Consider the following 45,262-nt stretch of genomic DNA (forward strand, 5'->3'; position numbering starts at 1 on the left):
AACCACGGCACGTCGGAACAGCGCCGCCGCTGGTTCAAGCGCGGCTTCGACAGCGGCCGGGTGGACGCCTGCGACACGTTCTCAGGCGATATCTGAGCGCAATTGGCCGGCCGCCTTGCGCGGGAAGAGCATGTCCTTCGCCGAGATCAGCGCGCCCGCGACGATGAGGCCGCAGGCGAGCGCCACCGACCAGTGGAAGGTGGCGTAGCCGAAGGCGAGCAGCGCCACGACCGAGAGCAGCGGCGCGGCATAGGACAGCGCGCCGAGCACCATGATGTCGCCGTGCTTGCAGCCCCAGTCCCAGGCATAGAAACCCGCGCCGAGCGGGATGGCGCCGAGCACGGCGATCGCCGTCCATTGCACGGGCGTCGCCGGCCAGACGGTCTCCTCCAGGCCGAGATGGAGGAGGAAGGCGACGGCGGCGGTGATCAGGCAATAGCCCGCCACCACGTCGACCGGCACCGCGCCGAACCGGCGCGACAGCACCGAATAGCCCGACCAGACGAAGGCGCAGAAGAGCGCGATCAGGTGGCCCGGCATCAGCCCGCCGGCAAGGCCGATCGCGCCGCCCCTGGTGACGATCGCCACGGCGCCGGCGAGGCCGAGCACGACGCCGGCGATATGATGGAGCCGCAGCCGTTCGCCCGGCAGGAACGAGGCGAAGACGACGATCAGCAGCGGCCAGAGATAGGCGATCAGGCTCGCCTCGACCGGCGGGGCCGACTGGATCGCGAAGAAATAGGCGCAGTGGTAGATGCAGAGCCCCGCGACGCCGAGCGCCCAGACCCGCCAGGGCTGCCGGAGCGCCTTCACCGCGCCGGGGCGGAACGGCCAGCTCAGCGCGCCGACCAGGCCGCCGAGGAAGAAGGTCATCGCCGCGAGCTGGAACGGCGGCACCGGCCCCGCCGCGGTGGAGAGCAGCGCGAGGAACGACCAGGTGAGGATGGCGATGAAGCCGACGAAGGTGGAAAGCGGTCTCGACATGGAAGGCCCGGAGGATTGCTGACGGGCGCTTATCGCACCGCTTGCCGCCGGACGCCATCGCGAAAGCAGCATCGCCCGTCGCGAACGGACGGGACGTGAAAACGGACCGATTCCGGCGAGATCGGCAGGTTTTTTCCACGAAACGGCCCGTTTGGGGTCCGTTTTCCTGCGAATTTGATGCGATCATCAAATCTATTCGTTTGATCAAAGCCAGAAGATGTGATCGGAAGCGCGACGAAAGGCAGGTCGACATGCACTATGCGCCGGCGCATCGCGAGGACAACAGCTGGGCCGCCCATTTCCGGGCGACGCTTTCGCTCGGCATCCCGCTGATCGGCGCGCAGCTCGCCCAGCTCGGCATCCACACGACGGACGTCGTCATCCTCGGGCGGCTAGGAGCCGCGCACCTGGCGGCGATCGTGCTGTCCGGCCAGTTCTTCTTCACCATCTTCATCTTCGGCTCGGGCTTCGCCAACGCGGTGATGCCGATGGTCGCGCAGGCCTATGGCCGCGGCGACACGGCGTCGGTGCGGCGCGCCGTGCGCATGGGCATGTGGGTGTCGATCCTCTTCGCGCTTGCCGCCGTGCCGCTGTTCTACCATGCGGAGGAGATCCTGCTTCTCGCCGGCCAGCGGCCGGAGGTGGCGGCGCTGTCCGGCCGCTATCTCGCCATCGCGCAGTGGGGGCTCGCGCCGGCGCTGCTCTTCATGACGCTGCGCGGCCTCGTCAGCGCGCACGGGCGCGCGGGCATCATCCTCTACCTGACGCTGCTGATCCTCGCGGTGAACGCCGTCTTCGCCTACGGGCTGGTGCTCGGCCGCCTCGGCATGCCGGCGCTCGGCATCGAGGGGGCGGCCATCGTCTCCGCGGGCGTCAACACGCTGAGCTTCGTGCTGATCGTCGCCTATATCCAGTGGCGGCCGGAGCTCAGCCGCTACGAGCTCTTCGTGCGCTTCTGGCGGCCGGACTGGCCGGCCTTCCGCGAGGTGGTGCATCTCGGCCTGCCGATCGGGCTGACGGTGCTCGCCGAGACGAGCCTGTTCGGCGGCGCCTCGCTCCTGATGGGCAATATCGGCACGCTGGAACTCGCCGCCCACGGCATCGCGCTGCAGCTCGCCTCGATCGCCTTCATGATCCCGCTCGGCCTCGCGCAGGCCGGCACGGTGCGCGTCGGCGTGGCGCACGGGCGCAGCGACGGCCTGGCGCTGGTGCGTGCCTCCTGGGCGGTGGTGGCGCTCGCCGCGGCGATCGCGATCGCCGGCGGGCTGCTCTTCGCGCTGATGCCGACGCGGCTCGCCTCCGTCTTCCTCGACGAGACGGCGGCGGATTCGGCGGCCGTGCTCGCCATCGCCAGCCCCTTCGTGGTGATCGCCGGCCTGTTCCAGCTCGTCGACGGCCTGCAGGCGATCGCCGCCGGACTGCTGCGCGGCCTCAAGGACACGCGGGTGCCGATGATCCTGGCGCTCGTCTCCTACTGGCCGATCGGCTTCGTCTGCGCCTGGTTCTTCGCCTTCCCGGCCGGCTTCGGCGGCATCGGCGTCTGGTTCGGCTTCCTGAGCGGGCTGGGGGCCGCGGCCCTCCTGCTCAACTGGCGCTACTATCGCTTCGCCCGCCGCATCGTCGCCGCGCACCGGTAAAGCGAAAGGCCCCGGAGTCTCCTCCGGGGCCTGAACCGTCCTGCCGGGTTGTCAGGCGCGTTCGGGGATCGCCGCCTCGCCCTTCTTCTCGCGCACGAGGTTGATGAAGCGGCGGAAGAGATAGTGGCTGTCCTGCGGGCCGGGCGAGGCCTCCGGGTGGTGCTGCACGGAGAAGACCGGCCTGCCGACGAGGCGCAGCCCGCAGTTCGAGCCGTCGAACAGCGAGACATGCGTCTCCTCGACGCCGTCGGGCAGCGTCGCCGAGGAGACGGCGAAGCCGTGGTTCATCGAGACGATCTCCACCTTGCCGGTCGTGTGGTCCTTGACCGGGTGGTTGGCGCCGTGATGGCCCTGGTGCATCTTCTCGGTCGTGGCGCCGAGCGCGAGCCCGAGCATCTGGTGGCCGAGGCAGATGCCGAAGATCGGGATGCCGCTGTCGATCAGCGCGCGGATGACCGGCACCGCATATTCGCCGGTCGCGGCCGGGTCGCCCGGGCCGTTGGAGAGGAAGATGCCGTCCGGCTCGAGGGCGAGCACCTCTTCCGCGCTCGTCGTCGCCGGCATGACCGTGACCTTGCAGCCGAGGCCGGTGAAGAGGCGCAGGATGTTGCGCTTGACGCCGTAGTCGAGGGCGACGATGTGGTACTTCGCGTCATCCTCGGCGAGCGTGTCGTAGCCCTCGTTCCAGACCCAGGGCTTCTCGCTCCAGCGCGAGGACTGGCCCGACGAGGCTTGCCTGGCGAGGTCGAGGCCGACGAGGCCGCCCCAGGCCTTCGCCTCCGCCTTCAGCGTCTCGATGTCGAAGACGCCGTTCGGGTCGTGGGCGATCACCGCGTTCGGCGCGCCGTTCTCGCGGATCCAGGCCGTCAGCGCCCGGGTATCGATGCCGGACAGGCCGATGATGCCGCGGGCCTTCAGCCACTGGTCGAGGTGCTTGGCCGCACGGTAGTTCGACGGGTCGGTGATGTCGGCCTTGAAGATGACGCCGACGGCGCCGTGGCGGGCGGCGGGCGTCAGGTCCTCGATGTCCTCGTCATTGGCGCCGATGTTGCCGATGTGCGGGAAGGTGAAGGTGACGATCTGGCCGAGATAGGAGGGGTCGGTCAGGATCTCCTGGTATCCCGTCAGCGCCGTGTTGAAGCAGACCTCGGCCGTCACCTTGCCGGTGGCGCCGATGCCCTTGCCCTCGATCACCGTGCCGTCGGCGAGGACGAGGAGGGCGGTCGGCTTTTCGGAGGTCCATGCGGGTGTCGCGGTCATGAGTATCCCGTTTCCGGCGTCGGGCGCGCGGCTTGAAAGCCGGGGGGCCGGACACCATTTTTGTGCAGGCAGGGGCGCGCGGAAGCCCGCGTTGGTTCGCCCCGGTTGCCGATTTTCGTGCAGGTGCCGGAAAATAGACAAAGCGGACGGCAGGGTCAACCGCTGCCCGCCGATTATCCGGAATTATAAGGCGCGCAGAATCAAGGGCTTGTGCAATCCGATTGCCGCAGGCCCCTTCGCCGGTCTATGAGCATGCGCTATCAGCAGAGGATCGAAGCCCGTCCCGCGGCCGGCGCCGGGAGGCTTCCAGTGGAGAAAGACATGCGTGATCAACTCGCAAACGCCCTCAAGGACGCGCTGAAGGCCAAGGACGCCTGCCGCGTCTCGACGCTCCGGCTGATCCAGGCGACGGTCAAGGACCGCGACATCGCCAATCGCGGCGTGGGCAAGGGCCCGGTCACGGACGAGGAGATCATGCAGATCCTCGCCAAGATGATCAAGCAGCGCGAGGAATCCTCGAAGATCTTCGCCGAGAACGGCCGTCCGGAACTGGCGGCGCAGGAGCGCCAGGAAATCGCCGTCATCGAGGACTTCCTGCCGGAGCAGATCTCCGAGGAGAAGATGAGGGCGCTCGTCGCCGCCGTCGTCACGGAGACCGGCGCGCACGGCCTGCGCGACATGGGCAAGTGCATGGCGGCGCTGCGCGAGCGCTACCCCGGCCAGATGGATTTCGCCAAGGCTTCCGGCGTGGTGAAGGACCTCCTCAAGTAGGACACCGGCCGATTCCAGCTTGGGAAAGGCGGCTTCGGCCGCCTTTTTCATGCGGCCGGCGGCCCGGCCCGGCGCGCGGAACCAAATGCCGCCGGCGTGGTTATACCCGGCAAGATTGGAGCCTGACGATGCCTCGCCGCGCGCGTGCATCGCTCGCCCCCGCATGCGTGAATGCCAGGCTGCCGGATGGTCAGGTCGCGCGTTCGAGCCCCGGCGGTCCTTCGACAACGGAGACCGAGCCGATGCGTTTCGCCCTTCTTCTGCTTTCCTTGAGCCCGTTCCTCTGCCCTCCGGCGCTCGCCCACGACGCGGCGAGCGGCTGGCAGTACGAGGCCTTCTGCTGCAACGGCAACAGCCACAACGGCGACTGCCAGATGATTCCCTCCGAGAAGGTGCGCATCATCGCCGGCGGCTACAAGATCACGCTCGCGCCCGGCGACCACCGGCTCGCCACGCGCAGCCACATCTTCCGCCTCTCGCAGGACACGACCCGCCGCTCGCAGGACGGCGAATACCATCTCTGTCTCTATCCCGACGAGAACACGCCGCGCTGCTTCTACGCGCCCGAGCTCGGTTTCTGAGCGCGGGACGGCTGGCGGCGGAAGCGCCGCATGGTTATATGAACCTCGACCGAGGTACCCATGCGCTTTTCCAATGCCTTTCTCGACGAGATCCGCGACCGCGTCCCGATTTCCGACGTGATCGGCAAGCGCGTGACCTGGGACCGGCGCAAGACCAACGTCTCGCGCGGCGACTACTGGGCCTGCTGCCCCTTCCACGGCGAGAAGTCGCCGAGCTTCCACTGCGAGGACCGCAAGGGCCGCTACCATTGCTTCGGCTGCGGCGTCTCGGGCGATCATTTCCGCTTCCTCACCGATCTCGACGGCCTCTCCTTCCCCGAGGCGGTGCAGCAGATCGCCGACATGGCCGGCATCGCCATGCCGCAGCCCGACCCGCAGGCCGAGCGGCGCGAGAAGGAGCGCATGGGCCTCGTCGAGGTGATGGAGATGGCCTCGCGCTTCTTCGAGGAGCAGTTGCAGACGCCGGCGGGCGCGCGCGCGCGCGCCTACCTGCGCGACCGCGGCCTTTCCGGCCGCACCATCGAGACCTTCCGCCTCGGCTACGCACCGGACAGCCGCAATGCGCTGAAGGAATTCCTCGCCGGCAAGGGCGTGCCGAAGGAGGCGATCGAGGCCTGCGGCCTCGTCGTGCACGGGCCGGACATCCCCGTCTCCTACGACCGCTTCCGCGACCGCATCATGTTCCCGATCCTGTCCCTGCGCGAGAAGGTGATCGCCTTCGGCGGGCGCGCCATGTCGCCGGACGCGCCGGCGAAATACCTCAATTCCAACGAGACCGAGCTCTTCCACAAGGGCAGCGTGCTCTACAACCACGCCCGCGCGCGCCGCGCCGTGCAGGACGCCGGCACGGTGATCGCCGTCGAGGGCTACATGGACGTGATCGCGCTGCACCAGGCCGGCATCGACAATGCGGTGGCGCCGCTCGGCACGGCGCTCACCGAGAATCAGCTCGACCTCATCTGGAAGATGACGCCGCAGCCGGTGCTCTGCTTCGACGGCGACGGCGCGGGCCTGCGGGCGGCGAGCCGCGCGGCGGACCTCGCGCTGCCGCATATCCGCCCTGGCCGCAGCGTGCGCTTCGCGCTCCTTCCCGACGGCAAGGACCCCGACGACCTCGTGCGCCACGAGGGCCGCACGCCCTTCGACGCGGTGATGGCGGGCGCGCGGCCGCTTGCCGACATGATCTGGAACCGCGAGGTGCAGGCAGGCCCCCTCGACACGCCGGAGAGCCGCGCGGAGCTGGAGGCGCGGCTTCGCCGCATCACCGGCACGATCGCCGACGAGGACGTGCGCCGCCATTACCAGCAGGAGATGCGCGACCGGCTCAACGCCTTCTTCCGCCCGGCACGGACTGCAGGCGGCGAGCGCGGCGGCTTTGCCGGCAACCGGCAGGGCGGCCGGGGCGGGCGCGGGAGCCAGCGGGAGCTCGCCGCCCCGGCGGGCGTCTCCGACCGGCTCGCCCGCTCGGCGCTGGTGCGCGGGGCGGAAGCGCTGCCGGCCCTGCGCGAAAGCGTGCTGGCGCTCACCATCGTCAACCATCCGGGCCTGCTCTTCGACGAGTACGACGAGATCGCCGCCATCGAATACGAGAACCGCGACCTGCAGCGGCTCTGGTCGGCGGCGCTCGGCATCGCCGGCTCGGTGGGCGCACGCCTCGACCGCGCCCGCCTCGTCGAGGAACTGGAGGCGGCCGGCTTCGCGATGCTTCTGAAGGGGCTCGAACAGCAGGTCCGCAATTCCCGCCTGTGGACCGCCACGATCGAGGCGGCGCCGGAGGATGCGCGCGAGGGCTATCTCCAGGCGATGGCGCTGCACAAGCGCACCCGTGCGCTGGTGCGTGAGCGCCGCGAGCTCGAACGCGACCTCGCGCAGGCCACCGAGGAGGGCGACGGCGAGCGCGTGCCGCAGATCCTGCGCGCGCTGCAGGAAGTGCAGCTCGAAACGGTGCGGCTCGAGAACCAGGAGGCGATCATCGACGGCTTCGGCGTGCTCTCCGGGCGGGTGAAGGGGCCGGCGGGGAAGTAGGGAGCTGTTGCGTGAGCCCCCCTCATCCGGCTGCCGCCACCTTCTCCCCGAGGGGAGAAGGGCAATGAGGCGAGGATTTCCTCCTTTTCCGGTTCAATTCCGAGGAAACCGGTACGTCATCTCCTTCTCCCCAGCGGGGAGAAGGTGGCGGCAGCCGGATGAGGGGGGCTCCCCAAATGCTTGCCACGCTACTCCCGGGCGGCCATAGTCCCCGCGCACGAGAAGACGGAAATCGCATGAACGACCATCGGCCACAGCAAAGCCCCCTCGACGTCCTCAAGCGCGTCTACGGCTACGATTCCTTCCGCGGCAAGCAGCAGGCGGTGATCGAGCACGTCACCGCGGGCGGCGACGCGGTCGTGCTCTTCCCGACGGGGGCGGGCAAGTCGCTCTGCTTCCAGGTCCCCGCACTCTGCCGTGACGGCGTCGGCATCGTCATCTCGCCGCTGATCGCGCTGATGCGCGACCAGGTGGAGGCGCTGAAGCAGGTCGGCGTCCGCGCCGCGGCCCTCAATTCGTCGCTGTCGCGCGAGGAGTTCTTCGCCGTGCGCGATGCGATGCGCAGGGGCGAGCTCGATCTTCTTTACGTCACGCCCGAGCGCATCGTCACCGACGGTTTCGCCGAGCTGGTGGCGGATGCGCGCATCGCTCTCTTCGCGATCGACGAGGCGCATTGCGTCTCGCAATGGGGCCACGACTTCCGGCCGGAATACCGCGCGCTCGGCGTCATCGGCGAGCGCTATCCCGGCGTGCCGCGCCTCGCGCTGACGGCGACCGCCGACCCGCACACGCGCGACGACATCGTCGAGCGGCTGGGACTGACGGGCGCAAGGATCTTCACCACCTCCTTCGACCGCCCGAACATTTTTTACGAGATCGCCGAGCGCGACCAGCCGCGCCAGCAGCTCCTGCGCTTCCTGTCGCGTCACGAAGGCGAGAGCGGCATCGTCTACTGCCTCTCGCGCGCCAAGGTGGAGGAGACGGCCGAATGGCTGAACGGGCAGGGCGTGCGGGCGCTGCCCTATCACGCCGGCTTCGACCGCGCGGTGCGCGACGCCAACCAGGACGCCTTCCTCAAGGAGGAGAATCTCTGCCTGGTGGCGACCGTCGCCTTCGGCATGGGCATCGACAAGCCGGACGTGCGCTACGTCGCCCATCTCGACCTGCCGGGCTCGGTCGAGGCCTATTACCAGGAGACCGGCCGTGCCGGGCGCGACGGCCTGCCGTCCGAGGCCTGGATGGCCTACGGGATGGCCGACGTGGTGCAGCGCCGCCGCATGATCGACGAGGGGGGCGCTGCCGACGAGATCAAGCGCGTCGAGCGCGCCAAGCTCAACGCGCTGCTCGCCATCTGCGAGACGGCCGGCTGCCGGCGCCAGGCGATCCTCGCCCATTTCGGCGAGGCGCATCCGGGCAATTGCGGCCATTGCGACACCTGCCGCAATCCGGTCGAGACCTGGGACGGCACGGAGGCGGCGATCAAGGCGCTCGCCGCCGTCTACCGCACCGGCGAGCGCTTCGGCGCGGCGCATGTCATCGACGTGCTCGTGGGGAACGTCAACGAGAAGACGCAGCGCTTCGGCCACACCGACATGCCGGTCTTCGGCGCCGGCAAGGATATTTCCCCGCGCGTCTGGCAGTCGATCTTCCGGCAGTTGCTGGCCATGGGCCTCGTCAGCGTCGACCATTCCGCCTACGGCGCCTTCAAGCTGGAGCCGGAGGCGCGCGCCGTCTTCCGTCACGAGCGACAGGTCTCCTTCCGCAAGGACCGCGCGCCGGCGGGCCGCAAGGCCTCGCGCGGCGGTGCCTCGGCACGGCCGGATCGCGCCAACCTTGCGGGCGCCGAACGCGACCTGTTCGAGCTGCTGCGGGCCGAGCGGCTCTCCATCGCCAAGGAGCTCGACGTGCCGCCCTACGTCGTCTTCCCGGACACGACGCTGATCGCCATGGCGAAGATGCGGCCGCGCGACCGGCTGGAGCTCCTCGACATTCCCGGCATCGGCGAGACCAAGCGCGACCGCTTCGGCGACGCCTTCCTCGCGGTGATCGAAGCCTTCGACGGATAGCGGGGTTTTTGCGGCCGGCCTGTCGGAACAATCGCGGCGGCTTCGTCCTTGGGACCTGTCATCACGGAGGACGGTCCCATGAAAGTCACGCAGCATCTCTGGTTCGAGAAGGACATGGAGGCGGCGATCCGCTTCTATACGTCGCTCATCCCCGGCTCGGTGCTGGAATGGATCAAACCGATCCCGGCCGATACGTCGAGCGAGCCGGCCGGCAGCGTGCGGATCGCGAGCTTCACGCTCGGCGACCAGCGCTACATGGCGATCGAGGCCGGGCCGCTCGATCCCTTCAACCACGCCTTCTCCATCATGGTCGAATGCGACACGCAGGCCGATCTCGACCGGCTCTGGGATGCGCTCAAGGAGGGCGGCGCGGTCGAGGCCTGCGGCTGGCTCCGCGACCGCTGGGGCCTGTCCTGGCAGATCGCGCCGGCGCGGCTCGGCGAGCTGATGAACGATCCCGACCCGGACAGGGCGCGGCGCGTCACCGAGGCCATGCTGAAGATGGTGAAGCTCGACATCGCAGCGCTGGAGGCGGCGGCCGCCGGATGAGATTGCCCCTCATCCGGCCTGTCGGCCACCTTCTCCCCGCGGGCGGGGAGAAGGGATGTGCCGTGCTGTCTCCACGACCGTCGAGCGTTCGCGGGGCAGGTCAGGGCGAGGGACGGGGCTGGCCGTTTTGCGAGAGCCGGACATGGACCGTCCCGGTGTCACATCCTGACCGTCATGCCGCCGTCGACCACCAGCACGTGGCCGTTGACGAAGGAGGCGGCGTCGCTGGCGAGGAACAGGGCGGCGCCGGCGATCTCGTCCGGCCGCGCCCAGCGCTGGACGGGAATGCGCTGGCGCACGAAGGGCATCAGGCTCTCGTCGGCGGCCATCGCCGCGTTGGTCTCCGTGGCGAACCAGCCGGGCGCGACGGCGTTGCTGGTGATGCCGTCCGGGCCGTATTCGACGGCCATGGCGCGCATCAGGCCGGTGAGCCCGTGCTTGGCCGCGGGATAGACGCCGTCGCCCGGCATGGCCACGTGCCCGTTGATCGAGGTGACGGCGATCAGCCGGCCGCGGCCCTGCCGCTTCATGATCGCGGCGGCGTCGCGCGACAATGTCGCGGCGGCGACGAGATCGGTGCGCAAGAGCGCCTCGATCGCTGCGTCGTCCATCCCGGAAAGCGGCCGACGGTCGCGCGCGCCGACATTGTTGACGAGGACGTCGAGCCGGCCGTGGTCGCGCTCGATTGCCGCGAGCAGCGCCTTCTGCGCGGCGCCGTCGGCGATGTCGAAGGCGGCGGCCGCGGCGCTGCCGCCGGCTTGCGCGATCGCCGCCACGGCGACGTCGAGCGTTTCGCGCGTGCGCCCCGTCACCACCACATGCGCGCCGGCCTCGGCGAGCGCCCTGGCGATCTCGAAGCCGAGCCCGCGCCCGCCGCCGGTGACGAGCGCCACGCGCCCCTTCTGCGAGAATTTGTCGATGATGCCCATGTCCGCATATCCCGTCCTGTTTCCGGTGATGTCAAGCTGCGGGCTGCAATGGCCGTGCCGCCATGCTAAGACAGCGTCCAATCATAATCATAAAGGGAGCCGCCCATGACCGCCGCCTTCCTCGCCCATCTTTCCGCCGAGCTCGACGCGCTCAAGGCCGCGGGCCTCTACAAGGCCGAGCGGGTCATCACCTCCAAGCAGGCCGGCATAATCGAGGTCGCCTCGGGCGAACGGGTGCTGAACTTCTGCGCCAACAACTATCTCGGGCTCGCCGACAGCGAGGACCTGGCGGAGGCCGCCAAGCGCGCGCTCGACCGCTACGGCTACGGCATGGCCTCGGTGCGCTTCATCTGCGGCACGCAGGAGGAACACAAGCAGCTCGAGGCGCGCATCTCGTCCTTCCTCGGCTTCGAGGACACGATCCTCTATTCCTCCTGCTTCGACGCCAATGGCGGCCTGTTCGAGACGCTGCTCTCCGAGGAGGACGCCGTCATCTCGGATGCGCTCAACCACGCCTCGATCATCGACGGCGTGCGTCTCTCCAAGGCCAAGCGCTTCCGCTACGCCAACAACGACATGGCGGCCTTGGAGGAGGAGTTGAAGAAGGCGGAGGGCGCGCGCTTCAGGCTAATCGCCACCGACGGCGTCTTCTCGATGGACGGCATCATCGCCAATCTCGGCGGCGTGTGCGACCTCGCCGAGAAATACGGCGCGATGGTCATGGTGGACGACAGCCACGCCGTCGGCTTCGTCGGCGCGAACGGCCGAGGCTCGATGGAGCATTGCGGCGTCGAGGGCCGCGTCGACATCGTCACCGGCACGCTCGGCAAGGCGCTGGGCGGGGCTTCCGGCGGCTATACCGCGGCAAGGCGCGAGGTGGTGGAGTGGCTGCGCCAGCGCTCGCGGCCCTATCTCTTCTCCAACACGCTCGCCCCGGTCATCGCCAGCGCCTCGCTGAAGGTCTTCGACCTGATCGAGAACGGCTCCGCGCTGCGCGAACGGCTCTATGCCAATGCCGATCTCTTCCGCTCCGAGATGACGAAGCTCGGCTTCAGGCTCGCGGGCGAGGGGCATCCGATCATCCCGGTCATGCTCGGCGAGGCGGCGCTGGCGCAGGAGATGGCGGCGCGCATGCTGGAGAAGGGCGTCTACGTGATCGGCTTCTCCTTCCCCGTCGTGCCGCGCGGGCAGGCGCGCATCCGCACGCAGATGTCGGCGGCGCACAGCCGGGCCGACGTTGAGAAAGCGATTCAGGTCTTCGCTGAGACGGGACGTGAACTGGGCGTGATTGTCTGAATCATCTGAATCGCTTGCGGAGGTTTTCCCATGTCGAACATGATGCGTGCGCTGGTTAAGGCGAAACCTGAGCCGGGCCTGTGGATGGAGACCGTGCCGGTGCCGGAGCCCGGCCCGAACGACGTGCTGATCCGGGTCAAAAAGTCGGCGATCTGCGGCACCGACGTGCATATCTGGAACTGGGACCACTGGGCGGAGAAGACCATCCCCGTGCCGATGGTCGTCGGCCACGAGTTCGTCGGCGAGATCGCCGAGACCGGCTCGGCCGTCACGCGCTACCATGTCGGCGAGCGGGTCTCGGGCGAGGGGCACATCGTCTGCGGCAAGTGCCGCAACTGCCGCGCCGGGCGCGGGCACCTCTGCCGCAACACGCTCGGCGTCGGCGTCAACCGGCCGGGGTCCTTCGCCGAGTTCGTCTGCATCCCGGAGGCGAACGTCGTGCCGATCCCCGACGACGTGCCGGACGAGGTGGCGGCGATCTTCGATCCGTTCGGCAACGCCGTCCACACCGCGCTCTCCTTCGACCTCGTGGGCGAGGACGTGCTGGTGACGGGGGCCGGGCCGATCGGCATCATGGGGGCGATGGTCGCCAGGCGCTCCGGCGCGAGGAAGGTCGTCATCACCGACATCAACCCGGTGCGTCTGGAACTCGCCCGCAGGGTCGGCATCGACCATGTCGTCGACGCCTCGAAGGAGGACCTCCGGGCGGTGATGCGCGAGATCGGCATGACGGAGGGCTTCGACGTCGGGCTGGAGATGTCCGGCGCCCCGCCCGCCTTCCGCTCGATGATCGATGCGATGAACAACGGCGGCAAGATCGCCATCCTCGGCATCGCGCCGGACGGCTTCGGCATCGACTGGAACAAGGTGATCTTCAAGATGCTCACCCTGAAAGGCATCTATGGCCGCGAGATGTTCGAGACGTGGTACAAGATGATCGCCTTCGTGCAGGGCGGTCTCGATCTGTCGCCGATCATCACGCACCGCATCGGCATCGACGATTTCAGGGACGGTTTCGCGGCCATGCGCTCCGGCAATTCCGGCAAGGTCGTGATGGATTGGTAACAGGGAGGTGTTCCGAAATGAGATACGAGGGAAGCTGCCATTGCGGCAGGGTCGCATTCGAGGTGGAGGCGGAGTTCACCACCGCGATGGAGTGCAATTGTTCCATGTGCCGGCGCCGGGGCTCGCTGCTCGCCTTCGTGCCGCACGCGCAGTTCGCGCTGACCACGCCGGAGGCCGATGTCTCCACCTATCGGTTCAACCGCCACCTGATCGACCATCATTTCTGCGCGACCTGCGGCATCGCCCCCTACAGCGAGGGCACCGATCCGAAGGGCAACCGCATGGCGGCGATCAACCTGCGCTGCGTGCCGGCCGTCGACCTCGATGCCTTGACGATCAGCAAGGTGGACGGGCGCTCGTTCTGACGGACAGGCCGAATCGCCCGGGCGGCGGGCGGGGCGGCCCTTGTCTTTCCGGGATGCGTCCCTACATGAGGGCTGATGAGCCGGGGCCGCCGCGCGCCTCGTCCGCGAGCCCGAATCGAAGGCATTTCGGCCTTTTTTGCCGGAAATGCTTGACGGAGCCGAAAATTGTGGGAATCACCATTGTTTGGCGCAGATGGAATGGGTACGGCGGATCGGGAAGTCATGTCAATCGCGTTGCTCCGGCAACGGCTCCACGCACCTGCGGGCCGGGGCGTGGTTAATCAGGATTTAATTGTCATTCCGTTAGGTCAGGGAAATTGATTCGCGGTGGCGTTCGCCGGAAGGCGGCCGACTGCGGAAGCCCGAACCGCTCGAAACTGGATGCTTCAGGAAAGCGACGAATAGATGGCGACAAAGGTCAAAGAGAACGAGGAAGTCGAGAACGAACGCGAAGGCGCTACCGACGGCCCTCTTCTCGATCTTTCCGATGACGCGGTCAAGAAGATGATCAAGGCCGCCAAGAAGCGCGGCTACGTGACCATGGACGAGCTGAACTCGGTCCTGCCGTCCGAGGAAGTGACCTCGGAGCAGATCGAGGACACCATGGCCATGCTCTCCGACATGGGCATCAACGTCATCGAGGACGAGGACGCCGAGGAGGCGCATCCGGGCGAGGACGAGGAAGGCGACGACGGCGAGGGCGAGGGCGGCGAGATCGCCACCTCCTCCGGCACGGCGCTCGCCACCGCGCGCAAGAAGGAGCCGACCGACCGCACGGACGACCCGGTGCGCATGTATCTGCGCGAGATGGGCTCGGTCGAGCTGCTCTCGCGCGAGGGCGAGATCGCGATCGCCAAGCGCATCGAGGCGGGCCGCGAGACGATGATCGCCGGCCTCTGCGAGAGCCCGCTCACCTTCCAGGCCCTCATCATCTGGCGCGACGAGCTGAACGAGGGCCAGACGCTCTTGCGCGAGATCATCGACCTGGAGACCACCTATTCCGGTCCCGAGGCCAAGGCCGCGCCGCAGTTCCAGAGCCCGGAGAAGATCGAGGCCGACCGCAAGGCGGCGGAAGAGAAGGAAAGGGCGCGCAAGGGCCGCACCGCCGCCAACGACGACGACATCACCAATGTCGGCGGCGAGGGCCTGCCCGTCGAGGAAGAGGAGGAGGACGACGACGAGTCGAACCTCTCGCTCGCCGCGATGGAGGCGGAGCTTCGCCCGCAGGTCATGGAGACGCTCGACACGATCGCCGAGACCTACAAGAAGCTGCGCAAGCTGCAGGACCAGCAGGTGGAAGCCCGCCTGCAGGCGACCGGCACGCTCTCGCCCGCCCAGGAGCGCCGCTACAAGGAGCTGAAGGACGAGCTGATCACGGCGGTGAAATCGCTGTCGCTCAACCAGAACCGCGTCGACAGCCTCGTCGAGCAGCTCTACGACATCAACAAGCGCCTCGTGCAGAACGAGGGCCGCCTGCTGCGGCTCGCCGAGAGCTACGGCGTCAAGCGCGACTCGTTCCTGGAGCAGTACAACGGCGCCGAGCTCGATCCGAACTGGATGAAGTCGATCGGCAACCTCGCCGCCAAGGGCTGGAAGGAATTCGCGCGGGCGGAGAACGCGACGATCCGCGACATCCGCCAGGAGATCCAGAACCTGGCCACCGAGACCGGCATCTCGATCTCGGAGTTCCGCCGCATCGTGCACATGGTGCAGAAGGGCGAGCGCGAGGCGCGCATCGCCAAGAAGGAGATGGTCGAGGCGAACCTGCGCCTGGTGATCTCGATCGCCAAGAAGTACACGAATCGCGGCCTGCAGTTCCTGGACCTGATCCAGGAGGGCAACATCGGCCTGATGAAGGCGGTCGACAAGTTCGAGTACCGGCGCGGCTACAAGTTCTCCACCTATGCGACCTGGTGGATCCGCCAGGCGATCACCCGCTCGATCGCCGACCAGGCCCGCACGATCCGCATCCCGGTGCACATGATCGAGACGATCAACAAGATCGTGCGCACCTCGCGGCAGATGCTGCACGAGATCGGCCGCGAGCCGACGCCGGAGGAACTGGCCGAGAAGCTCGCCATGCCGCTCGAAAAGGTGCGCAAGGTGCTGAAGATCGCCAAGGAGCCGATCAGCCTCGAGACGCCGGTCGGCGACGAGGAGGACAGCCACCTCGGCGACTTCATCGAGGACAAGAACGCGCTTCTGCCGATCGACGCCGCCATCCAGGCGAACCTGCGCGAGACGACGACCCGCGTGCTCGCCTCGCTGACGCCGCGCGAGGAACGCGTGCTGCGCATGCGCTTCGGCATCGGCATGAACACCGACCACACGCTCGAAGAGGTCGGCCAGCAGTTCTCGGTGACGCGCGAGCGCATCCGCCAGATCGAGGCCAAGGCGCTGAGGAAGCTCAAGCACCCGAGCCGCTCGCGCAAGCTGCGCTCGTTCCTGGACAGCTGAGCGGCGCGTCCGCCCCTTCATCCCGCTGCCGCGACCTTCTCCCCGCAGGCGGGGAGAAGGGGTATGCCGCACCGGTTTCCCGAAAGCGGGAAGCCCTCGCCACTTGTCCCTTCTCCCCGTTTACGGGGAGAAGGTGGCCGGCAGGCCGGATGAGGGGCGATACAGCATCCACCGCAAACGAAAACGCCGGGGCAGAACCCCGGCGTTCGTATTTCCAGCCGTTTCGTCCTTACTCGGCAGCGACGATCTTGCCGTCTTCCCACTTGAACAGCGAGAAGCTCTGCGAGGTGAGGTCGCCGGTCTCGCCGTAGGTGAGCTGACCGATGGCGGTCGGGATCGCCTCGCCGGACTTCAGCGCCGTGGCGACGGCTTCGGAATCCTCGGCGCTGCCCGCCTTCTCGATGCCGGCCTTCAGCACCTCGACGGCGGCATAGGCGTTGAGCGTGAAGGCTTCCGGCGGGATACCCTTTTCGGCGAGCACCTTCACGGCGGTGGCCGAATCGGGGTTCTTCAGCGCGTCGGACGCGTTGGTGAAGAGCGTGCCGGCGGCCGCCTCGTTGCCGATCGCCCAGTATTCCGTGTTGGAGAGGCCTTCGCCGCCGATGATCGTCGCATCGACCGACTGGTCCTTGAGCTGGCGGGCGAGCAGGCCGCCTTCCGGGTGGTAGCCGCCGAAGTAGATGACCTCGACGCCGTCGGCCTTCAGGCGGGTGACGAGCGCGGAGAAGTCCTTCTCGCCCGGGGTCACTGAATCGTAGAGGGCTTCCGTGACGCCGCCGGCGTTGAGCGCGGCCTTGAAGGCGTCGGCGAGGCCCTTGCCGTAGGCGCCCTTGTCGTGGATGACGGCGACCTTCTTGTCCTTCAGGTTCGCGAGCACGTAGGCTGCGGCGACCTCGGCCTGCTGGTCGTCGCGCCCGCAGGTGCGCAGCACGTTGGCGAGGCCGCGGCCCGTCAGGTCCGGCGCGGTCGCGGTCGGGGTCACCATCAGCACGCCGTTCTCGGCGAAGACCTCGGAGGCGGGGATGGCCACGCCCGACGTCACCGGGCCGACGACGAAGCGGATGCCTTCGCCAACGATCTGGTTGGCGGCCGAGACGCCCTGCTTGGGTTCGCCCGCGTCGTCGGTGAGCTTCAGCACGACCTGCTCGCCGAGGATGCCGCCGTTCTTGTTGATCTCGGCGACGGCGGCTTCCGCGCCGTTCTTCACCTGGTCGCCATAGGCCGCGACCGGGCCGGTCAGCGGGGCGACGAGGCCGATGACGATGTCCGCGTGCGCGAGCGGCGCGAAGACGAGCGAAGCGGCAAGCGTTGCTCCGACGAAAATCTGCTTCTTCATGAACTTCTCTCCTGGAAACGGCCTTGGGAGCGGCCAGATCGGGACCGTCCTCCACAGGCATTCGCGCCGAAAAGCGGGGAGGGAGCGGTTCTCTCGCGGCCGGAACAATCGTGCGTGAGGCAGGCCGGCGCGCCGGGATTGATTAGGCAATCCCGCATCCCGGCGCAACAAAATAATGCAGCCTGCCCGATATGCGGTCATTCGCCGCCCCTGCCTCGCATTCGAGGAAAAACGGAACGTTAAGATTCACCATTTATAAATCTTCGCAAACCCGAGGATTTGCGATGCGTTGCGTTCTTGTCGTCGTCCTCCTGTTGCTTGCCGGATGCGCCTCCGTGCCGCGCCAGACGCAGAATGCCTGCGCGATCTTCGAGCAACGAGATGGCCTGTTCAACAACTGGCGCCGGGACGCCTACCGTGCCGAGCGCGAATACGGCGTGCCCGTTCCCGTGCTGATGGCGACGATCTACACCGAATCCGGCTTCCGCCATAATGCCCGCCCGCCGCGCACGAAGCTCCTCGGCTTCATCCCCTGGAAGCGGCAATCCTCCGCGCTCGGCTATTCGCAGGCGCTCGACGGCACCTGGGCGCGCTACAAGCGCGTGACCGGCCGCTACATGGCGAGCCGCACCGATTTCGGCGACGCCATCCGCTTCATCGCCTGGTACCACCACCAGAGCCACCTGAAGAACGGCATCGCCCTCAACGACACCTACCGCCTCTACATCGCCTATTACCACGGCCATGCCGGCTACCAGCGCGGCAAGTGGAGCGGCACGGCCAGGACGGGCGCCAAGCGCGCCGCCGGCATGGCCGCCACCTATGCGCGCCAGTTGCGCAACTGCGGCGCCTGGTAGGCCGGCCGCCGCCCTCTTTTTTCGGCATGGTGTCGGAACCGCCGGGCCGGCTGCGTCCTTGACCTGTCGACGCCGTCGACCGACCCTTCGCGCGTGGCGGCGGGCGATATCCCAACCGGCAAGGAGGATACGATCATGACCTATGCGGACGGTTTCATACTGGCGGTACCCAAGGCAAAGCTGGATGCCTACAAGGCGATGGCGCGCACCGCCGGCGCCCTCTGGAAGGAATACGGCGCCATCGACTACGTGGAATGCATCGGCGACGACGTGCGCTACGGCGAGCTCACCTCCTTTCCCCGCGCCGTGCAGGCGCGCGAGGACGAGGTGGTCATCTTCTCCTGGATCACCTACGAATCCCGCGCCAAGCGCGACGAGATCAACGCCAGGATCATGGCCGATCCGCGCATGCAGGGCGAGGAGTGGAAGGACATCTTCGACGGCAAGCGCATGGTCTGGGGCGGCTTCGAGGCGTTCCTGGAGCTGTGACGACATCGCCGGCCTTGTCCGGCGGCCCGCAAGGCGATATTGCGGGGCCGATGAACCAGACAAGGAGGGCGCAGATGCTCAAGCTCTATTACGCGATCGTCGGCAGCAGGACGGACACGAATGCCGGCCTCGGTCGTTTCATGGGCCTGATGATCCTGTTCATCCTCGTCGGCGGGGCGGCCTTCTGGGCGCTCGGCGCCTGACGCCCGGGCGGCCGTGCCGCAGACGATCCTGACGCTTTCCACCCGCGGGCAGGGCCTCTACGAATTCACCCGCGAGGCCGAGGCCTTCGTGCGTAGCGCGGGCGCGGGCGAGGGTCTGCTCACCGTCTTCGTGCGGCACACGTCCTGCTCGCTGACGATCCAGGAGAACGCCGATCCCGACGTGCGGCGCGACCTCCAGCAGTTCTTCCGCCGCCTCGTGCCGCCCTCCGACGATCCGTCCATGGACTGGATCACGCATCGCCTGGAGGGGCCGGACGACATGCCGGCCCACATCAAGGCGGCGCTGACGCAGGTCTCGCTCGGCATCCCCGTCACCGGCGGGCGGCTTGCGCTCGGCACCTGGCAGGGCATCTATCTCTTCGAGCACCGCGACCGGCCGTACCGGCGCGAAATCGTGCTTCATCTCAGCGCCTGAGGGAACCCGCCGCGTTTCCCGCGCGTTTCAGGGCCGCATCAACCAGGGAGGGGGACATGGCAGACATCGCAGGCATCGCCAGGACCGTCGTCACGGCGCTGAACGCGCGCGACGTCGCAGCACTCGCCGAAAAGGCGGACGAGGACATCGCGATCTCCGGCATCGGCGAGGGCATGGACAACGGCCGCGCGGCGCTGCGCGAGCGGCTGGCGCGCCATTTCCAGGCGTTCGACGAGACCTATGGCGACGCGCAGGTGATGACCGACGAGACGGGCGGCACGGCCGCCGTGCGGCTCACCGCGCGCGGCCGCTCGCCGGCGGGCGCCGCCCATTCGCGGGAGAAGATCCTGCTCCTCGAGGTCGAGGACGACCGGATCTTGCGCATCGCCTTCTTCTCGGCCGACGGCGCGTGAACCGCGGCTGAACGGCCGGTTCCGCCGCCGTTCAGCATTGCCCGGCTAGGGTCCCTGCAATCGCCTGTCGCGGGCGGACAACCAAGGAGACCCTGCCATGACCAGCCTGATTGCGAAAACCGTTCTTGCCGCCGTGCTCGGCCTTTCCGCCCTTGCCGTGACGGTGCCGGCCGCCTCCGCCGCGCCGGCCGATGCGGCGATCGAAACCGTCGGCTACCGCAACGGTTTCCACGACCATGACCGGGGTCACGACCGGGGCCATGATCGCGGGTGGAACCGCGACCGCCGCCCGCACGGCTCGGATATGCGCGGCCGGTGCTCGCCGCGGCTCGCCGTCGAGAAGGCCCGCGGCTACGGCCTGCGCCATGCCCGCGTTGCGCATGTGACGCCGCACCGGGTCGTCGTCGAGGGCGTGCGCTTCCGCCATCACGGCCGCATCGCCTTCGCCAATGCCCGCCATTGCCCGGTGCTCCGGCGCTGAGGACGGCATGCCGTCCGTCACGTCACCCCCGGCCGGCGGACGGCGGCCCTCCCGGTGAAAGCCGGGAGGGCCTCTCGCGTTTTCGATATCACTCGCCGAGCGCGAAGGTCATGTTGACCGTGACCGAATAGCTGTTCTCGCCGGCGGCGAGCGGCACGGCGCTCTCGGCATAGTCCTTCGCCATGGCGCGCATCATCGGCATCGGCTCGGCGCGGTAGGTCGTCTCGGAAATCTCCAGCACGCGGCCGAGCCCGACGCCGGCGGCTTCCGTCAGCTCCTTCGCCTTGGCCATGGCGTTCTCCACCGCCTTCCTGCGCGCCTCGCTGATCGCCGCGTCCGGCTTGTCGTTGGTGAAGCGGATGCCGTTGCCCTGGTTGGCGCCGAGCGTCACGGCCTTGTCGAGGACCTCGCCGAGCCGCGCCAGCTCGCGCACGCGCAGCGTCACCGTGTTGGCGACCTGGAAGCCGACGAGGATCGGCGGCGGGTTCTCGCCGGTTGAGCTCTGCGGATACTGGTATTGCGGGTTGATCGAGAAGCCCGATGTCTGGATGTCGCGTTCGGCGATGCCGGCTTCCTTCAGCGCGGCGAGCATCTCGGCCATCGCCGCATTGTTGGCGTCGAGCGCCTCGCGCGCGGTCTTGGCGTCCTTGACGACGCCGATGTCGATCAGCGCCATGTCGGGCGCGATCTCGGCACGGCCCTCTCCGGTGACGACGATGGTCGACCGGCGCGGCGCGGCGGCATCCTGCGCGAGTGCGGCGACAGGCGCGGCGGCGAGCGCCAGCGACAGCGCGAAGAGGCCGGCGGCCGAGCGGCGGCCGAAGGAGGTATGAAGCATGGGGGCGTCTCCCTTTTGGTTGTGTCCCTCGCGCCGTTCTTCGCCTGCGATTGTGTACGCATTGCGGCGCGGCTTGTGGCGGCCCGAAAATTCGTCTAGACGAACCCCTGCCGTCGGCCGCCATTGAGACCGCCGGCCCCGGCCGAACGCCGGGCTGGGCCTGTAGCTCAATGGTTAGAGCCGGCGGCTCATAACCGCTTGGTTGGGGGTTCGAGTCCCTCCGGGCCCACCAAAATTTCTTTAATTTCAATGAGTTGTACGGCGGTTAGCCGATTGGGTTAGCCAGATGGTTAGCCACGCTTCTTTTTCCCTTGGACGAGGCGGGTCACCTTGTTCATGGCGTCCCTTGCTAGAATCGCCTGTGATGCTTCCCGGCTGTAAAGTTCCGCGTGTTCGATGTCATCGTGACCGAGCGTTTCCATTAGCTGGCGTGTGCTCGCCCCGCCCTCCGCCAGAAGCTTGCCGAGCGACTTGCGCAGGCCATGCATCGTGCATCCCTTCGGCATGCCGGCGCTGTGTGTCCAGTCAGCCATGCGGCCGGTGAGGGACTTCTCGGAGAAGGGCTTGCCATATGCCGTCAACAGGACCGTATCGCCTGCGCGGGGCAGGGGCGCGAGTGCGTCCCTAAGCATCGGGGTGATCGGCAACACGAGGCGCTTTCCGCCCTTCGTCTGTTCGAACATCACGACGCCGCGTCGGAAATCGAACATGTCCCACGTAACCTTCGCCACATCCGAGCGACGGTTTCCGAGCCACAGGGCAAGCGCATAGCATGTCCGCGGCGTCGTCCCGATCGCCCATCGGGCTTCGAAAGCTTCCCGCTCCGCTTCCGTCCAGGCGCGCCATCCCTTGTATTCCGGCCGGTAGGCGAGCTTGTAGGTAGGATCGACCTCGATCCACTCCTCGTCTAGCGCAACGTGCAGCATCTTCCGGATCGTCACCAGCAAGTGCTTGGCCTTGTGCGGCGTTGCCGAGAAACGGGCGAGGATGTCTTTGATGTGCCGACGCTTGATATCTTCGACAAGCATCTCTGCCCAAAGGGAGGGATCGTCAGCTACGACGGGAAGATTCAAAAACTCCTCTGCAAGCCGGATATTTTTCGCCTTCGTCGCGTCATCATGCCGTATCCATTCCGGTGTGCGCAGAACGCGCTTCCATGCATCACGGAACGACTTTGGCACTGTGGCGCCCGGATGGGCGACTACGACAGCCTTTCGCGCAGGACGCCCTTCTATGGCGGCCTGATAGGCTTCCTCGAAGCAGGGCTCTCCCGGCTGCCCCGGGATGGAGATCGTCTTCCCTGAGCGCCTGTAGCGCCAGCGTGTGCGGCCGTGGCGGTCCTGGAAGCTGGAGAGGTAGGGGCGGCGGTCGTCGTTGGTCATTTCGCGCTCTCGGGTGTAAGCGTCTATTCGCCTTCCTTTGCCGGGATGCGAACAAACTCATCTTCAAGGATTTTTTTCAGGATCAGCTGCTTTCCTTCGTCCGATACGCTGAGATGATCGACGAAAGCTTTGACGGTCCTGCCAAGAGCTTCATTCATCCCCTCGAGGCGACTGATATCCTCCCGCAGCCTTCGAATGGTTTCCTGCGCTTCTTCGCTCAAGCCTTCGCCGCTGAGACTCTGCTCCAAGCAAACGACAATCTCGGTATTCATCGATCGCCCATGAGCCTCGGCCCGCGACTTTATACGCTCTCTGAGGCCGGATGGGAGGCGAAGCTGGAATTGGTCTATGCCTGTGCGGTTTGGGCCCATGCCTAAAATTCTCCTGCGATGATATCAAGCAGATACATTTCTCAATTGACGTCAATCCTATCTGCTTGCTATGTCATATCTGCTTAGTATTACCAAGAGGTGAATGACATGAACCCAAATGCGCTACCGGGAAGAGGAGCGGACCAGGTGATGCTCCGTCTTCCTGATGGAATGCGGGAGAAGCTGAAAGCAAGGGCGGCAGCCAACCGACGCAGCCTCAATTCTGAAATCGTGGTCTGCCTCGAACGGGTGATTGGCATGCGGGAGGACGAGCGCGATGGCGATCGGGCGTGACAGTATTGCCTATGCTCCGCGAGGCCTCAGTCGCGAAGAAGCTGCCCGCTACGTCGGCGTGGGCACCACCAAGTTCGACGAACTCGTTGCAGCCCGCCGGATGCCAAAGCCAAAGCGGATTGATGGCCGCACGGTATGGGATCGTCTTGCGCTGGATGCCGCGTTCACTGATCTGCCGGAGGAGGGCGGCAACAAAATCGATCAGCTTTTTGCGCGGAGGTCAGCATGACACGCGTCGTCAAAACAGAAGGCCCGGCATCGGCGGCAACCGACCCGGACCATGGTTCCGTCAATCCTGAGCGAGGAAAGAACATGAACAACGCGACGAATATCATATCTTCGGTTGAAAGGTCATCCCTGCGCGATTTGATCGTCGAAGCGGAATCGATCACGGCTCAGATGCAGACGAGCGCCGACGACATAGAGGTGGACGGCCTGTCCAGCGACCTCCTCGCGCTGAATGACCGCATCATCCGGGTGCCTGTCGCCTCGCTTGACGACGTTCAGCGGAAGGCTTCCTATTTGTTGGCCTCCGCTGATCCCCTCGATGCCGGCATTATCGAGCCGCTGTTGCGCTCCCTCGTCGCAGTGGTGCCGGCATGAGTGTGCTGCGCCGACACCTCGAAACCCTCCCGCGATACCAGCGGGAGGAGTTGGTTGAAAATCGGTGGGGCGAGGGGGAGAAACTGGCGTCACAGCTCGGCACCTCTTGGGATCTACTTCGCTCGATTCTTCGCGAGATTGAGCGCGCGACGGCGGCCTCGCAGCAGGGCATTCTGCGACATTGGCATGAGGCCGTTCTCATTCATCAATCCCTGTCGGCAACGGAAAAGGTTGCTGCGTTGCGCGTCTGGTCCTTCGTCAACCACAAGCACCTTTACGCTTGGCCTTCACAGGATCGCATTGCGAGAGAACTGGGCTACAGCCGCGGCCCCAATCTCGGCAAAGCCTTGAAGCGGGCATTTGAGATCGGCGCTTACACTCCGGTGCGAGTCAAAAATCTTCCTCCCGAGATCCGCGATCAGGCCGTACACGGAAGCCGACGCTCTCTTCGAGGCATCGCGTACCGGCTCAATCCGGTGGAGAGTTGGGAGCAGGAAGCGGCCAGTTTCGTAGAGTTGCAGAATAGCAACATGTTCCATGGTGGAACCCTTGAAGGTTCCATGGCGCACCACCTTAACTACGAAGTAAACCGTCAACCGGCTTCGCCGGATTCTTTCGCTCACGCTCATGAGGTCAATCAACGGACGTTTCCACTTGTTGAAACGTCTCAGTATGGCACTGATGGGGGACGGACTCATGGCTGAGGTATTCGTCTTACCCGATGCTGACGAAAGCCGCGTGCGCCTGGAGGCCGCTCGTATTGCCCGCCTTCGTCGACAGATCACCCGTAGCAACGCCCTTCGCGATCTCGATCGTCAGATCATCCGGGAAGCAGCGGCGGCCGGCTTGCGCAGGGGGGCGGCATTCCACCGAGCTGACCTTTTTCTCGACGCAGTGAAACGCCGCATGGACGAGCTGGAGCGGTTGCGGGGCGAATGCATCATCACCCGCAACATCGTGCCGCTTCGCAGGAAAGGAGCCGTAGCATGACCACCCACCGACTCGCCGTCGTTCCGGCCACCGTCACCATGGAAGCCGTCGAGCTAGCGGACGGAACCGCCCTCGCCGTAGAAGTCGCACACCCCAGGCGGCGATATGCTGTGGTCCACCAAGACGCCGGAGGCACCGAGATCCTTTCAATGCACGACGACGAGGCAGAGGCCGTGGCGGCATACAAAATGCTGGCGGTGCAGCTGGAGCAGCTGGCGGGAGCGCCGGCGGGGGCGGTGCTGCAATGACCGACATCGACCTCGTGCAGGCCACCGCAGATGTTGTCGAGGTAGTGCTTAGCGACGGCCGGAAAATCCCGTGCGGACCTGTCTCCGTGGAGGTGATCGAAATCCTTCTGGATGGCGAGCCGTTTTCGCCGCCACACATCTTCTGGACCAAGGCGGCGGCAGCCCTCGCCATGCGGGATGCTAAGCGGACACTCAAGGCTGACCCGCGCTTCATCCCGCGCATCGGAGGACGCCGCGATGCATGACACCCATATCGCCGACTGCATCACCGGCGCGATGAGCATGATGCAAGAGCGGCGCCGCAAGGACCACGAGCCGCCGGCCATGCCCCCCACGGCTAGGTTCTTCCCGGCCCCGGGCCCCCGACCGCGGGTGCAGAGCAGCGCAGTCTTTGAGCGATTTTGGCAGTTTTATTTTTGCATTTCGGTTTCGTTTTGGAGGACGCCCCGGTGAGAAAAATTCAGGTCGTGAAAGAAATCCTTGTCGGCACCGGCAAGGAGGTTGCTGAGGCGCTTGGGCTTGAGCCACGACGATTCCAGCAGTTGATCCAAGAAGGGCACATCGAGGGGCGGTTAGGCCGAAACGAATACGATGTCGCCCGCTGTTTATCGACCTACCGGGGTTATCTCGATTCTCTCCGCCGATGAGCCGGGAGCCAGGGCGCCACGCGGCGCCCTCTTCGTTTCTCACGCATCCCCGTATTTCAGATTGCCGAAGGCGACTTGAGCAGAGCGGTTGAGCTTTCGGTCCAGCGCGTTCGTCACCGCCGTGGAGACGCGCCGGGCAGCATCCTCTGCCAGCTTCTGTAAATCGGCCGCGCCATGGCCGGAAACCTGCAGCGTCTGATTGATCGTGAGCACAATGCCTCCGCCTCCGAGAGCGTGATTCGGAACCACGGTGCCAGAGCGACCTGGGACAACGACCTCAGGCCCTCGCTCACCGACCAGATACGGGCGGCCGCCGGTCACCGGGCCGCCCTTCGCCCGAGGGCCGCCGAAGCGAGGTGTGCCTCCAGATGAGGCAGGAGCGCTGGCACCCCCACGGAGCGTTGCCGCAAGCTGCCGTGCAAGGCCCAGGGCGCGCTCGAGCTGCCCGGTCTCGATGGCGGGATGGCCCGTGACGGACAGCGCACGCTCTATATTCTGACCGATCCGGTCAGCCTCGGCCTCTGCCTCGGCGCCGCCCTGCGCCAACGCGTTCCCGTAGGACTTGATGGCGCGCTGCGCCGCTGTCGGCCATTCGGCAGTCACGGCGTCAAGTTGTGCCTGGAGCGCATCCTTCTGTGCACCGCTGCCGACACCGCGCACCGCCGCAGCAAGTTCACGCGCGATACCCATAGCACGCTCGAGCTCGGCCGTATCGACGTACGGCCGTCCATCCACGCTCAAGGCGTCCTCGATGCGTTGACCGATGGCGGCCGCCTCCTGCTCTGCCGTGTCGCCGCCGGCCGCAAGCGCGTTGCCGTACGCGACGATCGCGCGCCGGGCGGCTGTCGGCCAATCCTTCGTCGTTGCCGCCAGCTCGTCGCGAAGGTTCTGTTGCTGGTCAACGCCGGCGACCGGCTGCTGTGCTTCGTCCGGCCGATCCAGACCAAGCCATCGCCTGGGCGTCCCGACGTTTTCCTCCAGCCAGTCGTTCCAGCCTTTCGAGCGTTCCCGGCTCTTCTGGAAGAATGCCTCGATACCTTCCTTCGTGTCGGGCAGGCTTCCGACGATCTCGGCGGCAAGGAATGCGCCGAGGCCCGCCCGGGCGATGACGCCGCGGGCGGCGCTGGCGAGGGAAGTGCCGAAGCGATTGCCGGCGTTCTGCCCAGCCTGCGCGGCTTCGTTTCCGAGTCCTTGTAGTGCGCGGGTTGTTCCCTGTATCGCCTCGCTGGACCTCCCCAGGGACCGCAGGAAGCGCAGCAATGCCCATGCCGGCCGGATACCCGAAAGCCACAGGGCCGCGCCGGCGATGGCCCTGACGGGGCCGGCAACGGCCGCCAGGGCGCCGGCAGTCGCGCCGATAGCGGCAAGGCCGACCGCGGCCGATCCGAGCGCCTTGCCCCATCCTGCACCATCTACAGAGTCCAGCCAGGCCCTCAGCGCGGTCCCTTCGCCCGCCAGCTCGCGTAGCGCCCCGATGAGCCGCTGCGCACCGTCCCCCATAGCCTTCAAGGATTCGCCCGCGCCCGATAGAAATTCCTTCACGAACTTCGTGCTCGCAAGATCCGCCGCCAACAATTTCAACTCGTTCAGCGATGCCGCCACCTGGTCGAAATTCTGGTAGGCCAAATAGCCCAAACCGGCGACCAATAAATTCGTCGGTCTCAAAATGCCGTACAAGGCGGCACGGGCGCCGGTCGCTGCGAGGCGCATCCCGACCATGCCGGCCGTTGTGAGCGCGATGCGCCGAACCATCTCCGGGTTTGCCTTGATGAAGGCTTCCGCCGTGTCTGCGAATCCACCGAGAGAACCGGCGCTCAGGTCGACCGAGGGCAGCAACACTTCCCCAAAGGCCCGGCTCGCCGCGGTGACGCGGTTTCGAAGAATCTTCAGTCGCTGCGACGTCGTGTTGATCGCGCCGTTGTATTCGTCATGCACGCTTCCCGCTGTCTTCGCGGCGTCGGTGGCGTCTGCAAGGTTCTTTTTCAAAACGTCAAGCTGGTCGATCAAGGCGAGGATCGGGCGCCCTTCGTCTCCAAAGAGCTGGTTCGCCACAGAAAGCCGCTCCTCGGCAGGCAGGGCTCGGAGCCGTTCCAGCACGTCCAAAATCGTGCCGTCTGCGTCCGCTTGCATCGCCTTGGCCGTCTTGGCCGCAGAAAGGCCGAGACGCGCGAAAGCCCTCTCCTGCCCAGCTGTGGCAGCCTCGCCCCTCGTCAAGGCGCGTAGCATGGCCTGGAGGCCCGTAGCGCCGACCTCGCTTTCCACGCCCATCGAGATGATCGAGGCGCCGAGGGCCGCTGTCTGCTCCGCGGTCAAGCCCGCCATTTTCCCCATCGCACCGATGCGCTTTTGAAAATCGACGATCGCGGGAGCTTCGGCCGCGGTGCTGTTACCCAGCAGGTTGATTGCGTTCGCAAGATTTTCGGTTTCAGCAGTGGTAAGACCAAGTCCCGCCTGGATTTTCGAAAGAGCATCACCGGCCTGGTCGGTCGACATACCCCATGCCACAGCGGCCTTCGCGATCATCCGCACGCGGTCGATCACCTGATCGATTGGCGCGCCGGTCGAGGCGACAGCAGACCCGATCGCCAGCAGTTCCTCGGCCGTCAGCGGAATCTCCTTCGAGAGTTGCACAAAGTCGCCCCCCATCGTCTTCAGGGCCGGCCCTGTCAGGTTCGCCAGTTTGTTGAAATCGGCCAACGCATCTTCAAACTGCATCGCCTGCCGGATCGGCACGGCCATCGAAGCAGCAAGCGCGGCCGCCTGCATCCCTGCATCGCGAAAAGCCGCATTCGCCGCGGCGCGCTGGCGGTTGAAACCATCGACGACACCGTTGAGCTTGCCAAGCACAGCCTGAATTGCGCGTGCCGGCTCCGACACGCCATCCATCAATTTCAGTTGTAGAACTGCCTGCCGAATGCCAGCCATCGTAATTTCCTTTCGCATATCACTCGCGTTAAGCAACACTCTACCACGGAACATCAATTTCTGTTATGTGTTGCAAGAAGCAAATTCACGAGGTTGATGATGAGCCAGATAACGAAAGCAGCCACGCCGCAAGAGATCGCCGCGGCAGAAGCGCGACAGGTGAAATCGGCGCCGCAGGAACCGGCACGGCAGATCCTTCCTGAAGGATTCGAGGCTGAGAAATCCATCGATCTCGTGGTGCCGATCGAGTTCCGTGGCACGGTCTACGAGCGCGTGAACATCAGGCGCTTGAAGGGCCGGGATTTCCTCAAACTTCAACAGATGGCCGGGAACGAAGACATGATCCTCCTCGCCATCGTGACCGGACTTCCGACCGAAGTACTCGAAGAGCTGGCCGGAGACGACTTCGTGGCGCTGACCGAGGCCGCGCAGGCTTTTTTGCCCCGGCGGCTCCGGGAGGCGGCAGGTACGATTTCCGCCGATGGCCAGGATTCGCAAGCATGACCGCGCGCGTCCTGTATTTCAGCCGTGCCGACCTCCTGGAAATGCCATTCGATGAGCTTTGTCTTGTCTGGCTGCCGGAGGTCGAGCGCATCGCCAGGGAGGAACGCCAGTGATCATCCGCCAAGCCGATCTCGCCCGAGAACTGGACGTGTCGGAAATGACCGTGCATCGCCTCCTGAAAGCGCTGCACCGGAACGGCCGTCCGCTCACCGACCTGGACGCGACCACGGTGTTTGCCTCCGCCGAGCTGCAGGCACTGGAGTTGAGCGGCCCGGTGGCGATCGATCTCCTCGCGGAGATGTCCTCCGAAATTCGCTATGTCGCCGGCGACCAGCGGCGCCGGTGCTGGATCGTCTTCGTCGAGACCGAGCGTCAGAGCTTCCGAGTTGCGGCCATCAGCGCGCGCCACCTGGAATCCATCCTAGACGCGCATCCCCTCAGCCTGGTCCTCCCTCTGCATGAAGTTGTCGCCCGTGCGGCAGAGCGCCTGGACGCGCTGAGGGCGAAGAAATCGAAGGAGGCAGCCTAATGCCCTCCACCGCAACCACGATGCTGACTCGGGCTGCTGCCGTATCTGGCTCCCTCGACGCTGAGGCGCGGACGGTGGATGTGGTCTTCGCCACCGAGCAACCCGTCCGCCGCTACTCCTACGACGTCGGCAGGTACGATGAAGTCCTGTTGTGCGGTCGGGAGAACGTCGACCTGAGCCGGGCCGACAACATGTCTCTTCTCGACACCCATGGCGCCTATTCCCTGGATGACCGTCTAGGTGCCGTCGTTCCCGGTTCCGTTCGGTTCGAGAAGGGCCGCGTCATCGCAACCGTGAAATTGAGCCGCCGACCGAAGGCGGAGGAGCTTTTGCAGGATCTGCAGGACGGCATGAGCCTGCCGATCTCTGTCGGCTACAGGATCGCCCAGGAAGAGCGGACCGAGGCCACCCAGGGAGGAGTACCGACCATCAAAGCCACCCGATGGCAGCCGATGGAAATTAGCGTCGTGCCGATTCCGGCCGACCCCAACGCCAAGACACGAGGAATCGACATGCCCCAATCCATCGAAAACGAGCGCCAGGACCAGCAGCGACAGGCGCCGAACAATGTCATCAACGAGCGCACCCGCCAGAAAGAACTGCGCGGCATCGCCCGTATGGCCGGCATCGGCGAAGAAGAGCTCGAGCGCGCCGTCGAAGACGGCACCACCGCCGACGCCTTCCGCGCCCGCGCCCTGGAAGCCATGGTCGAACGCCAGGGCCGCTCCCCGACCTTTCCGCATGTCGAGACGCAGATGTACGGCCGCGGGCACCGCGACGTCCGTTCTGCCATGGTCGACGCCCTCCGCGTGAGGGTGGACGCCTCCCACAAGCCGAGCCAGGACGCGCACGAGTTCGTTGGCTTGAGCCTCCCTGAGCTTGCTCGCCGCAGCTTGGAGGCCCATGGCATCAGCTCCCGCGGCATGTCGGCCGGCGAAGTCGTTCAGCGCGCCCTGCACACCACCAGCGACTTTTCCCATGTCATTTCCGGCGTCGGGCAGACCGTGCTCGCCGGCGCCTACCAGAGCGTTCCGAGCGGCCTGAAGGCCGTTGCGCGCCGCTCGGCCGCGAAGGACTTTCGACCGAAGACCACGGCCCGCCTGAGCGGCTTCTCGGACCTGGAGAAGGTGAACGAGCACGGCGAATACAAGCGTGGTACCTTCACCGAGGGCGCGGAGTCCTATCGGATCTCCACCTTCGGCAAGGTATTCGGCATGACCCGCCAGATGATCGTGAATGACGATCTCGGCGCCTTCGCCGACGTCGCCCGCGAGCTCGGCCAGTCGGCCGCCCGCCTCGAGGCGGATATTCTCGCCCAGCTCGTCAAGTCCAATCCGAAGATGTCCGACAACAAAAACGTCTTCCATCCCGATCACGCCAACGCGGCAACGAGCGGAGCGACCCTGAGCGAGGAAACCCTCAGCGCCGCCCGCCTCGCCATGGGCAAGCAGACCGGCCTTGCCGGTGAGCTGATCGACGTCGTGCCGAAGTTCCTTGTCGTCAGCCTCGAGCTTCAGACCACCGCCGAAAAGCTGCTGGCGCAGATCCAGCCCACGACCAGCGACGACGTGAACCCCTTCGCCGGCAAGCTGCAGCTCGTGGTCGACCGTCGCCTCGATGCCGCCCCATGGTATCTGGCAGCGGACCCTTACCTCACGCCGTCGCTCGAATTCTCCTATCTCGAGGGCGCTGAAGGGCCGAGGTTCTTCACGCGGGAAGGCTTCGACGTCGACGGGGTAGAGACCAAGGTCTCTGTCGACTTCGGCGCGGGCTGGACCGACTGGCGCGGATGGTACCGCAACGCCGGCGCGTAAGCCGGAGAGATTGCCGGGGGAAGGGCTTCGCGGCCTCGCGCCCCCGGCATGGCGCCGGCGGATCGCCTCGTAATTCGTCCGCAACTCGGCCCCTCGGTCGTTCCTGGGGTGCGGGGCAGGTGAGACAGCACCATCGGGTTTTGCATTTCCGCAATCCTCCCGCCCGACCCGTCCCAAACTCCCGCCGGAGAGAGGGACGGAGCCCAGGGAGGCTCCATTTCAAAAAGGAACATTACCATGGCTATTTTCAACAGACTCGACCGCATGGTCTCCCGCGCCTGCGATCGCCAGTTTGCGGTCGGCGCGATCGTTGGCTGCATGACCGCCAGTCCGAACGGCCGCCCACAGCCGGACATAAGCCGCGGTGAAATCCACCTGAAGGGCATCTTCGACCAGGCCAGCGAGTACGCGCAGATCGAGCGCGGGCCGCGTGATGGGAAAGGCAACGAGCTGCAGACGCTCGTCACCGGGCAGCAATTTCAGTTCAGCGTCGATACCAACCGATATCCGGCCGTCAAGGGCGTTCGGCAGGGCGACATGCTAACGCTGGACGATGCCCGACGGTTTGAGGTGGTATCGAACCAGCCGGACGGCATGGCGCGCACGGTGCTCATTCTCGTGCGGATCTAGTCGTCAGAGAACAGGGCAGCAGCTTTTTCACGACCGAAGATCGATTCATATGACAGCCTCCGCCGGATGCGTTCAGCTTCCGAGCTATCGTGCTCCCGCCGCTCCGCTGGCTCTTCCTGCGGACACGGCTCGTTGGTACTTTCGCGCGCCATAGGAGCCGCCATCTCCGCCGTGAGAGCCCAGCACAGACCCGACTTCGGATAGACGAGCTTACCCTCCTTGCCGGTGAAGCTGCGGATCTTCCTTTCACGGCGCCAGCGCTGGAGAATGTGCCCGCTCAGCCACGGGTAGCGCTCCAACACCTCATCGTGGAGGATCATGTCATCGAGGTCGACCAGCGGAATATCCGACTCGGCTGTGCCGTCCATCCGCTTGCTTCCTCGTCCTACGCGTCGTCCCAGGTATAGCCCTCGGAAGGTGGGTCATCCTCGTCGTCCCATGGGTTAGAGGATCGCCGCGGCTCACGCGCGTTGAAGCCGCCGGCCATCCCATCCCGGTGTGGAATCCGCTTGAACGCCTGGTAGAGCTCTTCCACGTCCCAAACGTTCCGGCCGCCCACGACACGAGGCTGAGGGAACGCGCCCGACGCGACGCATTTGTCGAAGAGGGTTTCCCCGATACCGAACAGCGCGGCAGCCGCAACACGGTCAACGCCGAAGGGCAGGACGCCGGGAGGGAGGAGTTGGTGACGTTCGGATTTCTTGGCCACTGGATGCTCTCATGTTGGATAAGATTCGCCGGAGCCGAGGTTAGCCACGAAGTCGGAACGTAACAAGAAATTGGCTGGCTAACCGATCGAATAGCCCATTGAATTTGTGTTCCTTTCACTGACCCTCCGGGCCCACCATTTCTGTCTTCGGACGTTGTTTTTCCATCGTTTTTTCCTCGATTTGTCTCACCGGAATTCCGGTTCGATGAAAGTGGGACATTTTTGCGGGCCACATAGGTTTTCCGACGCTCGAAACCGGCATCGATGATGCGCTTGGATTGGGCGGCCTTGGTGTAGTGCTGCGCCATCTTGGAATCAGACCAGCCAAAGATCGCCATCAACTGATGTTCGGTCGCACCTGCCTCGGCGAGGATCGTCGCGGACGCCTTTCTAAGGCCGTGCGACGAGCATTCCGGCAAATCGGCGTCGTTGCACCACTGGCGCATCTTGTTGCCGAAGCCGTTCCCGCTGAACGCCTTGCCGTATTCGGTTATAAGGAAGGTAGGCCGATCATGCGTGATCGCGTCCAGCGTCTCGCGGAGCTCGTCTGTTACAGGCAGGCTGAGCGACTGTGCATATTTGCCGGAACCCTTCTCCGGCATGAATTCGATACGGTCGCCGACCAGGTTCCGCCAACCGAGCTTGACGAGGTCGGAGCGTCTGACGCCCAAATTCAGCATCAGTTCCATTGCAAGCCGAGCTGTGGAGCCGAGCGGATAGGCTGCGCGATAGCGCGCCAACTCCGCTTCGCTCCATGTGTGGAAGCCGGGAGACTTATGGATTTTGGTGACGCCGTTCGCGGGGTTGAAGGTCGCCAGCTCGGCGCTGATAGCCCAATTGAAAAGCGCCTTCAGATACTTCACCAGCTTGTCAGCCGCACCGGGCGTGCCGTTGCGTTTCATCTGACTGGCTTCGATGTCGGATTTGCGGATCTTCTTGAACGGCAGTTCGCCCACATTGACGCAATAGCGATTGAGAACGCTCTTTTTGTCCTTCTGCGTGGCCGGAGACTGGCTTTGAAACGCCTTGGACCGATAATAGGTCTCGACAAGCCAGCGAACCGAGCCGGGCTCCAGTCGCGAAATCGCGACGGTTTTCTCGCCACGATCGCCAGCTAGGACGCGGTGATATTCTTCCGTAAATGCCTGGGTGATGCTACCGGCCTCGTCCAGATATGCGGACGTCATCCGGTACTTAGGCATGCCTGGCAGGCGGAGATAGAACCGCTCGTTGCCGTGCCGATCGATATCCCGCGAGCAATATTTGAAGGGGACGCGCTGATTACCCGACCGCATAATCAAACGGGTTTTCGCCATCGTCTTCGTCTCCGCTCAGTCCCTGTTCCTTGATGTCGTACCAGGACGCGCGGATTTCCTCCGCATCCCAACGGCGCAAAGCGCCAATCTTCACACCTCTCGGCATCAACCCACGGCGCACCCAATCGTCAAAGGTGCCCGGCGAGACGTCGAGAAGCTCCGCAGCGCGTACCCGGCTCACCGCGACCTTGTAGATAGGACGTGGGGCAGGCATTTCGGCTTGCTGCTTCATGTGCCGTTCCTCACGTTCTGGAAGCGCTATCGGTAAGCGCCAAAGCCTTCTGCTTGGGCTCGACCATATTCGCCGCAAGATACTCATCCACGGCGTTTTCTGGCAGGAAGAGGCTTCCGCCAATCCGGACATGACGGATTTCCTGCTTGGCAATCAGGTTTCGGATGCGAGCAACCGGCCACCCGGAGCGATCAGCCAATTGCTTCGGTGATAAAAGCTGAGATTGCATCACTGCTCAACTCCACAGAGATAATTCGACACGAGACAGAACGAATCATATATTTACGCTGGACGCAACACTTTTATCGCATTTGAGATATTTCGATGCAAGACGGATTCATGGAGGCGATGGGGCAGCGGCTAGGGAAAATCCGGAAGGATTCCGGGTTAAAGCAGGTGCCCTTTTCCGAAGCGCTTGAGGTGTCGCAAAGCGCTTACAACACCTACGAGCGCGGAAATCGCGAGATCCCGGCAAAACTTCTCCGGCTTCTGCATGTCAAATTCAATGTGAACCCAGTGTGGATGCTCACGGGGGAAGGAAGCCCGTACAATCGGGACACCGTGGATCTGTATCACCAGGTCACGGGTGCGGTTGACGCATTCATCACAAGGGAAAACTGTCAGGTGGAACCGGACAAGCGCTTGAAGCTCATCCGGTTCCTGATCGACTACGCCGAACAACACGGCGAATTCACAGAGGAAATTGCAGAAAAATATCTGAGGTCAGCGATATGAGTAAATCGAGCTTCGAAGAGCAGATAATGCAGGGCGTATATGTCCTTGGTCGCCAGCGCGATCAACTGGCATCCGAAAAACGAAAGTTTGCAAGGCAATTGCGCTATGCCCGACATTCGGCCCGGCTGACGAGCCTTTCAAAGCAATACGATTTCGGGATGGTCTTCTTCGCTGCAATGGGAGCCGTTTCTCTCATCTTGTTCGATGCAAACAGCGGCTCCGATGCTTGGGTGAACCCTGTGCTGAGCTTGTCGATGATGCTGTTCGCTTGTGGTAGTGCGCTGAGAGGCCGAAAAATGGTCAGCAGGATTAGATGCTTCCATAGCCGTTTCGGTAGTTGGCAATTTTGACGGAAATATTCAACCCACTTTGATGGGTTGAATATTTCCGGTAATTAGGCTTAATTGATCCATCAAAGGGGTCAATTGATGCGTCAGGCAGCAAGCTCGTCTTTTGGTTAGCTCGCCCCCAAACTATGCTTGAATTTAAGGATAATCTGGTCGTCTATCAGAGCGGGCCAATTATTTTTTTACATCGAGACCACATCGTAGTGGATGTTAATGATTACCGAGGATGGCTGACGCATGGCTCGCTGGAAGAAGCCAACGAAAGATGAAATCCTGGAGAACCGGCGAACGCTGGCGGAGCGAGCGCGGTGTGGTGATCTGCGTGTGCCTAGCGCCGTAGTGGAAATCCGCAAAGGTATAGGGATGAGTCAAAAGGACTTTGCGAAAGTGGTCGGTCTGACACGGCGGCAAGTCGCGGAAATCGAGGCCGGTTCAACGAATCCGACGCTTGAGACCTTAGCAAAGATTGGTCGGCTTTTCGGATTCGAAGTCGGGTATGTAGTGAAGGCTACACACTGAGGCTACCTAGAAAGATTGGGTAAAAAGAAGCCGACGGCAGGAAGTGGAGCGGATGAGCGCTGCGGGAAGGTTCCTAGCTTCAGCGCATCTCCGTCACTCGTGAGTATCGGATCAACGTTCAGGGGAGTACATTATGGCGCTATCAAAAATTCATTCGGAAGATGTAAGCAACGCAAGGGCAGAGTGTAGCACAACTCTTCGGCCGACCGTTCCGGAACTTGAGGCGCTCCTGCACACTCCCCTACCTGTTTTAGATCACGGCTTTGTGCGAGTTGTCGACTATATGGGTGACGACAATTCCGTAGTACAGGCTGCACGCGTATCTTACGGCAAAGGCACTAAGAAAGTTAGCGAGGATCGCTCACTTATACGATATTTAATGCGACATAGGCACACTACGCCATTTGAGATGGCGGAGATAAAACTCCACGTTAAGCTTCCCATTTTTGTAGCTAGGCAATGGGTTAGGCATCGTACCGCGAGCATAAACGAGTATTCAGCTCGTTATTCTGTGCTGGATAAAGAGTTTTATATTCCCAGTGAGGAGCAGATAGCTGCTCAATCATCGAATAACAAGCAGGGAAGAGGCGAGATTTTATCAATCGAGGATGCTAGATTTGTTATGCACCTGCTCAAAGATGACGCCGAGCGAAACTATAGTACTTACAAAAAGCTGATAAACGATCCAAATGATAATGATGAATACGACTCTACTCGCCAAAGCGTCGCTCGGGAGCTTGCCAGGATCAATCTTTCGCTGAATACATACACTCAGTGGTATTGGAAGACCGACTTACACAATCTTTTGAATTTCCTGCAGCTCCGAGCTGACGGCCATGCACAGTACGAGATCCGGGTCTATGCCGAAGCAATACTCGAAATTCTAAAGGTTTGGACTCCGATCACCTACGAGGCGTTTTGCGATTACAGAATGCATTCGCTGACACTATCGCGCATGGCTTTAGAGGTCTTGAAGAGGGTTCTGGCAGGTGAAACAGTAACCGAAGATAGTAGCGGTCTAACGCCGCGGGAATGGGCAGAATTGGACACATCATTTGCTCTATCACGTAAAAATAGTAATGCCAGTTGAAACTTGCCATTATGGAAAGCATCTCTTCACTTGAAGTAGTAAATAGATCTGCATCAGAAATACGTCCCCGCGGTGTAATAGACACTAACGATTTGGCATATCCGGTATCCACTAGCAGAAAAGTCGCAGAACTAATTGCGCGCTATGAGGATATTAGTGACTTCATTGAAGTTTCTTTTCGGGAAATGGTAAATTGGCTACGTGGAGAGAGGGCGACACATTACATACACCCATATCCCGCAAAATTACTTCCACAGATAGCGCATTTCTTTCTCGCTGATCCAACACTATTCAATCCAAAAGGAGTTATACTTGACCCATTTTGCGGGTCTGGCACGGTTGCCTTGGAAACCGTGCTTTCTGGCAGAAAAGCCTATTGGGCAGACGTAAATCCACTAGCCCGCCTTATAACTAGAGTTAAAACTAGCCATTATGACCTATCTTCAGTGATGGACATACATACGGCGATAAAACGGCGGCGCGTCACTGGCCCTGAAATAGTTGCGCCCGATGTTGTCAACCTGACATTCTGGTACACGCCGTCAACTATTGACGCCTTGTCAAGATTGAAGTTGGCTATTGAGGCAGAGGCATCAGCCGCAACTCGCGATTGGTTTATGGTTGCCCTCTCAGCAACGGCACGATTGACCAGCAAAGCGGACCCACGCTTTCCGGTGCCTGTTAAGCGGAAGCCTGGCGTTGTCTTCAAAGGGAAAGAACTGGTCGCCGAACCTGATGTATACTCGATTTTTGACGAGCAGCTTTTTGCGCTGTTGAAACGGCATCAGAATTTTCAGTCGTTGGTTGGCCGCTTTCCTGAAACATATTGCGTGGGTAATGATGCGCGAGCCATTAAAAATATCGACGGTGAAGCATTTTCCGACGCCGCAATTCCCAATGACTCCGTCGACGGGATAATAACATCTCCTCCCTACGCGAGTGCCCAGAAATACATTCGCTCCTCAAGCCTGAGCCTTGGTTGGCTATCATTGGCGTCGACGGATGAGTTGCGCCTTCTGAACGGCAGAAGCATAGGCCGCGAGCGCTTTTCAAAAGCTCACTCAGACGTGTTGCTAGCAACAGGCATCCCCGCCGCTGACCGAGTCATTAACCTCGTTTACGAAACAAACCGAAATCGTGCAGCCATTGCCTCCCACTATCTCCTGGAAATGAGAGACTTCTTGGCTGAGGCGGCAAGGGTACTCAAGCCCGGTGCGCACATGGTGATCGTCGTAGGAAATAACCAGATATGCGGGCAGGCGTTTGAGACAAGTGAATACCTTTGTTCGATGGCCACGCTCTTCAACCTTGACCTTAAACTGAAGCTAGTCGATACCATCAAAGGTAGGGGCTTGCTGACTAAGCGACACGCTACGGCTGGCGTGATTACCCACGAATGGATATTGCTTTTCCGGAAAAGATGCCTTGGATAATTCGGTCCTTCAAGAGTTAAGATCAATCCTGCCAGAGTCCGAGCCCTCATCAATGGAGAGCACTTGGGACGAGCTTAGGTCACGGATAGCCGTGCTCGACGATCGTCTTTGGGAAGGACGGGTTAAGTGGCCCCTCGTTGAAAGATGGCTGAATAATTTTGACGGAAGAAGCGGAAAGTCGCAAGATGTAGAGCGGTTACATGCATTATACTTGCTCGCTCAGTTCTTATATTATGGGAGCACGGAGATAAGGGTTCTTCTAAGGGCTCTATTCAGAGACATGTTCCTGATTCCGACGATTCAGGAAATACGCCGATCAAATGGCGGCACTAGGGATATTCCGTTAATCTCAGAAAAGCTGAAGGAATGCTTGCAAACAACAAGATTTCTGGGGGTAGGTAATCCTTCCGAAAGTGGAGTTCATCTTCTGTACTACTTCAGGCAAGAGAACCATCTATCAAAAAGTGTTTTTCTGGATAGTGCTCAAATAATAAATATATATAATAATTCCGGATCTATCGCGACAAATTTGTCTGATCCCGCAATACGTAAGTATGTATTCCTGGACGATGTTTGTGGCTCAGGCGAAACTGCCGTTAAGTACTCGAAAGGAATTTTGGCACAAATACATGCGATTGATCCGGATATTGAAGTTTATTACTATGCGATATTTGGAACGTCATCTGGAATGAAGCGCGTACGAGATGAAAGCAGGTACGGCAACAATAGCGGCGCAGTTGTCGATTTGGATGCAACCTACAAGTGCTTATCTGATCAATCTAGATACCTTAGGGTTGTTCCAGACGGAATCGATAAGGACTGCTTGCGCGATCTTGCACATCACTATGGGCAGCTCGTTGCGCCCGGAAATTCTGGAGGATTTGAGGATGGTCAGCTTTTGATGGGATTCCACCACAATACCCCTGACAACACGCTGCCTATAATATGGCGGGACCCGGAAAATGGATCGCCAGTTCCTTGGACGCCTATCTTCAAGCGCTATCCTAAGTTTTTGTGAGTGGGGTGCATGACCTTACGTAGATACGACGAAAATCCCTTTGACCTCGTAAAGGCTTCGGATTTCTCCGCAACCGAAATCTTAGAATATTGGGTAGACATGGCCGCGGATCGCGGCGGTCTCGTTGATATTCTCAAGCCTAAGCTTTTGATGCCGATGCTTTTGCTCGGCGGCAAAGGTAGCGGCAAAACTCACCTAATGCGTTACTGCTCTGCACCTGTTCAGTCAGCTCGTTACGAAGGAAACCTGTGCCAAGCAATCTCCAAAGAAGGATATCTCGGGATTTATGTGCCTGCTGAAGGCCTTAACTCCCAGAAATTTGCTGGCAAAGGTCAGGATGACGAGTTGTGGCTTGCAGTATTCAGTATGTACTTTGAGTTGTGGCTGGTCACAAGTTTGCTCTCTGTCGTTCAACAGTGCACTAAACTCTCGGAATTGGGAGAGCTTGATGAGGCTAAGCTGATTGATGGCATTGCAGCGCTATTTGATAAGGATGTCAAAAACGAGTTTGTAGATCTTTCAAGCTTAATCGATTATCTGACGATTGTTAGAAAGAATATAGACTACGCCGCTAACAATGTGGCTATAACCAGAAAGCGACCGGAAATTGAAATTATATTTTCGAGCGGCAGACTTGTATATGGAATACCAAAAGTAATAGCGAGTGTTTGTGCATTTTTCTCCGAAACTGTATTTGTTTACCTCGTGGATGAGGCGGAAAATTTTACTAATCTACAGCAAAGATTTCTTAATTCTTTGGTCAGATACAGAACCGGAAACTCAACGATCAAGATCGGCGCTCGTCTATACGGCGTGCGAACTTATGATACGCTTGGGTCAGGAGAACCAATCAAGCGCGGTTCAGAATACGAACGCGTCGAACTAGATAACTTCCTTCGTGCCAACAAGCCCGACTACGAGATATTCATTCGTAAGCTTGTCTCAAAGCGACTGCAGCAAGCGGGACTACCGGCCGCGACGGGAAGTGGCGAGGAATTAGCGGCATGCTTCGAGGAGCTAGACAACGCACATTTCTTTCAGCAGCCGCTCCTTAACATTCTTCGGGAGCGGGAAAAGAAGGGTGCGGAACGCCCTTATTTCAAGCGTCTGAGAGGTTACCTGAAGCAGTTTGTTGATCCGAGTGAAAAACATTCAGATGCAATCATCGATGGCTTGCGGAGTAACAAAAATCCTCTTCTAGAAAAGATCAATACGCTCCTACTTTATCGGGATTGGGAAAGAGATCCTGTAAAGCTGTTGGATGCCTCGAAAAAAATTCAGTTACAGTGCGCTGCATTTCTGACAGGTGACAGCCATGGCGCGTCATATGCGGACGTTGTCAAGCATTTCGACTCGGATATGCTGGCTCAGTTTTATCGCGATTGTGGCGTAAATATTCCGTATTGTGGGCTGGGCACGCTAGTCCATTTGTCTCAAGGCATTCCGCGAAATTTGCTTGGCATTTTAAAGCAGATATATCGACGTTCCTTGTTCGCCGGTGAAAGGCCTTTCGCGGGTGGCAAGATCTCGGTAGCTTCTCAATCGTCTGGCGTGCTCGACAGTGCGGCATGGTTCTGGGAAGACGCTCAGCCTGATAGTTTTGGCCCGGAGGTAAGGCAAAGTATCGAAGCCCTTGCTCTTCTATTCAGGACGATACGGTTCAGTGATCGACCTGCCGAATGCGACTTATGCACCTTTAGCGTAGACGAAGAGAAGCTTTCCGAGAATTCGAGGAATGTGCTGCGAACCTGCGAGAATTGGTCGTATCTGATACGGATCCCTGGTGGGGCAAAAAACAAGAACAGCAAGGAGGTTGACGAAAAGTATCAGTTTGGCCCCATGCTTGCGCCACGGTGGGGCATTTCGGTTCATCGGCGAGGAAACCTTGAACTAAAACCGGAACTAGCTGAGGCCATATTCGATATCGAAAAGCGGCAGAAATTGCCTGACATTTTCAGAGAACGTGTCGGATCGATGTTTATCGAGAACGTGACGGCCACAAAATCAGCGCAGAAATCATTGTTTTGACGGGTAAGATGCTGAAGTATCTAATAGACGCTAAAGTTCGCTTCGATGATGGCGAGAAGGCCAAAAGTCGACAATTGTTCATCTCAGCCTACAACGAAAATGATCGAGCAAGGCACCTCTTCGATAGTGTAAATGCAAACTCAAAATACTGGTGGATGCTGCCAGAATATGGCTATTCGACTACAGAGTACCCGATCGGCAATGTTGTTTCTGGTCTTCCGGAATACGAGGCGGATGTAATTGCGGTTGGTATGCAAAAGAGCGGGTTTGATCCTTCTGCGCCTGTTGACGTATGTATCGATATCACCGGCTTTTTGCACCATCATATACTATCTTTTTTGAAGTATTTTTCTTGCAATCCAGTGCCTAAGCTTGAGTTCGCGTATACCGAGCCTGAGCATTATTCTCGCAAGGTTGACACCCAGTTTTCACTGGACGAAACCGCTCACGTTAGAGGCGTGGCGGGATTTGATGGCGCACATGTCCCCGAAATGATAAATGATATCGTGATTGTTGGCATCGGCTACGATCACAGCCTTGTAGGGCAGGTTCTTTCGAATAAGGAGAGCGCTCGAATCGTCCAGATGCACTGCTTCCCATCGTTAAGTGCGGACATGTATCAGGAAAGTATACTTAGGCTCGATAAGGTTTCTTCGATATCGAATCAGAATGCGCCTGACCTAAACTATTTCGCCACGGCGAATGACCCATACGTCACGGCTGCGGTTCTCTCTGAGGCATATGGGACACTTTCGCGCAGGCAACCAATCACAAACCTATACTTGTGCCCTTTATCGACGAAGCCCCAAGCTCTAGGCTTCGGGTTGTACTACTTATCAGATCTAAGAAGCTCTCCGGCCAGCATTATATATCCGTTTACAAGTCGCTACTCACGTCAGACCAGCACCGGTATCGGGCATTCGTGGCTCTACCCCGTGACGCTTTAATTTTCGTCTGCGAAGGTACACCTTAGAGGGCACTTAGCGAAAGGATCGCGATGCCGCGTTGGCCCGCTCAAACACAAGACTTTGCAGTTTCCGGACTGTTTTGGCCCTGGTAACTTCGAATAAATCGTCAGCCAAGCCTCCGCTTTCCTTCATGATCGCGTCGCATAATTCGGAGACCCGACGGCGAATGAATACGAGACCCACACCCGCATCTTTTGCAAATGCCTGCCAACCGTCGGCGTCCATTTCCGCAAGTGTTGCGCGTTTTCCGATCCGCATGGCCATTTTCGGAGAAAGGTCTGGATAGGCCACTGTGGATAACAGATCGTACAGCGGAGCCATTCGCGGTCCTCGATCATCATAAAGGATCGAGAAATTCTTGCCGTGGGCATCCGCATTTCCGACAATGAGATTGAAAATCGCAGCATCCAAGAGCTTTGCGATGTCCGGACCCGGCCGCTCAGATATCCGCCGCAACAACTCAAAACAATCCCTAAAGGTCGGCCCACCCTCGCTTGCATACTTAGTTTCAGGTGGCACACCGAGTGCTTGGCAAAAGTCTTCCTGATGGATGCGGCGAACCACACCGTCGGCATCGTGGTAGCGATCGTATCGCTCTACCAAAAGGAAAGGGCGACCATTCGTGGACCTCGGTTCGACGGGAGCAACGTCGAGCCCGATTGCGGCAGCAAGCCTCATCACGAACGCTTCATTCTCGGTGGTCCCTGAAAAGCGCGCAATTGGTGGCTTCAAGATGTGCGTAGTCGCCTGGCCAGGAAGCGGAAGCGCGACTTGGCCATCGATTAGAACAACTGGAACTTTTGATTGGGCGCCCGCAAGCGATAGCCTCAAGCCCTCCTGGCCGGCCAATAGCGGCCGTGTCGGAAGTGCGTCCAAAATCCGAATGATTCCTGCCTCTTCCAGAGGTGCCGTTTGCTGATCCGCAATCAGTCCTGCCCCGATCGGTTCCTGGTCTTCAGGCAAAAGCTGAAGCGCGCCGGCGACGTCGCCGCCCAAGCGTTCAAGAAGCGCGAAGTCGTTCGCAGGTGAAACGCCCAACGCCTGCGCCGCAACAAGCCGTTGGCTTTCCTCGGGCAATAGACCGCCGAAAAATGGTCGGCATTCACGACGGGAAAAACGCTCCGGACGCTTTGGGAGGGAGGCGGACAGGGGAAGCGCCTTTTCGTCATCAAGCCATGCTTCAGCGTAAGCGAAAGCGATATCGCCGTGCCGATCTTGGGTGAATTGCCCGACAATGCGACCATCCCACCAGACGTTGAGAAGCCTTGCCGTCATTTTCTCCGTTCACCAGGAGCCAGAATATCGATCGAACAACCGAGCGTTTGCAGCACCTGCAAGACTTTTCCGATCTGTGCTGTCGGCTTGCCTGCTTCGAGATCGACGATAAACCGGAGGCCGACGTCCGAAACCCCCGCAAGCTCGTCCTGCCGCAAATTCTGCTCCTTGCGTATACTGCGAACCAGGGCACCGATGTCGGCTGGACTTTTGATTTGTGTTGGCATCTTTGTTTTCCCGCTCGGGAATATAGCAACGTGTCGGGAGCCTTGTCGAGAGCATTTTTCCCGTTCGGGAAAATTGAAGATATTTATCGCCCTTTCTAAATAAAATTTCCCTATCGGTAAATTTTGGGGCAGCAGGCGAGCCACGAACTTTCGTTGCTGATTGAAGGTGGCGTCCACGCTCGCTAGTGTCCATTTGGGGGTAATCGGAGGCGGGGATATGCGGAAATTTTTCGACTCAATAGTGAAGCCTGTCGATCGAGGCTCTACAGATAGCCTCTATTTGCTTTTTCGGTTTGCCGCGATTGCAAGTGTTCTGGTCTTCATCGCTGCTTTCATCATTCTTTTCGCGGAAAAAGAGGCAGGACAGTTTGGCGACTTTATAGGCGGTACCCTCAACCCGATTCTTACGTTCCTGACGTTTATGGGGCTCATTGTCACTATCGTGCTTCAACAACAGGAACTGGCTGACACTCGGGTCGAGCTGAAGAAATCTGCAGATGCGCTAGAGAAGCAGTCCGAAGCGCTCGATAACCAGTTGAAGGCAATCCATCGGCAAAATTTCGAAGCGACCTTTTTTCAGATGCTATCGTTTCACAACAACCTTGTCGGCGCGATGGATATTCAACTCCGCAACGGGATGGTTATCAAAGGTCGTGACTGCTTTAAGCATTTCTACAAGTCGCTTAAGGAGCAATATGAAGGGTATCTCCACGAAGATGAGAAAAAGCGTATTGAAGAGGGACATCGTAATTTTTGGAAAGAATTCCAGCAGGATCTAGCGCACTATTACCGTTATCTATACAATATCATCCGGTTCATCGAAGAGAGTGATGTTGATCCTCAAAAGTATATGAGAATCGTCCGAGCGCTCTTGTCGAACTATGAGCTAGCAGTCATGTTTTACAACGGATTGACCAAGCAGGCCGAGAAATCGAAAGTGTATATCGAGAGGTACGCGTTGTTCGACAATTTGCCTGACGAATTGCTGTTTTCTGGCGAACACATGTCCTATTACGAAGTCGCCGCATATAACGAAGATCAAGCTCGTTTAGCATCGGCTGCGATCAGAACCTTCCTTGACGGCACGAGCAAGACTTTCAGCAAATAGCCCCAGTCGCAGTATCCATTCATAAGACCATCGGATTCCGGTCCAGTTTTCCACGATATGCCGGATGCCTGTGCGAAACGATCGCCTCCACAAGAGCTGGCGGTTTCGAGCCCGTCAGCAGCAGCATTTTCCCCGTCTTCATCTCCAGAATCTGATCGGTGGTCATCAGCTTCTGGCGCTGCTCGGCGGTCGAAGTCTTGCGGCTCTCGCCGAATTTCGGTAAGCGGTGTTTTCCTCGCACATTGACCAAGCTCGATTGGGCATCCCGAAAAATGCCACTAC

52 protein-coding genes, 1 tRNA gene and 1 pseudogene (1 of these 54 running past the window's edge) are annotated in these 45,262 nt (G+C 61.8%); 39 read left to right on the top strand and 15 right to left on the bottom strand.

Going from position 1 to position 45,262, the window contains the following annotated elements; translation table 11 throughout:
- A protein-coding gene (gene ypfJ, locus NNZ72_RS17180; RefSeq protein WP_257316639.1) for a KPN_02809 family neutral zinc metallopeptidase crosses the window boundary here: on the top strand, nt 1–96 show its 3' portion. The gene continues 840 nt to the left of window position 1, outside the view; only the last 96 of its 936 coding nucleotides appear in the window; its start codon lies off the left edge, out of view; its stop codon occupies nt 94–96.
- Here ypfJ and yddG read toward each other — a convergent pair.
- On the bottom strand, nt 82–984 hold the full coding sequence (yddG, locus tag NNZ72_RS17185; RefSeq protein ID WP_257316640.1) for an aromatic amino acid exporter YddG: 903 nt from the start codon (nt 982–984) through the stop codon (nt 82–84). The two genes, ypfJ and yddG, sit on opposite strands and share 15 nt — an antisense overlap.
- A 251-nt stretch (nt 985–1,235) precedes the next feature.
- Between yddG and NNZ72_RS17190 the strand changes: the two genes are divergently transcribed.
- Nucleotides 1,236–2,621, top strand: a complete 1,386-nt coding sequence (locus NNZ72_RS17190; protein WP_257316641.1) for an MATE family efflux transporter — start codon at nt 1,236–1,238, stop codon at nt 2,619–2,621.
- A gap of 51 nt (nt 2,622–2,672) precedes the next feature.
- Here NNZ72_RS17190 and carA read toward each other — a convergent pair whose 3' ends face one another.
- A complete protein-coding gene (carA, locus tag NNZ72_RS17195) occupies nt 2,673–3,881 on the bottom strand; it encodes a glutamine-hydrolyzing carbamoyl-phosphate synthase small subunit (protein ID WP_257316642.1) in 1,209 nt (402 codons plus the stop codon).
- Nucleotides 3,882–4,202: 321 nt separating this feature from the next.
- Between carA and NNZ72_RS17200 the strand changes: the two genes are divergently transcribed.
- The 5 genes from NNZ72_RS17200 (at nt 4,203) to NNZ72_RS17220 (ending at nt 9,873) form a co-directional block, all read left to right on the top strand.
- Entirely contained in the window at nt 4,203–4,652 is a 450-nt protein-coding gene (locus NNZ72_RS17200; RefSeq protein WP_257316643.1) for a GatB/YqeY domain-containing protein, read from the top strand.
- 242 nt (nt 4,653–4,894) lie between these two features.
- Nucleotides 4,895–5,233, top strand: coding sequence for a hypothetical protein (locus NNZ72_RS17205; RefSeq protein WP_257316645.1), 339 nt, complete (start codon nt 4,895–4,897; stop codon nt 5,231–5,233).
- Between the two features lie 60 nt (nt 5,234–5,293).
- Nucleotides 5,294–7,258 carry a DNA primase gene (gene dnaG, locus NNZ72_RS17210; protein ID WP_257316646.1) on the top strand — a complete coding sequence of 655 codons (1,965 nt, stop codon included), beginning with the start codon at nt 5,294–5,296 and terminating at the stop codon, nt 7,256–7,258.
- Between the two features lie 236 nt (nt 7,259–7,494).
- Nucleotides 7,495–9,324: a DNA helicase RecQ gene (gene recQ / locus NNZ72_RS17215; protein WP_257316647.1), complete on the top strand. Its 1,830-nt coding sequence runs from the start codon at nt 7,495–7,497 to the stop codon at nt 9,322–9,324.
- A gap of 78 nt (nt 9,325–9,402) precedes the next feature.
- Nucleotides 9,403–9,873 carry a VOC family protein gene (locus NNZ72_RS17220; RefSeq protein ID WP_257316648.1) on the top strand — a complete coding sequence of 157 codons (471 nt, stop codon included), beginning with the start codon at nt 9,403–9,405 and terminating at the stop codon, nt 9,871–9,873.
- A gap of 158 nt (nt 9,874–10,031) precedes the next feature.
- Here the strand turns inward: NNZ72_RS17220 and NNZ72_RS17225 are convergent, their stop codons facing one another.
- Complete coding sequence (locus NNZ72_RS17225; protein ID WP_257316649.1) at nt 10,032–10,802, bottom strand: SDR family oxidoreductase; 771 nt, start codon at nt 10,800–10,802, stop codon at nt 10,032–10,034.
- Between the two features lie 105 nt (nt 10,803–10,907).
- On the opposite strand from NNZ72_RS17225, the gene NNZ72_RS17230 reads away from it, so the two are divergent.
- From NNZ72_RS17230 to rpoD, 4 genes are all read left to right on the top strand, one after another.
- Nucleotides 10,908–12,098 carry a glycine C-acetyltransferase gene (locus NNZ72_RS17230; RefSeq protein ID WP_257316650.1) on the top strand — a complete coding sequence of 397 codons (1,191 nt, stop codon included), beginning with the start codon at nt 10,908–10,910 and terminating at the stop codon, nt 12,096–12,098.
- Between the two features lie 30 nt (nt 12,099–12,128).
- Entirely contained in the window at nt 12,129–13,163 is a 1,035-nt protein-coding gene (gene tdh, locus NNZ72_RS17235; protein WP_257316651.1) for an L-threonine 3-dehydrogenase, read from the top strand.
- Between the two features lie 17 nt (nt 13,164–13,180).
- A complete protein-coding gene (locus tag NNZ72_RS17240; protein WP_257316652.1) occupies nt 13,181–13,528 on the top strand; it encodes a GFA family protein in 348 nt (115 codons plus the stop codon).
- Between the two features lie 405 nt (nt 13,529–13,933).
- Nucleotides 13,934–15,985 carry an RNA polymerase sigma factor RpoD gene (gene rpoD, locus NNZ72_RS17245; RefSeq protein ID WP_257316654.1) on the top strand — a complete coding sequence of 684 codons (2,052 nt, stop codon included), beginning with the start codon at nt 13,934–13,936 and terminating at the stop codon, nt 15,983–15,985.
- Nucleotides 15,986–16,214: 229 nt separating this feature from the next.
- Here rpoD and NNZ72_RS17250 read toward each other — a convergent pair whose 3' ends face one another.
- Nucleotides 16,215–17,321: a branched-chain amino acid ABC transporter substrate-binding protein gene (locus NNZ72_RS17250; RefSeq protein WP_257316656.1), complete on the bottom strand. Its 1,107-nt coding sequence runs from the start codon at nt 17,319–17,321 to the stop codon at nt 16,215–16,217.
- Between the two features lie 284 nt (nt 17,322–17,605).
- On the opposite strand from NNZ72_RS17250, the gene NNZ72_RS17255 reads away from it, so the two are divergent.
- The 6 genes from NNZ72_RS17255 to NNZ72_RS17280 all read left to right on the top strand — a co-directional run bounded on the left by NNZ72_RS17255 (nt 17,606) and on the right by NNZ72_RS17280 (nt 20,200).
- On the top strand, nt 17,606–18,178 hold the full coding sequence (locus NNZ72_RS17255) for a transglycosylase SLT domain-containing protein (RefSeq protein WP_257316657.1): 573 nt from the start codon (nt 17,606–17,608) through the stop codon (nt 18,176–18,178).
- Between the two features lie 135 nt (nt 18,179–18,313).
- Nucleotides 18,314–18,667, top strand: coding sequence for a DUF1428 domain-containing protein (locus tag NNZ72_RS17260; RefSeq protein ID WP_257316658.1), 354 nt, complete (start codon nt 18,314–18,316; stop codon nt 18,665–18,667).
- 74 nt (nt 18,668–18,741) lie between these two features.
- On the top strand, nt 18,742–18,870 hold the full coding sequence (locus NNZ72_RS17265; RefSeq protein ID WP_257316659.1) for a hypothetical protein: 129 nt from the start codon (nt 18,742–18,744) through the stop codon (nt 18,868–18,870).
- Nucleotides 18,871–18,883: 13 nt separating this feature from the next.
- On the top strand, nt 18,884–19,306 hold the full coding sequence (locus tag NNZ72_RS17270) for a secondary thiamine-phosphate synthase enzyme YjbQ (protein ID WP_257316660.1): 423 nt from the start codon (nt 18,884–18,886) through the stop codon (nt 19,304–19,306).
- 56 nt (nt 19,307–19,362) lie between these two features.
- Nucleotides 19,363–19,719: a nuclear transport factor 2 family protein gene (locus NNZ72_RS17275; protein WP_257316661.1), complete on the top strand. Its 357-nt coding sequence runs from the start codon at nt 19,363–19,365 to the stop codon at nt 19,717–19,719.
- A 97-nt stretch (nt 19,720–19,816) separates the two neighbouring features.
- The gene (locus NNZ72_RS17280; RefSeq protein ID WP_257316662.1) at nt 19,817–20,200 is read left to right on the top strand and encodes a hypothetical protein; all 384 of its coding nucleotides are present in this window, start codon (nt 19,817–19,819) and stop codon (nt 20,198–20,200) included.
- A gap of 88 nt (nt 20,201–20,288) precedes the next feature.
- On the opposite strand, the gene NNZ72_RS17285 is transcribed toward NNZ72_RS17280, so the two are convergent.
- Nucleotides 20,289–21,038 (bottom strand): SIMPL domain-containing protein, encoded by a 750-nt coding sequence (locus NNZ72_RS17285; RefSeq protein WP_257316663.1) that lies wholly within the window; start codon nt 21,036–21,038, stop codon nt 20,289–20,291.
- Between the two features lie 156 nt (nt 21,039–21,194).
- On the opposite strand from NNZ72_RS17285, the gene NNZ72_RS17290 reads away from it, so the two are divergent.
- Nucleotides 21,195–21,270: transfer RNA gene (locus NNZ72_RS17290), tRNA-Ile, on the top strand.
- A 58-nt stretch (nt 21,271–21,328) separates the two neighbouring features.
- Here the strand turns inward: NNZ72_RS17290 and NNZ72_RS17295 are convergent.
- Complete coding sequence (locus NNZ72_RS17295; protein WP_257316664.1) at nt 21,329–22,420, bottom strand: tyrosine-type recombinase/integrase; 1,092 nt, start codon at nt 22,418–22,420, stop codon at nt 21,329–21,331.
- 23 nt (nt 22,421–22,443) lie between these two features.
- Nucleotides 22,444–22,791, bottom strand: coding sequence for an Arc family DNA-binding protein (locus NNZ72_RS17300; protein ID WP_257316665.1), 348 nt, complete (start codon nt 22,789–22,791; stop codon nt 22,444–22,446).
- Nucleotides 22,792–22,899: 108 nt separating this feature from the next.
- Between NNZ72_RS17300 and NNZ72_RS17305 the strand changes: the two genes are divergently transcribed.
- From NNZ72_RS17305 to NNZ72_RS17340, 8 genes are all read left to right on the top strand, one after another.
- A complete protein-coding gene (locus NNZ72_RS17305) occupies nt 22,900–23,085 on the top strand; it encodes an Arc family DNA-binding protein (protein ID WP_257316667.1) in 186 nt (61 codons plus the stop codon).
- Complete coding sequence (locus NNZ72_RS17310) at nt 23,069–23,314, top strand: helix-turn-helix transcriptional regulator (RefSeq protein ID WP_257316668.1); 246 nt, start codon at nt 23,069–23,071, stop codon at nt 23,312–23,314. The genes NNZ72_RS17305 and NNZ72_RS17310 overlap by 17 nt, the downstream gene beginning before the upstream one ends.
- Complete coding sequence (locus NNZ72_RS17315; protein ID WP_257316669.1) at nt 23,311–23,688, top strand: hypothetical protein; 378 nt, start codon at nt 23,311–23,313, stop codon at nt 23,686–23,688. Before NNZ72_RS17310 ends, NNZ72_RS17315 begins: the two co-directional genes overlap by 4 nt.
- Entirely contained in the window at nt 23,685–24,392 is a 708-nt protein-coding gene (locus tag NNZ72_RS17320; RefSeq protein ID WP_257316670.1) for a hypothetical protein, read from the top strand. The genes NNZ72_RS17315 and NNZ72_RS17320 overlap by 4 nt, the downstream gene beginning before the upstream one ends.
- On the top strand, nt 24,385–24,678 hold the full coding sequence (locus NNZ72_RS17325) for a hypothetical protein (protein WP_257316671.1): 294 nt from the start codon (nt 24,385–24,387) through the stop codon (nt 24,676–24,678). Before NNZ72_RS17320 ends, NNZ72_RS17325 begins: the two co-directional genes overlap by 8 nt.
- Nucleotides 24,675–24,926, top strand: coding sequence for a hypothetical protein (locus tag NNZ72_RS17330; protein WP_257316672.1), 252 nt, complete (start codon nt 24,675–24,677; stop codon nt 24,924–24,926). The genes NNZ72_RS17325 and NNZ72_RS17330 overlap by 4 nt, the downstream gene beginning before the upstream one ends.
- Nucleotides 24,923–25,171, top strand: coding sequence for a hypothetical protein (locus tag NNZ72_RS17335; protein ID WP_257316673.1), 249 nt, complete (start codon nt 24,923–24,925; stop codon nt 25,169–25,171). The genes NNZ72_RS17330 and NNZ72_RS17335 overlap by 4 nt, the downstream gene beginning before the upstream one ends.
- Nucleotides 25,172–25,375: 204 nt before the next feature.
- Nucleotides 25,376–25,573 carry a hypothetical protein gene (locus NNZ72_RS17340; protein WP_257316674.1) on the top strand — a complete coding sequence of 66 codons (198 nt, stop codon included), beginning with the start codon at nt 25,376–25,378 and terminating at the stop codon, nt 25,571–25,573.
- A gap of 39 nt (nt 25,574–25,612) precedes the next feature.
- Here NNZ72_RS17340 and NNZ72_RS17345 read toward each other — a convergent pair whose 3' ends face one another.
- The gene (locus NNZ72_RS17345; RefSeq protein WP_257316675.1) at nt 25,613–28,498 is read right to left on the bottom strand and encodes a phage tail tape measure protein; all 2,886 of its coding nucleotides are present in this window, start codon (nt 28,496–28,498) and stop codon (nt 25,613–25,615) included.
- Between the two features lie 99 nt (nt 28,499–28,597).
- Between NNZ72_RS17345 and NNZ72_RS17350 the strand changes: the two genes are divergently transcribed.
- From NNZ72_RS17350 to NNZ72_RS17365, 4 genes are all read left to right on the top strand, one after another.
- Complete coding sequence (locus NNZ72_RS17350; protein ID WP_257316676.1) at nt 28,598–29,002, top strand: phage tail assembly protein; 405 nt, start codon at nt 28,598–28,600, stop codon at nt 29,000–29,002.
- A gap of 109 nt (nt 29,003–29,111) precedes the next feature.
- A complete protein-coding gene (locus NNZ72_RS17355) occupies nt 29,112–29,531 on the top strand; it encodes a hypothetical protein (RefSeq protein WP_257316679.1) in 420 nt (139 codons plus the stop codon).
- Nucleotides 29,531–31,345 carry a prohead protease/major capsid protein fusion protein gene (locus tag NNZ72_RS17360; RefSeq protein ID WP_257316680.1) on the top strand — a complete coding sequence of 605 codons (1,815 nt, stop codon included), beginning with the start codon at nt 29,531–29,533 and terminating at the stop codon, nt 31,343–31,345. Before NNZ72_RS17355 ends, NNZ72_RS17360 begins: the two co-directional genes overlap by 1 nt.
- A gap of 237 nt (nt 31,346–31,582) precedes the next feature.
- The gene (locus NNZ72_RS17365; protein WP_257316681.1) at nt 31,583–31,975 is read left to right on the top strand and encodes a hypothetical protein; all 393 of its coding nucleotides are present in this window, start codon (nt 31,583–31,585) and stop codon (nt 31,973–31,975) included.
- Here NNZ72_RS17365 and NNZ72_RS17370 read toward each other — a convergent pair.
- The 4 genes from NNZ72_RS17370 to NNZ72_RS17385 are packed head-to-tail and all read right to left on the bottom strand — an operon-like array spanning nt 31,972 to nt 34,461.
- Nucleotides 31,972–32,343 carry a hypothetical protein gene (locus NNZ72_RS17370; RefSeq protein WP_257316682.1) on the bottom strand — a complete coding sequence of 124 codons (372 nt, stop codon included), beginning with the start codon at nt 32,341–32,343 and terminating at the stop codon, nt 31,972–31,974. The genes NNZ72_RS17365 and NNZ72_RS17370 overlap by 4 nt on opposite strands.
- A complete protein-coding gene (locus NNZ72_RS17375; RefSeq protein WP_257316683.1) occupies nt 32,297–34,000 on the bottom strand; it encodes a site-specific integrase in 1,704 nt (567 codons plus the stop codon). Before NNZ72_RS17375 ends, NNZ72_RS17370 begins: the two co-directional genes overlap by 47 nt.
- Nucleotides 33,966–34,232 (bottom strand): helix-turn-helix transcriptional regulator, encoded by a 267-nt coding sequence (locus NNZ72_RS17380; protein ID WP_257316684.1) that lies wholly within the window; start codon nt 34,230–34,232, stop codon nt 33,966–33,968. The genes NNZ72_RS17375 and NNZ72_RS17380 overlap by 35 nt, the downstream gene beginning before the upstream one ends.
- Nucleotides 34,233–34,242: 10 nt before the next feature.
- A complete protein-coding gene (locus tag NNZ72_RS17385) occupies nt 34,243–34,461 on the bottom strand; it encodes a helix-turn-helix domain-containing protein (protein ID WP_257316685.1) in 219 nt (72 codons plus the stop codon).
- A 95-nt stretch (nt 34,462–34,556) separates the two neighbouring features.
- Here NNZ72_RS17385 and NNZ72_RS17390 point away from each other — a divergent pair, with 95 nt between their 5' ends.
- The 8 genes from NNZ72_RS17390 (at nt 34,557) to NNZ72_RS17425 (ending at nt 42,349) form a co-directional block, all read left to right on the top strand.
- A complete protein-coding gene (locus NNZ72_RS17390) occupies nt 34,557–34,967 on the top strand; it encodes a helix-turn-helix domain-containing protein (RefSeq protein WP_257316686.1) in 411 nt (136 codons plus the stop codon).
- Nucleotides 34,964–35,317: a hypothetical protein gene (locus tag NNZ72_RS17395; protein ID WP_257316687.1), complete on the top strand. Its 354-nt coding sequence runs from the start codon at nt 34,964–34,966 to the stop codon at nt 35,315–35,317. Before NNZ72_RS17390 ends, NNZ72_RS17395 begins: the two co-directional genes overlap by 4 nt.
- Before the next feature lie 234 nt (nt 35,318–35,551).
- Nucleotides 35,552–35,833 (top strand): helix-turn-helix transcriptional regulator, encoded by a 282-nt coding sequence (locus NNZ72_RS17400; protein WP_257316688.1) that lies wholly within the window; start codon nt 35,552–35,554, stop codon nt 35,831–35,833.
- A gap of 133 nt (nt 35,834–35,966) precedes the next feature.
- Nucleotides 35,967–36,923: an FAD-dependent thymidylate synthase gene (gene thyX / locus NNZ72_RS17405; protein ID WP_257316689.1), complete on the top strand. Its 957-nt coding sequence runs from the start codon at nt 35,967–35,969 to the stop codon at nt 36,921–36,923.
- Nucleotides 36,920–38,356, top strand: a complete 1,437-nt coding sequence (locus NNZ72_RS17410; RefSeq protein WP_257316691.1) for a class I SAM-dependent methyltransferase — start codon at nt 36,920–36,922, stop codon at nt 38,354–38,356. The genes thyX and NNZ72_RS17410 overlap by 4 nt, the downstream gene beginning before the upstream one ends.
- Entirely contained in the window at nt 38,349–39,374 is a 1,026-nt protein-coding gene (locus NNZ72_RS17415; RefSeq protein ID WP_257316692.1) for a phosphoribosyltransferase-like protein, read from the top strand. Before NNZ72_RS17410 ends, NNZ72_RS17415 begins: the two co-directional genes overlap by 8 nt.
- A 9-nt stretch (nt 39,375–39,383) precedes the next feature.
- Nucleotides 39,384–41,402 carry an ORC-CDC6 family AAA ATPase gene (locus NNZ72_RS17420; protein ID WP_257316693.1) on the top strand — a complete coding sequence of 673 codons (2,019 nt, stop codon included), beginning with the start codon at nt 39,384–39,386 and terminating at the stop codon, nt 41,400–41,402.
- An 8-nt stretch (nt 41,403–41,410) separates the two neighbouring features.
- Entirely contained in the window at nt 41,411–42,349 is a 939-nt protein-coding gene (locus NNZ72_RS17425; protein WP_257316694.1) for a hypothetical protein, read from the top strand.
- A 33-nt stretch (nt 42,350–42,382) separates the two neighbouring features.
- Here NNZ72_RS17425 and NNZ72_RS17430 read toward each other — a convergent pair whose 3' ends face one another.
- Together NNZ72_RS17430 and NNZ72_RS17435 are read right to left on the bottom strand one after the other, a co-directional pair.
- Nucleotides 42,383–43,645, bottom strand: a complete 1,263-nt coding sequence (locus tag NNZ72_RS17430; RefSeq protein ID WP_257316695.1) for a type II toxin-antitoxin system HipA family toxin — start codon at nt 43,643–43,645, stop codon at nt 42,383–42,385.
- Nucleotides 43,642–43,872, bottom strand: a complete 231-nt coding sequence (locus tag NNZ72_RS17435; protein ID WP_257316701.1) for a helix-turn-helix transcriptional regulator — start codon at nt 43,870–43,872, stop codon at nt 43,642–43,644. The genes NNZ72_RS17430 and NNZ72_RS17435 overlap by 4 nt, the downstream gene beginning before the upstream one ends.
- A 217-nt stretch (nt 43,873–44,089) precedes the next feature.
- Between NNZ72_RS17435 and NNZ72_RS17440 the strand changes: the two genes are divergently transcribed.
- The gene (locus tag NNZ72_RS17440) at nt 44,090–44,980 is read left to right on the top strand and encodes a putative phage abortive infection protein (RefSeq protein ID WP_257316696.1); all 891 of its coding nucleotides are present in this window, start codon (nt 44,090–44,092) and stop codon (nt 44,978–44,980) included.
- A 19-nt stretch (nt 44,981–44,999) separates the two neighbouring features.
- Here the strand turns inward: NNZ72_RS17440 and NNZ72_RS17445 are convergent.
- A pseudogene (locus tag NNZ72_RS17445) lies at nt 45,000–45,262 on the bottom strand (hypothetical protein); the annotation flags it as partial.

The sequence above is a fragment of the Shinella pollutisoli genome, assembly GCF_024609765.1.
Taxonomy (GTDB): domain Bacteria; phylum Pseudomonadota; class Alphaproteobacteria; order Rhizobiales; family Rhizobiaceae; genus Shinella; species Shinella pollutisoli.

Bases quoted from the DNA above. Each gene is read 5' to 3' on its own strand.
- yddG (WP_257316640.1), bottom strand. From the start codon at position 984: ATGTCGAGACCGCTTTCCACCTTCGTCGGCTTCATCGCCATCCTCACC.
- NNZ72_RS17190 (WP_257316641.1), top strand. From the start codon at position 1,236: ATGCACTATGCGCCGGCGCATCGCGAGGACAACAGCTGGGCCGCCCAT.
- carA (WP_257316642.1), bottom strand. From the start codon at position 3,881: ATGACCGCGACACCCGCATGGACCTCCGAAAAGCCGACCGCCCTCCTC.
- NNZ72_RS17200 (WP_257316643.1), top strand. From the start codon at position 4,203: ATGCGTGATCAACTCGCAAACGCCCTCAAGGACGCGCTGAAGGCCAAG.
- NNZ72_RS17205 (WP_257316645.1), top strand. From the start codon at position 4,895: ATGCGTTTCGCCCTTCTTCTGCTTTCCTTGAGCCCGTTCCTCTGCCCT.
- dnaG (WP_257316646.1), top strand. From the start codon at position 5,294: ATGCGCTTTTCCAATGCCTTTCTCGACGAGATCCGCGACCGCGTCCCG.
- recQ (WP_257316647.1), top strand. From the start codon at position 7,495: ATGAACGACCATCGGCCACAGCAAAGCCCCCTCGACGTCCTCAAGCGC.
- NNZ72_RS17220 (WP_257316648.1), top strand. From the start codon at position 9,403: ATGAAAGTCACGCAGCATCTCTGGTTCGAGAAGGACATGGAGGCGGCG.
- NNZ72_RS17225 (WP_257316649.1), bottom strand. From the start codon at position 10,802: ATGGGCATCATCGACAAATTCTCGCAGAAGGGGCGCGTGGCGCTCGTC.
- NNZ72_RS17230 (WP_257316650.1), top strand. From the start codon at position 10,908: ATGACCGCCGCCTTCCTCGCCCATCTTTCCGCCGAGCTCGACGCGCTC.
- tdh (WP_257316651.1), top strand. From the start codon at position 12,129: ATGTCGAACATGATGCGTGCGCTGGTTAAGGCGAAACCTGAGCCGGGC.
- NNZ72_RS17240 (WP_257316652.1), top strand. From the start codon at position 13,181: ATGAGATACGAGGGAAGCTGCCATTGCGGCAGGGTCGCATTCGAGGTG.
- rpoD (WP_257316654.1), top strand. From the start codon at position 13,934: ATGGCGACAAAGGTCAAAGAGAACGAGGAAGTCGAGAACGAACGCGAA.
- NNZ72_RS17250 (WP_257316656.1), bottom strand. From the start codon at position 17,321: ATGAAGAAGCAGATTTTCGTCGGAGCAACGCTTGCCGCTTCGCTCGTC.
- NNZ72_RS17255 (WP_257316657.1), top strand. From the start codon at position 17,606: ATGCGTTGCGTTCTTGTCGTCGTCCTCCTGTTGCTTGCCGGATGCGCC.
- NNZ72_RS17260 (WP_257316658.1), top strand. From the start codon at position 18,314: ATGACCTATGCGGACGGTTTCATACTGGCGGTACCCAAGGCAAAGCTG.
- NNZ72_RS17265 (WP_257316659.1), top strand. From the start codon at position 18,742: ATGCTCAAGCTCTATTACGCGATCGTCGGCAGCAGGACGGACACGAAT.
- NNZ72_RS17275 (WP_257316661.1), top strand. From the start codon at position 19,363: ATGGCAGACATCGCAGGCATCGCCAGGACCGTCGTCACGGCGCTGAAC.
- NNZ72_RS17280 (WP_257316662.1), top strand. From the start codon at position 19,817: ATGACCAGCCTGATTGCGAAAACCGTTCTTGCCGCCGTGCTCGGCCTT.
- NNZ72_RS17285 (WP_257316663.1), bottom strand. From the start codon at position 21,038: ATGCTTCATACCTCCTTCGGCCGCCGCTCGGCCGCCGGCCTCTTCGCG.
- NNZ72_RS17295 (WP_257316664.1), bottom strand. From the start codon at position 22,420: ATGACCAACGACGACCGCCGCCCCTACCTCTCCAGCTTCCAGGACCGC.
- NNZ72_RS17300 (WP_257316665.1), bottom strand. From the start codon at position 22,791: ATGGGCCCAAACCGCACAGGCATAGACCAATTCCAGCTTCGCCTCCCA.
- NNZ72_RS17305 (WP_257316667.1), top strand. From the start codon at position 22,900: ATGAACCCAAATGCGCTACCGGGAAGAGGAGCGGACCAGGTGATGCTC.
- NNZ72_RS17310 (WP_257316668.1), top strand. From the start codon at position 23,069: ATGGCGATCGGGCGTGACAGTATTGCCTATGCTCCGCGAGGCCTCAGT.
- NNZ72_RS17315 (WP_257316669.1), top strand. From the start codon at position 23,311: ATGACACGCGTCGTCAAAACAGAAGGCCCGGCATCGGCGGCAACCGAC.
- NNZ72_RS17320 (WP_257316670.1), top strand. From the start codon at position 23,685: ATGAGTGTGCTGCGCCGACACCTCGAAACCCTCCCGCGATACCAGCGG.
- NNZ72_RS17325 (WP_257316671.1), top strand. From the start codon at position 24,385: ATGGCTGAGGTATTCGTCTTACCCGATGCTGACGAAAGCCGCGTGCGC.
- NNZ72_RS17330 (WP_257316672.1), top strand. From the start codon at position 24,675: ATGACCACCCACCGACTCGCCGTCGTTCCGGCCACCGTCACCATGGAA.
- NNZ72_RS17335 (WP_257316673.1), top strand. From the start codon at position 24,923: ATGACCGACATCGACCTCGTGCAGGCCACCGCAGATGTTGTCGAGGTA.
- NNZ72_RS17345 (WP_257316675.1), bottom strand. From the start codon at position 28,498: ATGGCTGGCATTCGGCAGGCAGTTCTACAACTGAAATTGATGGATGGC.
- NNZ72_RS17350 (WP_257316676.1), top strand. From the start codon at position 28,598: ATGAGCCAGATAACGAAAGCAGCCACGCCGCAAGAGATCGCCGCGGCA.
- NNZ72_RS17360 (WP_257316680.1), top strand. From the start codon at position 29,531: ATGCCCTCCACCGCAACCACGATGCTGACTCGGGCTGCTGCCGTATCT.
- NNZ72_RS17365 (WP_257316681.1), top strand. From the start codon at position 31,583: ATGGCTATTTTCAACAGACTCGACCGCATGGTCTCCCGCGCCTGCGAT.
- NNZ72_RS17370 (WP_257316682.1), bottom strand. From the start codon at position 32,343: ATGGACGGCACAGCCGAGTCGGATATTCCGCTGGTCGACCTCGATGAC.
- NNZ72_RS17375 (WP_257316683.1), bottom strand. From the start codon at position 34,000: ATGGCGAAAACCCGTTTGATTATGCGGTCGGGTAATCAGCGCGTCCCC.
- NNZ72_RS17380 (WP_257316684.1), bottom strand. From the start codon at position 34,232: ATGAAGCAGCAAGCCGAAATGCCTGCCCCACGTCCTATCTACAAGGTC.
- NNZ72_RS17385 (WP_257316685.1), bottom strand. From the start codon at position 34,461: ATGCAATCTCAGCTTTTATCACCGAAGCAATTGGCTGATCGCTCCGGG.
- NNZ72_RS17390 (WP_257316686.1), top strand. From the start codon at position 34,557: ATGCAAGACGGATTCATGGAGGCGATGGGGCAGCGGCTAGGGAAAATC.
- NNZ72_RS17395 (WP_257316687.1), top strand. From the start codon at position 34,964: ATGAGTAAATCGAGCTTCGAAGAGCAGATAATGCAGGGCGTATATGTC.
- NNZ72_RS17400 (WP_257316688.1), top strand. From the start codon at position 35,552: ATGGCTCGCTGGAAGAAGCCAACGAAAGATGAAATCCTGGAGAACCGG.
- thyX (WP_257316689.1), top strand. From the start codon at position 35,967: ATGGCGCTATCAAAAATTCATTCGGAAGATGTAAGCAACGCAAGGGCA.
- NNZ72_RS17420 (WP_257316693.1), top strand. From the start codon at position 39,384: ATGACCTTACGTAGATACGACGAAAATCCCTTTGACCTCGTAAAGGCT.
- NNZ72_RS17425 (WP_257316694.1), top strand. From the start codon at position 41,411: ATGCTGAAGTATCTAATAGACGCTAAAGTTCGCTTCGATGATGGCGAG.
- NNZ72_RS17430 (WP_257316695.1), bottom strand. From the start codon at position 43,645: ATGACGGCAAGGCTTCTCAACGTCTGGTGGGATGGTCGCATTGTCGGG.
- NNZ72_RS17435 (WP_257316701.1), bottom strand. From the start codon at position 43,872: ATGCCAACACAAATCAAAAGTCCAGCCGACATCGGTGCCCTGGTTCGC.
- NNZ72_RS17440 (WP_257316696.1), top strand. From the start codon at position 44,090: ATGCGGAAATTTTTCGACTCAATAGTGAAGCCTGTCGATCGAGGCTCT.